Here is a 57671-nt window from a genome sequence, read left to right as displayed (position 1 = left end):
CGATGAACATCAAAAAGTTTGCAAAACAAGCAACGGTACTAACCTTTACTACTGCACTGCTGGCAGGAGGCGCGACTCAAGCGTTTGCGAAAGAAGCAACTCAAAAACCATATAAAGAAACTTACGGCATTTCCCATATTACACGCCATGATATGCTGCAAATCCCTGAACAGCAAAAAAATGAAAAATATCAAGTGCCTGAATTCGATTCGTCCACAATTAAAAACATCTCTTCTGCAAAAGGCCTTGACGTTTGGGACAGCTGGCCATTGCAAAACGCTGACGGCACAGTCGCAAACTATCACGGCTACCACATCGTCTTTGCATTAGCCGGAGATCCTAAAAATGCGGATGACACATCTATCTACATGTTCTATCAAAAAGTCGGCGAAACTTCTATTGACAGCTGGAAAAACGCTGGCCGCGTCTTCAAAGACAGCGACAAATTCGTTGCAAATGATTCAATCCTGAAAGAACAAACACAAGAATGGTCTGGCTCAGCGACATTCACATCTGACGGTCACATCCGTTTGTTCTACACTGACTTTTCCGGTACACATTACGGCAAACAAACACTGACAACTGCACAAGTTAACGTATCAACATCAGACAACTCTTTGAACATCAACGGTGTAGAGGATCATAAATCAATCTTTGACGGCGATGGCAAAACGTATCAAAATGTACAGCAGTTCATCGATGAAGGCAACTACAGCTCAGGCGATAACCATACGCTGAGAGACCCTCACTACGTAGAAGATAAAGGCCACAAATACTTAGTATTTGAAGCAAACACTGGAACTGAAGATGGCTACCAAGGCGAAGAATCTTTATTTAACAAAGCATACTATGGCAAAAGCACATCGTTCTTCCGTCAAGAAAGTCAAAAACTTCTGCAAAGTGATAAAAAGCGCACTGCTGAATTAGCTAACGGCGCACTCGGCATGATTGAGCTAAACGATGACTACACACTGAAAAAAGTGATGAAACCGCTGATTGCATCTAACACAGTAACAGACGAAATTGAACGTGCGAACGTATTTAAAATGAACGGCAAATGGTATCTGTTCACTGACTCCCGCGGATCAAAAATGACAATTGACGGCATCACGTCTAACGATATTTACATGCTTGGCTATGTTTCTAATTCTTTAACTGGCCCATACAAGCCGCTGAACAAAACTGGCCTTGTGTTAAAAATGGATCTTGATCCTAACGATGTAACCTTTACTTACTCACACTTCGCTGTACCTCAAGCGAAAGGAAACAATGTCGTGATTACAAGCTACATGACAAACAGAGGATTCTACGCAGACAAACAATCAACGTTTGCGCCAAGCTTCCTGCTGAACATCAAAGGCAAGAAAACATCTGTTGTGAAAAACAGCATCCTTGAACAAGGACAATTAACAGTTAACTAATAAAAACGCAAAAGAAAATGCCGATATCCTATTGGCATTTTCTTTTATTTCTTATCAACATCATAAAGGTGAATCCCATATGAACTATAAAAAAGCAGGCAAATGGCTAACCGTATTCCTGAGCTTTTTAGGAATATTGCTGTTTATCGACTTATTTCCAAAAGAAGGACATGACCAAAAAACAAAATCAACACAGAAGCCGGACTACCGGGCGGCATATCATTTTACGACGCCGGATAAATGGAAAAATGACCCTCAAAAACCGATCTATTTTGATGGCAAGTATCATTATTTCTATCTATATAACCGGGATTACCCAAAAGGCAACGGCACAGAATGGCGCCATGCCGTCTCAGAGGATTTGGTGCACTGGACCGATGAAGGCGTGGCGATTCCGAAATATACAAACCCGGACGGTGATATTTGGACCGGTTCCATCGTGGTGGATAAAGAGAACACAGCCGGCTTCGGGAAAAATGCGCTTGTCGCGATTGTGACACAGCCCTCAGCCAAAGACAAAAAACAGGAACAATATTTGTGGTACAGCACAGACAAAGGAAAATCATTCAAATTCTACAGTGGCAACCCCGTTATGCCTAATCCGGGCACAGACGATTTTAGAGATCCGAAAGTGATATGGGATGACCAGGATAACAAATGGGTCATGGTCATGGCTGAAGGATCAAAAATCGGCTTTTATGAATCCGATAATCTTAAGGACTGGCATTACACAAGCGGATTCTTCCCAGAGCAGGCGGGAATGGTCGAATGTCCTGACCTCTACATGATGCGGGCAAGCGACGGAACGAATAAATGGGTTCTCGGTGCGAGCGCGAACGGTAAACCGTGGGGCAAACCAAATACGTACGCCTACTGGACCGGAAGCTTCGACGGAAAAGAATTCACAGCGGATCAGACTGAAGCCCAATGGCTTGACTATGGTTTTGACTGGTACGGCGGTGTGACGTTCGAAGACAGCAAAAGCACAGATCCATCAGAAAAGCGGTATGCGCTTGCCTGGATGAACAATTGGGATTATGCCAACAACACCCCGACAATGAAGAACGGCTTTAACGGCACAGATTCTGTCATACGCGAACTCCGGCTGCAAGAGCAGGACGGAACATACAGCCTCGTCTCACAGCCGATTGAAGCTTTGGAGCAGCTGACTGTTTCAACTGACAAAATAGAGGATCAGGATGTGAACGGATCAAAAACATTGTCGATAACAGGTGATACGTACCAGCTTGATACGGATCTTTCTTGGTCAGAGCTAAAGAATGCAGGCGTCAGGCTCAGAGAATCTGAAGACCAAAAACGCCATATTGATGTCGGCATTTTCGCTGAAGGCGGCTATGCATATGTCAATAGAGCAGCCACAAATCAGCCTGACAAAAGCAATACCTATGTCGAAAGCAAAGCTCCTTATGATGGAAGCAAACGTAAGGTGCATTTGAAAATACTTGTTGATAAAACAACGATAGAAGTATTTGTTGGCGACGGGAAAACCGTTTTTTCAAATGAAGTCTTCCCAAAGCCTGAAGATAAAGGCATTACTCTTTTTTCTGATGGCGGCACAGCCTCCTTCAAAAATATAACAGTGAAACACTTTGATTCAATTCATGAATAAAAACAGGTGCAGCGCAGGCTGCGCCTGTTTTTTTATTAAGGGCGGTATTCTCTGTTACATATTGGGCATTGTAAGGAATATAAGGCTGGTTTCGAAGGAGGAAGCGAATGTCTAAACAAGGAAATTTTCAGAAATCAATGTCTCTGTTTGATCTGATTTTAATTGGGATGGGAGCCATCTTTGGATCAGCGTGGCTGTTCGCTGTCAGTAATGTCGCTTCAAAAGCTGGGCCCTCCGGCGCTTTTTCCTGGATCCTCGGAGGAGCCATTATTTTGTTAATCGGGCTCGTATATGCAGAGCTCGGAGCCGCTCTGCCCCGTACCGGAGGCATCATTCGATACCCCGTTTATTCACATGGCCACCTTGTCGGCTATTTAATTTCGTTTGTCACGATTGTCGCTTACACAAGCTTGATTTCCATTGAAGTGACCGCTGTGCGCCAGTATGTGGCTTATTGGTTTCCCGGCCTAACCATTAAAGGATCTGATTCACCGACCATTTCCGGCTGGATCTTGCAGTTTGCCTTATTATGCTTGTTTTTCCTGCTGAACTATTGGAGCGTCAAAACCTTCGCTAAGGCGAATTTCATCATATCGATTTTTAAATATATTGTGCCGATTACCATCATTATCGTGCTGATCTTTCATTTTCAGCCGGAGAACTTATCCGTTGAAGGATTTGCACCGTTTGGATTTACAGGTATTCAGGCCGCCATCTCGACAGGCGGCGTGATGTTTGCGTATCTCGGCCTGCATCCAATTGTATCTGTAGCAGGTGAAGTGCAAAATCCAAAGCGTAATATCCCGATCGCTTTAATCATTTGCATCATCGTTTCAACCATCATTTACACTGTTTTGCAGGTCACCTTTATTGGTGCAATTCCGACAGAAACGCTGAAACATGGCTGGCCGGCAATAGGCCGGGAGTTCTCATTGCCGTTTAAGGATATTGCGGTCATGCTCGGGTTAGGCTGGCTAGCAACGCTTGTCATTTTAGACGCCATTCTGTCTCCAGGAGGAAACGGGAATATTTTTATGAATACGACATCTCGGCTCGTTTACGCCTGGGCGCGCAACGGCACATTATTTGGCATTTTCTCAAAGGTCAATAAAGATACGGGGACACCGCGTGCTTCACTTTGGCTTTCGTTTGCCCTGTCCATTTTCTGGACACTTCCCTTTCCTTCGTGGAACGCGCTCGTCAATGTCTGTTCAGTCGCACTCATTCTTTCATATGCGATTGCACCCATTTCTTCTGCTGCGCTGAGGGTTAATGCGAAGGATTTAAACAGGCCGTTTTATTTAAAAGGAATGAGTATTATCGGTCCGCTTTCCTTTATATTTACAGCGTTTATCGTGTACTGGTCAGGATGGAGAACCGTCTCCTGGCTGCTCGGTTCACAGCTCGTGATGTTTTTGATCTATCTCTGTTTCAGCAAATATACACCTAAAGAAGATGTCAGCCTCGCTCAGCAGCTGAAATCAGCCTGGTGGCTTATCGGGTTTTATATTATGATGCTGATCTTTTCCTACATCGGTTCTTTCGGACATGGCTTAGGGATCATCAGCAATCCCATCGACCTCATTTTAGTCGCGATCGGCTCACTGGCGATTTATTACTGGGCCAAGTATACCGGGCTCCCAAAAGCCGCCATTGATTATGATAAATAAAGAAGCAAGAGGTTTTCTTGCTTCTTTATTCTTTACAAACATACATACACGCGATAAAATGAATGAGAGTCAGTCATTTCTAGGAGGTGTTCCTCTTGCCAAAACAAACATCGGGCAAATATGAAAAAATTCTGCAGGCAGCCATAGAAGTCATTTCTGAAAAAGGCCTGGATAAGGCTTCTATTTCTGATATTGTCAAAAAGGCCGGCACTGCACAAGGAACATTCTATTTGTATTTCTCATCGAAAAATGCCCTCATACCGGCCATTGCAGAAAATCTTCTCACCCATACGCTTGATCAAATCAAAGGCAGGCTGCATGGGAACGAGGATTTTTGGACCGTTTTAGATATATTAATTGATGAGACGTTTCTCATTACAGAACGCCATAAGGATATTATTGTCCTCTGTTATTCCGGGCTTGCGATCGACCACTCCATGGAAAAATGGGAAACGATCTATCAGCCTTATTATTCTTGGCTTGAAAAAATCATCAACAAGGCCATTGCAAACCATGAGATAACGGAAGGAATCAATTCAAAATGGACGGCCAGAACGATTATCAACTTGGTCGAGAACACTGCGGAACGATTCTATATCGGATTTGAACAAGATGAAAATGTTGAAGTGTATAAAAAAGAAATCTTTACTTTCTTAAAACGAAGTTTAGGTACTGCTTAAAAAATGACTGGGTAACACCGCTCATTTTTTAACGCCCTAAAAATGACTGACGTTCATTCATAAATTAGAGAGGTGTTTCATTTGAATTGGGTTCTTGTTTTGATTGCAGGACTTTTAGAAGTTGTTTGGGCCTCTTCCCTCAAACATGCCGATTCGCTTTTGGATTGGATCATCATTTTTATCTTGATCGCGATCAGCTTTCTCCTGTTGATCCGCTCTTATCGAAAAATCCCCATGGCCGCCGCGTACACTGTGTTTGTCGGAATCGGAACCGTCGGAACATATATGACCGGAATTGTTCTGGGCGAATCCTTCTCAGCAGCCCAGATGTTCTTTCTAGCTTTGTTGCTCGCTGGCATTTTAGGAATGAAATTATTTACGAAAGAAAGCAAATCTCAGCCGGGAGGTGAACAATAATGGCATGGTTTTTATTAGTGATTGCCGGCATAGAAGAAATTATAGCTGCCGTTGCCATGAAATATATTGATGGGACAAGAAAAAAATGGCCGATCATTGTGATGACGCTTGGATTCGGCTTATCCTTTTACTGCCTGTCCCAAGCGATGATCGTCCTGCCTGCCGGAGTCGCTTATGCCGTCTGGACCGGCATTGGCAGCATTGGCGTTTCGGCGGTCGGGCTCATTTGGTTTAAGGAGCGGTTTCAGCTCTCACAGGTGATTTCTCTTTGCCTTATCCTAGCCGGCGTTATCGGCTTGCGTCTTACGTCTTCTTCATAAAATAAAGGCATATACAGCTGTATATGCCTTTGCCATTAAGCGTCGTGATGTTTTTCAAGATGAAGCGGCGGCGGGATGAGCCAGCCTTTGTTTTTTAGCAGCCTTAAGTATTTTGCGCCGGTTGCCGCTTTCGATATATGAAATTGCCCAAACATCATGGCAATATCCTCACGAATCGATTGCCCCATCATTTTGCTGCATGTCACAAGACCTGCAGCATTTTCCGCTGCCGCGGAGGCCGCCACATCCGGATCGAGAAACCGTGCACCGGGCGGAATATCGTTAAGATCTGCTGTCGGCGGTTCAGGAGAAGCCGGCGGCAGCGCCACCCCGTTTTCTTTCAGGATCGTGCTGACCTGTTTGATTTCATCTTGGCATTTCTCAATAGACTCACGTAGCAGCTTCTTCAGGTCGTCATCACCGACATGATGCAATAGCATCTGGTAATTGCCGACCATTTTATTGCCCGCCATCACATAACTCCACAAGCCGAATACCTCACCATAATGCATCGGTTCATCCTGCGGGTTTCCGCTTAAAATACCCATGTTCATCCTCCTCGCAAATTCAATATCGCACATCTCATAAACTGCCCGAGAGGAGGAAAATATATGTTGCAGCAAGAAAGATTTATGAAACAAAAAAGACAAGAGCGGCAAAATGCCAAACCCTTGTCTTTCCTGTTGTTCTATTGGACGCGCTCGGAGGGATTCGAACCCCCGACAGACGTGGTACCGGAAACCACCGCTCTATCCAACTGAGCTACGAGCGCATATGGACTGCGTTATGAGAACGTCAGCACAACTAATTATACGATAATTCCATTCAAATAACAACCCTCTATTTCGAGACACCACTTTTAAAATAGACACAGCATCTTAATTGGCAATTTGACATAAGATGGTTTGAACCCCTGTATTTTTGGGGAAAATGGGAAAAAGAGACGACTTTGCATATCAGGCCAGCTTTTTGTTTGACCTTTATTGACCAAAAATGTATCATGTAACTACATACTTACCTAAAAGGTGAAGGAGGAGCATTATGAATTTAATACCTACAGTCATTGAACAAACGAACCGCGGGGAAAGAGCGTATGACATTTATTCTCGTCTATTAAAGGATCGTATCATCATGCTTGGATCTGCGATTGATGACAACGTTGCGAACTCCATCGTGTCACAGCTTTTATTCTTAGCAGCAGAAGACCCTGAAAAAGAAATTTCTCTTTACATCAACAGCCCGGGCGGCTCTATTACAGCCGGTATGGCGATCTATGATACCATGCAGTTTATTAAACCGAAAGTATCTACAATTTGTATCGGTATGGCTGCGTCAATGGGCGCGTTCCTGCTTGCAGCCGGTGAAAAAGGCAAACGCTATGCGCTTCCAAACAGTGAAGTCATGATTCACCAGCCTCTTGGCGGTGCGCAAGGTCAAGCGACAGAAATTGAAATTGCCGCGAAACGCATTCTCTTGCTTCGCGACAAATTAAACAAAGTCCTTGCTGAACGTACTGGCCAGCCGCTTGAAGTAATCGAACGCGACACAGACCGTGATAACTTCAAATCTGCTGAAGAAGCGCTTGAATACGGCCTGATTGACAAAATTTTGACTCACACAGAAGACAAATAGTCACAACAAAACCTGCAGGAGCTGCGTCTCTTGCAGGTTTTTTATTTAAACACTTTTGATTCTATACTGCTCCCATTCCCCGTGTAACAGCTCAAGTGTCAGATCACTCGTCTGCCTCACAACCAGGTCAGCACCAATCATCGACTGTTCTTGACCGACTCCAACCGCAAACATCCCTGCGGATTTGATTGCGGAAATGCCTGCTTCTGCGTCTTCTATTGCCGCGCAATCAGCCGGGGAAACATCGAGCAGCGCTGCAGCTGTTAAAAAGATTTCAGGATCGGGCTTCCCCTTCGCAAGAGCTGCCGGGTCAACAATGGCATCAAAATCATCAATAATTGCCAAATGTCTTAAAATCTCGGGGGCATTGCGGCTAGAGGATGCTAACCCGATTTTTATATTTTCGTTTTTTAATTGACATAGAAGCCTGCCGATCCCCGGCAAAAGATCTTCCGGCGTCAATTTGCTGATCAGCGTTTGATAATATTGATTCTTTTGATGCATGAGTTCTTGTTTCTCAGCATTTGTATACTTTTTTTCCGCTCCGCCAAAAATAAGTATCCTTTCAAGTGACGCTTCTCGGCTGATTCCTTTTAGCCTTTCATTCATGTCTCTGTCAAAGGGGATATCGATTTGTTCTGCGATGTGCTTCCAAGCAAGAAAATGATATTCAGCTGTATCTGTTATCACTCCGTCTAAATCAAAAGTGACAGCTCTCATATGCTAATGCCCATCACAGCTTCATAAGGTTTGAGGCTAATACTTTTCAAGTCAGCCGGCTCCTGCGGATAGTTCGAAATCAACACTTTCCAACGCTCATGAATCAGTTCCGGAGGCGCTTCGAACAGCGCCTTTTCTTCCGAAAAATTCACAACGACGAGAAGCTTTTCCCCTTGATATTCTCGGAGGTAAGAAAAAACTTGCGGATCATTTTCCTGCAGCAGCTGATAATCGCCATATATGATGATCTTATATTGCTTTCGTAATTGAATGAGCTTCTGATAGTAATAGAAAATGGAATCTTGATCTTCCAAGGACTCTTTCACATTGATAGCTTGATAGCGGGAATTTACCGGTATCCACGGGGCTCCGGCTGTGAATCCCGCATGTTTTCCGGCATCCCACTGCATCGGTGTTCTCGCATGGTCCCGTCCTTTTGTCATCACGGCTTTGAGAAACTCTTTTTCTGACATCGTTTTGTTTTCAACGACTAGCTCACGATATGCATTTTTTATTTCAAGATCGTCATACATCTCCAGCGGCATATCGCTGTTGACCATACCGATTTCTTCTCCTTGGTAAATAAACGGCGTTCCTTTCATGCCGTGCAGAACCGTTGCAAATGCCTTCGCACATTCCTTACGCAGCTTCCCGTCATTGCCCCAGCGGGAAATAACCCTCGGCTGATCATGGTTTTCAAAATACAGGGTATTCCAGCCGACATTCATTAACCCGGTCTGCCACCTTGTCATCGTCTTTTTTAAAGCAACCAAATCGAACGGTTTGATCTGCCATTTTCCATTTGGCGAGTTTTGTTCTGTATCAATATCCATATGTTCAAATGTAAAGATCATATTCAGCTCTTGCCTGCTTGCGTCTGTATATTTTTTCGCCTCTTCAATATCAGAGCCGTTTGCCTCTCCGACCGTCATGCAGTCGTAATGAGAAAGCACTTCCCTGTTCATCTCTTGAATAAACTCATGAAGACGGGGGCCGTTAGAATGATAACGGCCGACGATATAGCTGCGGGTGTGATCCGTTTCGTAGTCCGGAAAATCGGTGTGTTTGGAAATAGAACCGATCACATCCATTCGCCAGCCGTCAACGCCTTTATCCATCCAGAATCTCATTACATCATAAACTTTTCGGCGAACGGCATCATTTTCCCAATTTAAATCAGGCTGTTTTTTCGAAAAGTAGTGCAAATAATACTGTCCTGTCTCTTCATCGTAGGTCCACGCCGAGCCTGAAAAGATCGATCCCCAATTATTCGGCTCTGAGCCGTCCGGTTTAGGATCTTTCCAAAAATAATAATCCCGGTAAGGATTGTCCTTCGATTTGCGGCTTTCAGCAAACCAGGCATGCTCATCCGACGTGTGGTTCACAACCAAATCCATGACGATTTTCATTCCGCGTTTATGGACTTCATCTATCAGCTGAAACATATCTTCATTTGTCCCAAACTTTTCGTACATGTTTTTGTAGTCACTGATATCGTAGCCGTTGTCATCCTGCGGGGAATCAAACACCGGGGAGAGCCAGATGACATCCGCCCCGAGATTTTTGATGTAATCCAGCTTTTGAATCACACCTTGCAAATCTCCAAATCCATCTCCATTGGCATCATAAAAACTGCGCGGGTAAATTTGATAAACGACAGCTTCTTTCCACCATTCACTCATTAGGGATTCTCCTTTCACATCGTCCCTTTAGGACAACCGGTTCCTCATAAACTTTCATATGCAGCGGCTCGCCTTTTACAAGCTCAAACACGGCGCTCCTTTCGTCAACCGTCACATTGAGTAATCGGTTTCGATAATTGATGTTGAATGAATAGCCGTCCCATTCCTTCGGTAAAAACGGATGAAATGACAGCGTCTCATTCGCGGTGCGCATGCCCGCAAAACCGTGAACAATTGCCAGCCAGCTTCCCGTCATTGAAGTAATATGCAAGCCTTCTTCCGTATCATGATTGTAATTATCAAGATCAAGCCTTGCTGTGCGCTTATATAATTCGAGCGCTTTTTGTTCCAGCTTGAGTTCGGCTGCGAGAATCGCATGGACAGATGGCGATAGGCTTGATTCATGAACAGTCATCGGTTCATAAAATTCAAAGTGTCGCCGTTTTTCTTCCATTGTAAAACGGTCATTAAAAAAATACATGCCTTGGAGAACATCTGCCTGCTTAATAAAATTGGAGCGGAGAATTTTGTCCCATGACCAATTCTGATAAAGAGGCCGATCAGCTGGATCTAATTCATCAACTGTTTGCAGGTCTTTGTCCAAGAATGTGTCATGCTGAACGAAAATCTGCAGTTCTTCACTATACGGATAGTACATGTGCTGGATGATTTCTCTCCAGACGCTCAATTCTTCTTCCTGTATATCAAGAAGGCGGCGTTTCTCCGCTGAGATACTTTCGAGATTTTCTAATGTATACTCCAACGTCCAAGCCGCAATGACATTTGTATACCAATTGTTGTTAACGTTGTTTTCATATTCATTCGGCCCTGTGACGCCATGGATCATATACTTGTTTTTTCGTTTCGAGAAGTGAACGCGGTCGGCCCAGAATCTGCTGACTGCCACAAGAACGTCTATCCCATATTTCTCCATATAGCCGCGGTCGCCTGTATAATTGATATAATTGTAGATTGCATAGCAGATCGCGCCATTGCGGTGAATTTCTTCAAAGGTGATCTCCCATTCGTTGTGGCATTCATCCCCTGTGAACGTCACCATCGGATAAAGGGCCCCCTTCATCCCCAATTTTTCGGCGTTTCGTTTAGCAGGCTCCAACTGATGATAGCGGTACAAAAGCAGGTTTTTCGTCACCTCTGGCTCGGCTGTCGCCAAATACATCGGAACAGCGTAAGCCTCTGTGTCCCAATAGGCGGCACCTCCATATTTCTCGCCAGTAAATCCTTTCGGCCCGATATTCAAACGGGCATCGCCCCCGTAGTATGTCGAGAATAACTGAAAGATATTGTAGCGGATTCCTTGCTGAAGCTCCTCATCCCCTTTAATCTCAATGTCCGCTTTTGACCATCTTTCCTTCCATTGATCAGTGTGCCTCCGTTTTGCTTCTTCGTAACCGTTCTCAACAGCATTCGCCAAAAGCTCCTTAGCTTTCGTTAACAATTCTTCTTCCCGAAAATCACGGGAAGTCGTGACGATAATAAACTTTTTCAAAGATGCCTTCGTTTGGTAGCTGTAGCGATTCTCAACATACATCCCGGCTGTTTGAGAGCTTTCACTGACAAAGCCATCTGTCACGTTTGCCATTGCGGCTAAAACAGTAAAACGCGGTGTTCTAAATGGATTTTCGATCGTTTTTGCCGCTAAATAGCCGCTGTGGAAATCAGCCCCTTTCACTTCTTCCTGCCAAAACTGTTCTTGGTAGTTAGAATCTTCATTTGCCACATTTCCATCCAGGTATGGAACAAGCGTAATGACAGCATCTCCCGTCAAACACTCCGCTTCATAATGAATCGCGCAAAGTTCTTTTACAGCAAGGCTAAGAAATCGCTCCGAGCTGATTCTGACGGTTTTATCCTGAATGCGGACAACAGCGCTTCGCCGCAGAATCCCCTCTTTCATATTGAGTTCCACCTCAAATGATTCGATTGGATTTTGATAGAGATCAATTTTTTCACCGTCAACATATAAGCCTATGCCCATAAAGTTCATCGCATTGATTACTTTACCGAAATATTCCGGATACCCGTTTTTCCACCAGCCTACTCGCGTTTTGTCAGGGAACCACACGCCTGCAATATATGTGCCTTGGTGACTGTTGCCTGAATAGCCTTCTTCAAAGTTCCCTCTGACCCCCATATAGCCGTTGGCAAGAGACGTCAGGCTTTCCAGCAGCCGCATGTGCTCCTTTTGAAATGTATTTGTTTTGATTTTCCATTCATCAATCTCAAATAACCGCTGATTTATCATCATTTCCTCCCGAATGTAAGTTTCCATTATCACGGCGGGTTTTTGTCAAATATCTAAATGCCAAAGTGATCATTAAAGTGACGCCGCACGAATGGATCATCAATACAGTAATTAAGTCAAAATGAACCAGGCCGATAGCAGCTGCCGCAAATGCCGGCAGTGCTGAAGCGCAAATCGCTATAGATGCCGCTTCCTTGAATGACGCAATAGAGACCATGTTTGATCTTTTTGTGATCCAAAGGCCTCCGGCAAGAACAACCGTTACAAACAGCTGGATCATCAAAATCACCGCATATGCCAGGAGCATAATCATCGGCTTATACTGCGCCAACCACAATGTATCGATCAAAACCTCTACATCATGGGCGTTTGGATTCTCGAGCTTAACGTCCATTTTTGCATAGCCAACAGAAAACCCTGCTCCGTTTTGATCGGTCATTACCAGTCGATCAGGCTGAAATACGATGGCGTTGTCAAATCCCTTCACTTTCAATCGCCCATTTTCACCGCTTGTCTCATATTCATGCTTCATATCGACCGCCATCACATTCTGCCCATCTTCAATCCTCTCAGAGCTCTTCACGCCTGTTAGTTTTCCGTTTCTGATTTGAACACCTTGTAATTGATCAGCAAATGTATCATTCACCTTTTGAATCGCTGACGGCACGAAAGATGCAACGCTGAAACGATCCATTTTCAGAAACGAAACTGTCAACGGTGCCATCAAGGAGGCCGTTACAAACATAAAGAGAAAAGAGAGCTGCAGCCAGCTGAAGGTATTCCCCCAGCGGCAAACACCTGATGGAGATGCAACCGCCTTCAGGCAGCGGATGATAAAGCTTTTATTCTCCAGATTCTTCATTGAATTACCCCTTTGTTCCGCCGGCTGTCAAACCGGACACAAAGTTCTTTTGGAGAAAAAAGAATAGAACGCATATCGGCAGTGCGGCAAGGATGGCACCAGCCGCAAATAGAGCGACTTTTTGCTGCTGCGGATTTGAAATAAAGGACTGCAGCCCTACAGCAATGGTCAGCCTTTCCGGTGAGCGAAGCAAAAACTTTGCCAGCAAATAATCGCCAAACGGTGCCATAAACGCCCAAAGCGCTTGCACCGCGAGCATTGGCTTAACAAGCGGCAGAACGATCGAAGCGAAAATCCTCAGATGGCCCGCTCCGTCAATTCGCGCGGCTTCATCAATTTCTCTTGGCACAGTATCAAAATAACCTTTCATCAGCCACGTGTTCATCGGTATTCCGCCGCCGATATAGATGGCTGTCAAAAACCAGTATTGATCGAGTGCGCCTATCAGCATCGCCAAGACATAAAAAGCAGTCAGCGCTGCCATCGTTGGCACCATTTGAATGATTAAAAAGAATATCAGGCTCTTTTTTCTGCCTGCAAACCGATAGCGGCTGTACGAATACCCGGCAAGCGTCACGATTGTAACCTGCAAAACCATAACCGATAGCGCGATGACAAGTGTATTGCTGTACCAATTGAGATAAAGCGTTTCGTCAAATAGCCGCTTAAAATGATCCAATGTCCAAGCCCCCGAAAAATCGAGCTGAAAAGCCGCCGAATTCCCCACACGGAAGGCTGATGATGCCGTAATCAGCAACGGATATATAATGACAATACTTAAAAGCGTTAAAAACAAATACGTACAGATTCTACTAAGGAATCTGGCAGTTCTCGCGTTCACCTACATAACCTCCTCATTGCCAAAAGCATTCGATTTTTTGAAAGCAATCAGTGAAATTCCAATGACAATGAAAGAAATTAACAGTGTCACAGCCGCCGCAACAGAATATTGGGGTGATGTGCCTGTTGTCAGTTTATAAATCCACGAAATTAAGATATCGGTCGACCCGGCCCCGGCTCCCGCACTGCCTGGCCCTCCCTCATTAAATAAGTAGATGATCGAGAAATTATTGAAATTAAACGTATACTGAGTAATCATCACGGGTGCTGTCGCAAATAAAATCATCGGAAATGTAATATGCCGAAAACGCTGAATAAAAGTGGCCCCGTCAATCTTTGCCGCTTCATATAATTCACCTGGAATCGCCTGAAGCACTCCCGTTACCATGACATAAATATATGGAAAGCCGAGCCACGTCTGAATCATAATGAGGGCTGTCTTTGTCCAGAAAGGATCGGTCTTCCACGCGATCGCAGGCAGCTCAACAAACGGCAGATGATTGAATAGTGGAATCACCTGTGCATTCACCGCTCCTATGCTGTCGTTAAACATGTTGGAAAAACTCATGATTGTAATAAACGCCGGAACAGCCCATGGAAATAAGAAAATCATTCGAAATATCCGCTTGCCTTTGATAAAATCCTGATTGACGAAAAGGGCAGTCACAATACCTAAAATGATTTGCAGCGTTGTTGCGCAAATGGTCCAGATGACCGTCCAGCCGAGTACATTTACAAATGTTTCACGATAGGAGCCGAGGAAAAAAATATTCAAGAAATTCTTGAAACCGACCCAGTCAATCAGATGATTAGGCGGTATATGATAAAAATCATAGTTTGTACATGCAACAAACAGAGTCACCAAAACCGGAAAGATAATCACAAATACCATCATGATATATGCCGGCAGTGTAAAGAGATATGGAAACCCTTTATCACCCGCATAACTGAGCATATCCTTGGCCGATGTATTGATCTCCAAACCCGCCGCTTTCATTGCGGCGGTCTTACGCGAATCATGAATATTAAAGATATAGAACATGAGGAAAATCACCGTCACGATCAATTGCAGCGTGCCTTCAATCAGCATAAACAGCGAGTGGTCTTCACCGGCAACACTTCCCAATGTCATCAATCCGGTTAGCGCCTGAATACCGAAAACGCATAATTCAAAAGCAAACAAGCCTGTGATGGCAAGAAATAAGAGCCCCTTTGACAACTGCTGATTCGCAATCTGCCCAAGTCCTGGAATGATCGATAAAAGCCCTGCCTTTCGTTTTTGCTTTGCAAGTGTGTGATGTTTATTCATTTTTCCGCCCTCTATTCTCCGGACGCTATCCCGCCGTTTTATTTCACATACTTTTCTTTAATATTTTCCTTTATGGTGTTTACAGCATCATCCGCTGCTGTTTGTGTGGATTTTTTTCCTGAAGCTGCATCAAAAATCAAACTTTCCGCTCCTGTCCATACCTCAGCCATTTCTGGAATATTTGGAGTCGGCGTTGCTGTTTCATATTGTTTAATCACAGCTGACGTCAGTTCATTCTTTTGCTCATCAGCTTTCTTCCTTGCAGCAGTGTTGGCTGGAACTTCGTTTGTATCCTCATAAAAAGCGTAAGCATTGGCATCATTTGCAGCATACTCAATCCATTTTTCAGCCAACTCGGGTTCTTTTGTATATTTCGAGGCAACCCAGCCCTTCCCGCCGGCAAAAGGGGCGTATTCTTCTCCATTTGGCAATGTCGGAATGGGAGCTGCTCCGTAGTTCAATTTAGCTTCTTTATAGTTGGCAGCTGACCACGGTCCGCCAATGATCGCAGCCGCTTTGCCTTCTAAAAACATCTGCTGAATAAAGTCGTCTGCGCTTGAATTGTCTTGCATTCCTTTCGGCCAATAGGTTTTAAACCATTTCTCTGCATATTTCGCCGCTTCCACAGCCCCTTTGTTGTTCAGGCCGATGTCCCCGGAATCTGTGCCGTTTTTTCCAAATACATATCCGCCGTATCCAGCCAATAAGCCGTACGACATATAAAAGTCAGTCCATTTTGCTAAAAATCCGGTTGATTTTCCTTTTTCCGAAGCAAACGCGAATCGAGGATCCTCCATTAACTTTTCAAGGTCTTTAAATGTTTTGGGTGCTGTTTTTAAAAGATCTTTGTTGTAATACAAAATAAGTGTCTCAATGACTAGCGGCATTCCGTACACTTTGCCGTCAACTGTCACCTGCTGCATTTCTTTCTCTCCAAAGCTCTTTGTATGAGAGGGCTTAATGTCGAGCAAATGCCCCTGCTGTCCCAAACCGCCGATCCGGTCATATGCAGCAAGCATAACATCAGGCGCGTTACCCGCCGGGCCATCAAGAGGAAGCGCTTCCAACTGTTCGAACATTTGCTTTTCAACAATTTTGACTGTGACATCATTCTCTTTTTCAAACTTTGCTTTGATGCTTTCAATGTATTCTTTATACGTTTCCTCGACAGACACAGTCAGCACCTTTTTGCCATCAGCGCTTGCTGGATTTTTTGAACTTGAGCAGGCTGCAAGGCTGATTGCCAGAAATGATGCCGCCAATATGGCGAACCCCTTTTTAAAAAGAATCATCTCTTTTCCCCCTTCTATTTACGAAACTATAACAATTGTATTGTCCTGAAGAAAGCGGTTACAATAACTTTCGATTTGTTACCGATAACAGAATGTTATACTGGGGCGGCAGCACTCAAAATCAAAAATTCCCCCGGCTGAACGGCAATGACGTCGTGATGATGAAGCGGCTGCTCTGTCCATGCATCGCAGATTTTCTTATTCCTTTCAATATTCAATTCTCGTAAACTGACGTGTTGAACCGCATTCCCCTGATTAAAGAAATAAATCAGTATTTTTTCATCGAGAGTCCGCGAAAAGCTCATAAAATCATTTTTGTCATCCAGCAGATTCCACTCAAGATGTCCTTCAGTCAACAAAGTGTTTTCCTGCTTGCGTAAAGCAATTAACCGTTTCATAAATCGCAGCATGTCCTGGTTTTGCTTTTCCGTTTCCCAAACCATACATTTCCGGCATAATGGATCATTTTCGCCGTCCAGCCCGATTTCCGTTCCGTAATAGATGCATGGTGAGCCTGTCTGGGCAAACATAAAGGCCAGCAACGCGCGAGCTTTCTTCTCATCATTGCGGCATCTGGTCAAAAGGCGCTTTGTATCATGGCTATCCAGTAAATTAAACATCACCTCATTGGCCTGCTTCATCCCATTCATCAAATGTGCATTGACACGGTGGGCCATACGTGAGGCTGGGATCGTCTGGTCAGCAAAGTATTCATTCATAGGCTCTGTAAAAGGGTAGTTCATCACCGCATGAAATTCATCCCCTCTAAGCCAGGGTTCGGCAGAATGCCAGATCTCACCTAAAATATAAACATCAGGCTTTTCTGCTGATACAGCCTTCCTGAATGTCTTCCAAAAAACATGATCCACTTCATTTGCGACATCCAAACGCCAGCCGTCAATGTCAAATTCCCTAATCCAGTACAAAGCAATATCAAGCAAATATTTCTGCACCTCGGGATTCGCCGTGTTTAGCTTCGGCATATCAGCTGTAAAAGCAAACCTGTCATAATTGTCTTCTCTGACAGGAAAAGAGTGAATATGGAACCAGTCTTTATAGCGGGATTGAGCTCCGTTTTTGAGGACATCCTGCCATTGTGGAGACGCGCTTCCTATATGGTTAAAAACCGCATCTAGCATAATTCTCATCCCCCGCTGATGAAGCTGGCTGACCAATGTACGAAAAAGCTCGGGATCCCCAAAATGAGTATCAATAGAAAAGTAATCCAGCGTGTCGTATTTATGATTAGAAGGCGCGGAAAAGATCGGCGTCAGATAAATGCCGTTCACCCCTAAATCCTCTAAATAATCAAGCTTGTCAACAATCCCTTGCAAATCCCCTCCAAAAAAATCATTGACGTCCGGATCCTTGCTCCCCCACGGCAATGCATTCTTCGGTGACAAGTCTTCTCTTCCATTTGCAAAACGCTCCGGAAAAATTTGATACCAAACCGTTGACTTGACCCATTCAGGCGCTTGAAATGTATCAGCCTCGTGAACAAATGGAAATTTAAAATAATAATGGATCGTCTCCAATGTTTTTTCGTTATAAGGGCATACACCCGAGCTTCCGAAAAAGATGTCTTCATGATCGGCTGCTACAACAAACGCATATTGTAAACGCCTAAATGGCGGCACCACTTCAGCAAACCAATAGTCATGCACGTCTGTTGCGGCAATTTTCTTCATCGGCTGCTCGTTTGCCGACCAGCTGCCGTCGTTGTACTCATAGGGATCACCCCAAATGACGCGAATGTGATCTGCATCATCTTTTTTCGTCCGAATCTTGATATGCACTGTCCGCCCATCATAAGAATAAGCATCAGTACTGAATGGCTGATGGTGAATCGCTGCATATTCCATCATGTCTCCCCCTTTGATTTCTGTGTTATTGAAGCCGGCTCATAGTTTGAAAGTATCATGACGGAATAGCAGGAACAATCCTTTTCCCCCTGTTACCGATAACAGAATAAGGCGCTTACAGCGTTGATTCTCGTACAATTAACTCTGGTTCAAAAAATAGGCTTCCTTGAGCTGCACCGTCTTCATTCATTTTTTTCAGCAACATTTTCGCACAGGCTTCTCCCATTTCAACAACAGGCTGTCTGACCGTAGTCAACCGCGGTGAGGAGATGCGATCAAGAAACACACCGTCATTCCCGGTAACCGCCACATCTTCTGGAATTCGCTTTCCAAGCGATTGTGCCGCACGAATGACGCCGAGCGCGATTCGATCAGATGCGCAGACAAATGCCGCCTGATTGTCCATGGATGTCAGCAGTTCTCTTGCAAGGCCTTCACTTTTCGTAGAACTGTTGTCAACCCGAAACATATTCGTCTTTTTAAAGCTTTCATTCATTGCCCGTATATACCCCTGTTCTCTTGCACGTTCGAAAGGCTCATCTAAATCAATGCCAAAAAAGACCACCTCCCGCTCACTCAGCCCCATCACATGTCGGGTTGCCATAAAAGTGCCTTTCTCGTTATTCACATCGATAAAGTCATAGCCCATTTCATTTTGCCCGAATACGACGAGCGGCTTCTCAAACGCTTTTATTACACCTTCAAAATCAGTCCTTCTCAAGCCGGTGGCAATAATGCCGTCACATTGGCCAATATTGAGAGAATTTCTTGTCACAAGCTGGAGAGCATAGTGATTGCGATCCAGCTCCCTGCTGATTCCGGTCAGCAGGTTCATGTAATATGGTTCTGTCGTATCCATTTCCTCAAGAATCAATAGTTTCACAACCTGTGTTCTGTTTTGCACGAGCGCTCTTGCCGCATAATTAGGGATGTAATTCAGCTCTTTCATCGCAGAATGAACAAGCTTTTTCAATTCATCTGTCACCGTCTCAGGGTGATTGATCACTCGTGATACCGTCATTTTCGAAACATTAGCTTTTTTTGCCACATCTGACAACGTTGCCATTTTCATCCCCTCCTTATCTGTGCTTATTATCCAAACTAGTGAAAAAGTCCTCTATTACTGCTAAATATACAATACAGGCAAAAGAGAAATAAAAAAGAGATTTCCTTCAGGAAACCTCACATTGTTAAAAAACTCGATTTTTAATATCTGCCCGGCAATTAGACCAAATACGTCCTTCACGAGAAAGGCTCTTTTTTAAATTTCCGTCCACTTTTTCTCTAAAATCGGATAAGAATAATTTTGCATTTGCTCAATTAACTCATCCGGCCGTGACGAGCTGTGAATCAGTTTTAGGTGCGATTCGTTAGAAAACCCTTCTTGTATGCTGTATTTCACCATTTTCATCATCGGTTCAAAATATCCGTTTACATTGTACAGTCCGATTGGTTTTTGGTGGATGCCGATCTGTGCCCAGCAAAGCACTTCAAATAATTCTTCATATGTACCGAACCCTCCCGGCATTGAGATAAAGCCGTCCGCCAGCTCGCTCATTTTAGCCTTTCGTTCATGCATCCCGTTTACTTCAATCAGCTCAGTCAGGTTTTGATGAACAACCTCCCCGCTGAACAAACCGCTCGGCATGACCCCGATTGCAGTTCCGCCGTTTTCCATAATCGCTTCAGCAATCGTGCCCATCAAGCCTACGCGGGAGCCCCCATAGACAAGCCCGATTCCCTGCTCAGCCATGTACGTGCCAAGCTCTGCCGCTTTTCTTTTATACGCTTCATTTCCCCCTGGGTTTGACCCTGCAAATACACAAATGGTTTTCATCTTGTCATCTCCGCATCTATATATCGTGTTAAATATCCCGAAAGACACTATATATTGTCCCATCTTCATGTGATAATATCAATATGAAATACATAAAGAATGCAGGAGTGATGATGTTGCAGCTGGCTGATGCAGAAAAATGGATGAAAGAGTTTTACGAAAAAAGAGGCTGGACAGAATACGGGCCGTTTATTCGGGTCGGCTTTTTAATGGAGGAAGCCGGAGAACTGGCCCGGGCTGTGAGGGCGTATGAAATTGGCAGAGACCGGCCGGATGAGAAAGAATCGTCACGCGCCGAGAAAAAACAAGAATTGATCGAAGAAATGGGAGATGTCATCGGAAATATCGCCATTCTTGCTGATATGTATGGTGTCTCTTTAGAAGACGTCATGAAGGCCCACCAAGAAAAACTGACAAAACGATTTGAGCATGCATAAAAAAAGCGGCCGCAATGGCCGCTTTTTTTAACCTGTGATTTCATCATGGTGATCAAAGAAATGCTGTTTTCCTATTTTGTGAAAAAGGCCTGTTTTATGCAGCAGCTCCTTCGGCTGCGATTGTAATCCTACAATCATCAGCTTTCCATTGTGGCGCTTAATTCGATTCATAATGTTCCCTAGCACCGCTTCAGCTGACGTATCCATATAGTGCACCTTATTCATGAGCAGGATGAGGGTTTTCGGTTTTTTCTGTACATGCTCCAGCAATGACGATTCAAGCGAATCAATTGATCCGAAAAACAGCGGCCCTTCTATTGCATACATGCTGACAGATGGATCTTCTTTCTTCGCCAGAACAGGATGCGATTCCTGATTGTGGATGCGGGTCGCTTCGCTCATTCTTCTGATAAAGAACACGAATGCAAGCAGCAATCCGGTTGCCACACCGATGATTAAGTCAAACAGAACCGTGAGGGCGAAGGTCGCCGCCAAAATAAAGGAATCAGCGTTTTTCAGTCTCAGCATATTTGCGACTTCCTTGCGCTCACTCATATTCCACGCGACCACCATGAGAATTGGTGCCATACTGGCAAGCGGCACATGGGAGGCATAAGGCGCGAATACAAGCAGGACAAGGAGAACGACTACACCGTGAACGACGCCGGAAACGGGGGAAACCGCTCCGTTTTTTATATTGGTCGCCGTTCTTGCAATCGCTCCTGTAGCCGGGATTCCGCCAAACAAGGGCGCTGCCATATTCGCAATCCCCTGGCCGACAAGCTCTTTGTTGCTGTCATGCTTTGAGCCCTTCATGTTATCAGCGACCATTGCCGACAAAATCGACTCAAGTCCTCCAAGAAGCGCGATGACAAGCGCTGCCGGAAACATCATGACCATTTTATCCAGAGTAAGCTCAGGAAACTGAAATTCAGGCAAATGGCGGGGGATTTCTCCATAAGTTGACCCGATTGTTGCCATGCGGTCAGGGAAAAAGACAACCGCGACCACTGTGGAAATAAGAAGCGCCAACAAAGCGCCCGGCACTTTAGGCATCACTTTGGCGGATACAAGCAAAATGACAAGCCCGATCACAGCTGTCAAAATGGCATACACGTTAAAGGTGCCGAGCTGCTGCACAATTTCAAACATGTTGTGATGAAAGTTCTCATGTTTTTCAACATTTCTCAATCCGAGAAAATTAGCGATTTGTTCCGTAAAGATCAGCACGGCAATTCCGGCTGTAAAACCGACGATAACGGGTTTCGGCACGAATTTCATTATTTTTCCGAGCTTAAACAGCCCGAACAGCACCAGCATCACTCCTGCCATAAACCCCGCAATCAGCAGATTTTCCAAGCCATACTGCATGATAATGCCGAAAAGAATCGGGACAAAGGCACCCGTCGGACCGCCAATTTGATATTTAGATCCTCCAAACAAAGAAATACAAATCCCAGCTATAACAACAGTGTATAGCCCATATTCAGGCTCGACTCCCGAGGCAATGGCAAACGCCATCCCTAATGGAATTGCCACGACACCTACTACGATACCTGCAATTAAATCTTTCTGAAATTTCTGCAAATTGTATCCCTTGAATCTCCCTGAGAATCGCATATTTTGCTATAACCTCCCTTATAAATGTGTGTTTATGAGCTCAGTTTCATAACCGTTAATGACCACATCTAGTTTTCCTGTTTCAGGATGAATGACAAGCCCGTGTACCGGCACCTTTTTCGGTAGCAACGGATGGTTCTTGATCAGATTCACACTGTGGGAAACGCTCTCTTCCACGCTGTGAAAACCGGTCAGCCACGTTTTCAAATCAAGTCCGGCGCTCGTCAGCAAATTCAGGCAGCTATCCTCTACTCCGCGTTCCTTTGCTTTCTCAAGAATTGAGGAAGCATTCAGTCCTGACATTCCGCATTCATGATGGCCGATAATGCATACCTCTTCAGCCTGCAATTCATAAATCGCCACCAGTATGCTTCTCATCACGCTTCCAAATGGGTGAGAAACGATGGCTCCCGCGTTTTTTACAATTTTAGCATCACCGTTTCTAAGCCCCATTGCTTGCGGAAGAAGTTCTGTAAGCCTTGTATCCATACAAGTGACAATGACGAGCTTTTTTGAAGGAAACTTTGTCGTTTTGTACGGTTCATACTTCTTCTCTCTGACAAACCGCTGATTGTGTTCCAAAATTGATGTTAAAGAAACCATTTGATTCATCTCCCATCCATATGATTTTGCAAGCCTTCTTCCCCAGCTTACAGTAAGGAATTATAGCATAGGAATTCACTGCGAAAAGGCTTTCAAAAAAAGACACTATAATTGGACTGTAGAATCAAAACATAAACATTTATATCTTTCAAAGATAATAAAATTTATATTTATTGAATCCTATAATCTGGCTCCAACTCGATATTGATGATTTGTCTGACAAAAAATATAGGTGAATTCTGATAATTAAAAAACTTTTTTAAGCGAATTTAGCTGTCCGATCTCCATTTTAAGTTCAAAAGAACCAGAAATCAAAATGGACGCAGCCATATTTTTAACATCTATTTATTTCCGATATAATAAAATGGACAACAGCAATAAAGGGGGAGCCTTGTTGAAACCATTTGTATTTATCACAAAACCGATTCCTGAAGAGATTGAAGCATTCATCGGTGAACATTGCCGTTATGAAGTATGGCAGGAGGATACGCTTCCGAGTGATGTGCTATTTGAGAAATTAAAAGATGCGGAAGGGCTTTTAACGTCAGGAACGTCCGGACCGTCAATCAATCGTGAATTGCTAGAACACGCGCCAAAGCTCAAAGTGGTCAGCAACCAATCAGTAGGCTACGATAACTTCGATATAGAAGCAATGAAAGAAAGAGGCGTCGTCGGTACTCATACACCTTATACACTGGATGACACAGTAGCAGATCTGGCCTTTTCTTTGATTCTGTCTTCTGCCAGACGTGTTGCCGAACTGGACCGTTTTGTCAGAGCGGGAAAATGGGGAACCGTTGAAGAGGAAGCGCTTTTCGGCATTGACGTTCATCATCAAACGTTAGGCATTATCGGCATGGGCAGAATTGGCGAACAAGCAGCGAGACGCGCCAAATTTGGTTTTGATATGGAAGTGCTTTATCATAACCGCCATCGCAAACAAGAAACGGAAGACAGCATCGGCGTTAAGTACGCTGAGCTTGATACATTGCTGGAGCAATCTGATTTTATTCTGCTCATTACGCCGCTAACAGATGAAACGTACCATATGATAGGCGAACGTGAATTTAAGATGATGAAGGATTCAGCAATTTTCGTCAATATTTCCCGGGGAAAGACAGTTGATGAAAAAGCGCTGATTCGCGCCCTTCAGGAAGGCTGGATCAGAGGAGCCGGCTTAGACGTATACGAAAAAGAGCCTGTTACCCAAGATAACCCGCTCCTCCAGTTGGATAATGTCACGTTGCTTCCGCACATTGGTTCAGCAACAGCTAAAGTGCGCTTCAACATGTGCAAACAGGCTGCCGAAAATATGATCGCAGCCATTCAAGGACAAACACCTAAAAATCTCACAAGAGAATTTCAATAAATCAAAAATCCGGTCTGATACAGACCGGATTTTATATTACATACGCTGAAGAACAGCACGCTTATAAATATGGCGGGTAACGATATAATAAACAGCCTGGAACACAAAATAAATGAAGATGACAATTACTGCCTCAAAAAATAAGTTGGAATTCAGCATATTGGTTAACGCAGCATACGCAAAGCCGGCGTGAATTGTGCCCGCAATAAATGGGATGAAGAACAAAAATCCAATTTGCTTTCCAAGGATCGAGTGAATCTCTCTGTCCGTAATTCCCATTCTCTTTAATGCTAAAACTTGCACTCTTGTATCTTCTATTTCTGTAAACATCCGCAAATACAGCATGCTTCCTTGCACGATAAAAAACAGCACGCTGACAAACAGACCAATAAACAGCATTAATGCAACTCCCTGCTTCACGATTTGATAGCTTGGAGCACGCGTTTGAAAATCAGATATATGTTCTTTCGGCACCATGTTTTCAAGCTTTTCAGAGACATCCACCGTCTCCTGCCAATGCTCAAGCTCATAACCTACCACTCTCATCTGTTCCTTCAGCGGCACATTCTGTGACAGACTGTCAAAGCTCTTTTCGCTGACGACCAATAAACGGCTGACTCCATCGACTGACATCAATATCCCTTTGTTTTGCTGCTTTTTCATTGTGTAGGAAAGTGTCTTTCCTGACTTCATATGAAATGCCGCTGTTTCCCCTTCTCCAAATGTGTCTTTCACCATCATTTGAAAAGGAACATTAATAAATGCTTCATTTTCTTGTAAATGAATAACTGGAAACCCTTTTTCCTTTGCGACTAGATTATAGATATTTGCTGGAATCAGCAAGGCTTCCGCTTCCATTTTCTTATTTCCATACGGCAAATCGGATTGGAAAGTGACCGGAATCCCTGTTGTATCCACCTTATACTTGATAACAGCATGAGCTTTTTTCAATGTATGCTCAGCCGTCTCAGGCTTCATGACCTGAAATCGCGACGCGTCTTTTTCCACCCAGGAAACAGACTGAGGAATGCTTTGCTCCTCCTGCGTTTGTAAATCGGAATAAAACATATAGATGACACCTGTAGCTGTGAGTATGACCGCCGTAATGACAGAGGTTAAAAACAGCATGCGTGCATGATCCTTCAGCCTGAATATCATGTTGGAACGCACAATAATATTCGTGCCTTTATAGAAGCTGTTTTTCTTTCTGTACAGCATGCGGAAGAACGCCACACTGCTTTGGGTAAAAAAGAAATACGTCCCGATTAATACTAAGATCAAAATTGGAAAGACACGAAACATCATGTCGATCGCATTGGCTGTTGCAGATAAGTAATAACCGCTGCCAAGACAAAGCAAAGACAGCACAGTGAGCCATTTCGAATAGACCGGCAGGCTTTTCGGCTTTTGGGCCGATTTAATCAGTTCAATGATTTCCAGCTTCCGAATCCGCCCCAGTGATAAAATGAGCAGCGTCTGAAACAGGATGAGAAAGCCGACAGCTGTCATCACAAACGCTTTCGGTACAATGGCAAACGAAATCGGCACCTTCACGCTGAGCATCCATGTCATGATCATAAAAAACAGTTTTGAAAATAAAAGACCTGCTCCAATGCCGGCCGCAATCGCTGCAAGAGCAATGAGTGATTGCTCATAATAAATCATCTTGCGAAGCTGCTGCTTTGATGTCCCAAACAGCGTCAGCAGGCCAAACTCTTTCTTTCTTGCCTGCAAAAAAGCCGAATTGGAATATGTGATGAAAAATATACAAAACACAATGATGACGACAAGAGCTGCACTCAAGCATGTTTTGACAAGGCTTCCGCCATATATATTGTCTTCATTGACATCAGGATGAAAAATAAAAGATGTGAAGACAAAAAACACTGAAACGGCAAACACACAGCTTAAAAAGTAGGCGACATATCGTTGCAGATTCCCAAGAATGTTTTTACGGGCGATGGTTCTCAAATTCATGAAAATCGCCTCCCAACACACTCAAGGTATCCAATATACTTTGATAAAACACCTGCCTGTTTGTTCCTCTGTGAATCTCTGAAAAAAAACGTCCGTCTTTAATAAACACAATCCGTTTACAGAAGCTTGCCGCTGTGGCATCATGCGTAACCAATAAAATCGTCGCTTCCTTTTCTTCATTCAGCTGAGCCAGCGTGTTCATCACTTGCTTTGCCGATTTTGAGTCGAGGTTTCCTGTCGGTTCATCTGCAAGAATGAGGGCCGGATTGTGAATAATCGCTCTGGCACAAGCTGCCCGCTGCTGCTGCCCGCCCGACACCTCGTATGTCCGGTGGTCAAGAATATGCTTGATTTGCAGCGTATCCGCCAGTTCATCCAAACGGGCTTCCATTTCTTTCAGCTTTACCTTATCCAATGCGAGCGGCAAGAGAATATTTTCACGTATCGTCAGCGTATCAAGCAGATTAAAGTCCTGAAAGACAAAACCGAGTTCTCTTCTGCGAAACATAGCCAGGTCCTGGTCCTTTAACGTTTTCGGCTGAATGCCGTTGATCATCATCTCGCCCTGCGTCGGCTTATCAATGGTAGCCAGCAAATTCAGGAGCGTGGTTTTTCCGCTTCCAGACGGCCCCATAATCCCGACAAATTCTCCTTTTGCCACACTGAGATCAAAGCCGCTGAGCGCTTGATATGAGATTGTCCCTTTATTTGAATAGTACGTTTTCGATAGGTTCGTTGTTTGCAACACGTTCATGTTCTGCTCCTCCTTTTTCTTTATTATAAAAAGGAAGTCAGCATCCTCCCATCGAACTTTCTTGCAATTCCGCTCCCCAACCTTACAATGCTGTCACATTCACGAGGGTGTCACTTGAAAACACGATGGTCATCACAGTGCCAGCCCCTTCTTTTGATTCCGCATACAGCTTATGGCCGAGACGGCTGCACACCTGTTTTGCTAAATAAAGGCCCATTCCAGTTGCCTCTTTCATGGTTCGTCCGTTTTCTCCGGTAAAAAACGCGTCAAAAATCCGCGGCAGATCCTGCGGTGGTATACCGATTCCTTCGTCGGCAACCGACAATCGTGTCTCATGTCCCTGTGTTTCAATCCGGATTGTAATAGGGTCTCCAACACCTTGCTTTGAATATTTTAAAGCGTTGAAAAGGATTTGCTCGACAACAAAGGAAAGCCACTTTTGATCACTGGAAATCTGAACGGCATTTGGCGGCACATGTAATGTTGGAAAAAGGCGCCGTTTAATAAACTGACGTTTTTCCTGATTGATCAGTGAACGAACCATTTCTGCCAAATCAAAGGTTTGCGGTTTTACATCAAAGGAAAATTCCTCCAGACGAGCCGTTTGCAGCATCATATCAAGACCGTGGCGAAATCTCTCATTCTCATCCTCCAGCTCCTCTAAAAACGTCGGAAAAGAGGGTGCGGTTCCGCTTTTTCCTTCCTGAATCATTAAGGAAATGACGGATACCGGTGTTTTCATATGGTGGACCCATTGATTGGTGAAGGTATAATGCTGCTTTTGCTGATTGATATATTGTGAGAACCTGCTTTCGTATTGCTGTCCGAGTGCGTTGATCATTTTCGTCCAAAGCGCTTGCTCTCCTGTTCTTGGCTTTCGGGCTTTCAAAGACTGTCCGATGTCATTTGCAGCAGACGCTTGTTCTGCAAGCTTTTTGACATAGGTGAGAAAGGAATATTGCCGAACGTAATCAGCTGCAAAACCGGTAGCTAGAAGAACACCAGGCAAAATCCATATATACACCATATTTTCTTTAGATGGTTCTGCGCCGCTCTCTATGATGCTTAAATACGCAATCAGCATGCTGGCCCCTATCCCTAATAATGAAAATAGTATAATGGCGAAACGGTCGATGAGATACGTCTTTAACACTCCGCTTCATCCTTCCGATTGACTTGAAATTGATAGCCTTGTCCTCTGATTGTTGAAATACAATCTTTCAGTCCGGCATTCTCCAGTTTTCTCCGCAGCCGGTTGACATTGACCGTTAACGTGTTGTCATCGACAAAATCAACGTCATCCCATAACGCCTCCAATAGCACATCACGGGAGACAATTTTTTTATGCTCCCTCACAAAAATCGAGAGAAGCTGGAATTCTTTTTGGGAAAACAAAATCCGGACACTGTTCCACTCCGCTTCATTCTGATCAGGATAAATCGTCAGCCCGCCAAGTTCCACTATTCTTGATTCCTGCGGCAAAGAGGGCGAATATTCACCATATGTGCGGCGCAGGACGCTTTTGATTTTGGCCATCACTACCTCTAGATGGAACGGCTTTGTGATATAATCATCGCCGCCATTTTCAATCGCCATTACCTGATTCAGCTCATCGGTCCGTGCTGATATAAAGATAATCGGCGCATTAGAAATCGTACGTATTTGCCTGCACCAATAAAACCCGTCAAAAAAAGGAAGGTTGATGTCAAGCAGGACAAGATCAGGCTTCATTTCTGCAAATTCCAATTTTATATCATTCAGCTGTTCAGCAATTTTTACTTCATATCCGTATTTTTGAAGATGACCGCCCAGCAAAGAAGCAATCCGCTCATCATCTTCCACAAGCAAAATCTGATACACGTTGATCCCCCTTATATGTACATCACGATGATTTTTCTAGAAGATTCCAAAATTATTATAGCATGTGCAGAATAGTAAATCGGTCTTTTTCTTTTCGTTATGATAGAATGGTATAGGTAAAATTTTCATAATAGGCAGGTGTCGTGATGAAGAAAATCATGCTGTTTCTGGCCATTACGTCAATTCTTTCAGCATGTCAGCCCAACTATACCGGGAAATACATAGAAATTGGAGATACACTAACTGACTATACCAAAGAGTGCTTTAAAGAGAATGAAATTCCTTATAAATACGAAAAGGGAAAACTGTATATCCCTGAAGACGCATTTGATACAGCAATCTACACTTGCTCATAAGAAAAAGCTTGCAGATAACCTGCAAGCTTTTTACGTTACAAAAAATGAGTATTTAATTTCTCTTCAAATTCTGTAGGGCCGATATCCCTTTTTTGAATGTCACCGCCGTTTTCATGAATCGTGAAATGGCGGTCTGACATGACCATCCTTCCGCTCGGTGTCAGCTTTGAGGCAAGCGGTGATTTGTTAAAAGGAGATTTTTCATGAGAGTGAATCATGTCCTTCATGTTATCTAAATCACAGAGATCGCTCTCTTCAAGGGTAAAGGCGTACCCAATTTGCCAGCCTTCTCCTTTGTCCATCAGCAGCACATGGCTGCCCATTTCTGTCTCTTCTTTTTTGATTCGGAATGACCCGACTGGTGACTGTACCGTTTCTCCGGAAATCGGTATCGGCTGAAGCGCCAGGTTGATGCCGAAACCAATATCAACGAGGTAATCGCCGTTTTCCGCAGACAGCAATACAGCAGCATGCGTCCCTTCTAGCGCCCATCCCTCTTGATTGCCTGCATAAACCGTTCCTCGAATGAGCTTCACATGAAACCCGGCCTCACGCAAGACAAAATAAAGGAAACCATTTAAATCGTAGCATAGGCCGCCGTGCTGTTCTTTGACCAGGCGCCGCCATAGATCTTCTTTTGTTACCCTATAATTCTCTTTTGCGAGTACGGCGCGGTTTTCAAATGGAAAACGGTATGCCATTGCTTTGAGAAAAAGGGGAAGATCGCCGAAGCTGACATGGTCTTTCTCCCAGCCGATTTTCTGAAAGCAGTCTTTTAGAAAGTCACTCATTTTTATCACCTAAACTTCTTCTTGAACGTAAGCAGCCAGCTTCTCCAGCGCCTCTTGTTCATCTTCTCCCTGGGCAATCAAGGTAACCTCAGTGCCTGTGCTTACCGCCAGGCTCATCAGCCCCATGATGCTTTTGGCGTTTACTTTTTTCCCATCCTTCTCAAGAAACACATCTGACGTAAACCGGTTTGCTTCTTGTACAAACAAAGCAGCAGGACGTGCTTGCAGTCCTGTCTTTAATCGAACTTCCACTTTCTGTTGAACCATAAGATCTCCCCTTTTCTTTACGGTTATTTTAAAGTGACGGTTTGCCCTGTCCGCAGCTGTTCTGCGATTTCGTCAAGTTTTCTCAGCCTGTGATTGATCCCTGACTTGCTGATTTTCCCGCTTGCTACCATTTCCCCCAGCTCTTTCAGCGTCACTTCCTGATAGTCAATCCGCAGCTGCGCGATTTCCCGAAGTTTTTCAGGAAGCGCCTCCAGGCCGATTCTTTCATCGATGTATTTAATATTTTCCACCTGTCTCAGCGAAGCGCCGATCGTTTTGTTTAGGTTGGCTGTTTCACAATTGACGAGGCGGTTGACCGAATTTCTCATGTCCCGAACGATTCTGACATCCTCAAATCGCAGAAGCGAGTTGTGAGCGCCGATTACGTTCAGAAACTCTGTAATCTTTTCAGCCTCTTTTAAATAGGTGATGTAGCCTTTTTTCCGTTCAAGCGTTTTGCTGTTTAACTGAAACTCATTTAACAGGTCACATAATGAATCGTTATGCTCCTTATAAAGAGAGAAGATTTCTAAATGATACGAGGAGGTTTCCGGGTTATTGACCGAACCTCCTGCCAAAAATGCTCCTCTCATATAAGAACGCTTGCAGCATCTCTTTTTGACCAGCTCTTTCGAAATACTTCGTTCAAACACAAAATTCTCCCCGAGTATTTTTAAATCCTCTAAGATCGCTTTTGCATTTTCTGAAAAACGCACAATATAGACGTTGTTCTTTTTCAGCCGCATTTTCTTTCTGACCAGCAGCTCGACCGACACGTCATATTGTTTTTTCAGCAATGTATAGATGCGGCGGGCAATCGCCGCGTTTTCGGTTTGAACATCGAGTACGAGATGGCGGTTTGTAAATGATAAAGCTCCATTCATCCGGATGAGTGCAGACAGCTCGGCGTTAATGCAGCAGTCTTTCACTTCCAGATTGGTTAATTCTTTTTTTGTTTCTGATGCAAATGACATATAGCCACCTCATTTCAAGGCTTCATTCTTTCAGTAAATCAACAAGAAGAGAGGCCACTTTATGTGTATCGTGACGAATTACGTCATTTTTATACGTTACGATTTGGTCTCTGATGACTTCAAGCCCCATCGCTTTCAGCTCATCGATATCAAAATCAACAGGACGTGCGGATTCCATTTCGTACTTACGCTTTATTTCGTCGGGAATGTCTTCACTGTTCACTAATATCGTATCAATAAAACCGCAGCCCATATGCTGATTGAGCGCTTTCACATGATCAGCAGCGGTGTAATGGAGCGTTTCACCGGGCTGAGTCATCACGTTGCAAATGTATACTTTTTTCGCCGGTGCCTTTATCACTTCTTCCCCGATTTTTGGGACGAGCAAATTGGGAAGAATGCTTGTATAGAGGCTTCCCGGGCCAATAATAATCAAATCCGCTTCCCTGATCACGTCTATCGTTTCCGGCAGCGGGTCAATCTGTTCAGGCGTGAGAAAAACACGCTTAATGCGCTGTCCGTATGCCGGAATCGTTGACTCGCCTGAGACCACGCGGCCGTCCTCCATCTCAGCATGCAAAACAACACTGGTATTTGCAGCCGGCAAAACCTTCCCTCTTACATTCAGCACCTTGCTCATTTCTGTGACAGCGTGAAAAAAATCACCGGTTATATTTGTCATCGCTGCCAAAATCAAATTCCCGAGAGAATGGCCTGTTAAGTCATTCCCTTTATTGAAGCGGTGCTGAAAAAGATCTTCAACAAGCGGCTCCACATCGGATAAAGCGGCAAGCACATTTCTGATGTCTCCGGGAGGCGGAATTTTCAGTTCATTCCGCAGACGGCCAGAGCTTCCCCCATCATCGGCAACTGTTACAATGGCCGTGATGTCAACGGGTTTATGCTTTAGGCCCCGAAGCAATACAGAAAGGCCTGTACCGCCGCCAAAGATTGCGATTTTCGGTTTTTGTCCCATCTTATTTCCGGCTTCTCTTTTCAATGTCCCGGTGAGTAACATGAGTATAGTAATCCTTTTTGAAATAATCAGCTAGATTCTCGGCAAGTGTCACAGAGCGGTGCTGGCCCCCTGTGCAGCCGATCGCAATGACGACCTGGCTTTTTCCTTCTCTTTTGTAAGATGGAAGCATAAAGCTCAGCAGATCAATTAATTTCTCATTGAACTTTTGCGTTTCATTCCACTTCATGACGTAAGAGGAAACCTCTTCATCCTTGCCAGTCAGCGGCCGCATGCTTTCGATATAGTACGGATTCGGCAAAAATCTGACATCAAAGACGAGATCTGCGTCAATCGGGATACCGTATTTAAAACCAAATGACATCACATTTACGGTAAATGTCTCTCCTTGGTTTGAGGCAAAGTGCTTTACAATTTTTTCGCGTAAATCACGCGGCTTCATGTCAGATGTATCGTAAATGATCTGAGAGCGGCCTTTTAATTCCTCAAGCAGCTCTCGTTCCAGCGCAATGCCTTCAAGCGGCAGGCCAGTCGCTGCAAGTGGATGCGAGCGTCTCGTTTCTTTATATCTCGTGACGAGAATGGAATCCTTCGCGTCCAGGAATAAAATTCGCGGTGTGATCCACGGATTCTCGGCCATTTCATCCAGCGCTTCAATCAGCCGGTCAAAAAATTCGCGGCCGCGCAGATCCATCACGAGCGCAACTTTGCTCATTTTCGAATTTGATTCCTTCATCAGCTCTAAAAACTTCGGAAGCAATGAAGGCGGAAGATTATCGACGCAGAAATAGCCGAGATCTTCAAAGCTTTGAATGGCGACAGTTTTCCCCGCTCCCGACATTCCGGTTATAATGACAAGCTGAATATCATGTGATTCACTAACACTCATCTTTCTCCCCCCTGACTTGTCTTTCTATTTGATGTGCTGCGGGTCTAAACGATAACTGAGCAGCTCAAAGTCCGGTGTATACGTAAATGTGCCGTGCAGCAGCCCTTGTCCCTTCATCATAAAATCAAGGATATGGCCGTCTCCAGGGGCCATAGGCAGGCTCTGAATGTCATTGACATCGTGCCACTGCAGTTTGCCTTCCTCTGATTCTGATACATTTTGTCCTGTATAAGAATCAGCGACAAACGTAAACATCATCCACTCGGAGACAATGTGGTCACCGTCTTTAATAATAAAGGTAAAAACGCCTTTTAATTGAGGATTTATGATATAGATACCAGTCTCTTCTCTGTACTCTCTGATGACGGAGTCTCTGACTGATTCTCCGCTCTCCATCTTGCCGCCCGGCGCGACCCACCAGCCGCGTCTCGGCTTTTGCAGCAGAAGAACTTTGTCATCCGTCTGAAGCACACAATTTGTCACTCTTTGCAAGTACGTCACCTAACCTTCGTCCTGTCATCGTCTCTTTATTATACCGCTTCAAGATGCCTCCCACAATGAAGAGACATTGACAATCTTTTCTTCTATTTTACAGCATATTCTTTCGTTAATTCAGATGATTTTGCTGTAATTGGCATTCATCTTTTATTTTTGGACAAAAAAAGGACACGGATAACTGGAGAATCCGTGCCAAAAAAGTGTATTCATTATAAAAAGGGGGTCAATTACTTTATTAATCATAACCGAAAAGCATTACACATGTGTTACAGCGGAATTAAAACCCAGTAACGTAATGTGAAACTCGTATGACAGCCCTTTTTATTTTAAGGTTTTCAGCGTTTCTTGGAGCTCTTCAACATAATGCTGAACGCTTTGTGCCGCAATGCTTCCGTCTCCTGTAGCCGTTACGATTTGGCGCAGTGATTTTTCGCGAATGTCTCCGGCAGCAAAAATCCCTTCAACCTTAGTTTCCATGCGGTCGTTTGTTTCGATGTAGCCTTCTTCATTCGTAATGCCCAGGTTTTCAAACGGTTTAGATAGAGGAAGCATGCCGATGTAAATGAATACGCCATCTGTTTTGAATTCACTTTCTTCACCGGTTACCGTATCGACAAGCGTTACGTTACCGACTTTGCCGTTTTCCTCATGAATTTCTTTCACGGTTTTGTTCCATAGGAAGTCAACTTTTTCATTATCAAATGCTCTCGCTTGAAGAATGCTTTGCGCACGGAGTTTATCACGTCTATGAACGATCGTTACTTTGGAAGCGAAACGTGTCAGGTACACACCTTCTTCAACAGCAGAATCTCCGCCGCCGACAACAACAAGCTCTTTGCCTTTAAAGAAAGCCCCGTCACATACCGCGCAATAAGATACACCGCGTCCGCCCAATTCCTTCTCGCCAGGCACACCGATTTTTTTATACTCCGCACCTGCAGCAATAATGACGGCACGCGCTTTATATTCTTTTGAACCGGCTTTGACCACTTTGTACTCTTTGCCGTCAACGACTTCTTTAATATCGCCATAAGCGTATTCAGCACCAAATTTTTTCGCGTGTTCAAACATTTTGTTAGAAAGCTCAGGCCCAAGGATACTTTCGAATCCAGGATAGTTTTCTACATCTTCCGTATTGGCCATTTGTCCGCCGGGAATTCCTCTTTCAATCATTAATGTTGATAAATTCGCTCTTGATGTGTATACAGCGGCCGTCATCCCAGCAGGGCCCGCGCCGATTATAATCACGTCATAAATTTTTTCTTCTGACACACTATTCACTCCTTAAACCATCTTTTCAAGTTTGGGCTCTTTCTTATAAGATAAGAATCCCCATCAAACGTATTCCTTACCCATATCCTATAAAATCTCATGGTGATACGCTATTTTTTTGCTCAACACGATTAAATGTATTCGAAAAGGGTATATGTTAATAAAGAAAGAGCCTTCTGTTTATAGAAGGCCCTTGTCATATTTATTATTGAACAACACGTCTTACAACGCCTTTAAATGCTGCTTTCCAGTAAGGATTGCTCATAGAGTCAACAGATACGCCATGAGATGTATTGTCGTTTAGGAAAGTACCGTTTCCTAAGTAGATTCCTACGTGTCCGTTTGTTTTGTAAGTGTCAAAGAACACAAGGTCCCCGCGTTTCATTTCAGACGCGCTGACAGCTTGTCCTCTGCCAACTAACGTATCAGTTGTTGTTCCGCCTACAGGTCCAAGGTTAACACCTGCAGAAGCGTATGCCCAGCGTACGAATGATGAGCAGTCAAAAATACGGTTGTTGATATCAGATTGGCTGCGTCCGCCGCCAAACTTGTAAGGAGATTGTCCTACAATGCTTGAACCAACGCTGATCGCGCCTTCAATTCCGCCGGAGTTGCTGATAACAGTGCCGCCTGAATTGCTGTTTGAACCGCTGCTCTTCTTAGAAGATGAGCCGTTAGACGAACTGTTTGATGAACCGTTAGAAGAATTGTCTGAAGAATCATCAGATGAGCTTGCTTTCGCTGATTCAGTTGTAGCCGTTTGGCTGTCATCTGTTTGTGTTTCATCAGATGCTTTTTGTGCTTCTTCCTGCTTTTTGATCAAAGCAGCAGCTGCTTCTTGTTCTTTTTTGATGCGAGCTTGTTCAGCTTCAGTATTTGCTTTTTGATTTGCAAGTTCAGACGCTTCTGATTTTAATTCAGAAATCGCTTTAGCCGTTTTCTTTTGGCTTGCTTTTGCTTCGTCGAAAAGCTTGTCTTTTTCATTAAGCTGTTTATCAAGGTCTTTTTGCATTGTTTCTAATTTAGCCAATGCAGCTTGAACTTCTTTCAGCTTGTTATTCAAATCCGCTTCAGAATCTTCGAGCTTCGCTTTATCCTGCTCTTGCTGTTTGATTAAATCTTTGTCTGCGTCCACAATAGATGAGACCGCAGTCGCACGAGAGATAAAGTCACCAAAGCTTGTTGATCCTAGAAGAACATCTATGTATCCTTGAGATCCGCCGCTTTCCTGTAAAGAACGAACGCGTTTTTTCAGGATTTCATTGCGTTTTTCGATGCGTGCTTCTGTTTCTTTAATTTCTTTTTTCAGTTTTTTGATTTCTTCTTTTGTTTTATCATTTTCTTCTTTTTTATCTTCGATCTTGTTGCTTGTATCAAGCGCCTTAGCGTTAATGTCTTGCAGTTCTTTTTCAATCTTTGATTGATTTTCCTGAAGCTCAGTTAATTCTTTTTCCTTCGCTTCAATGCTGGATGCAACCTCAGATTGCTTGCTTTCGATTTTTTGTTTCTTTTCATCTAATGTTTCCGCCGATGCAGTTTTACTTGTAAATGGGATCAAAAAACTGCTTGTCCCGATGACGGAAGCCAAACCAAGTGTAATTAAACTCTTTCTCACTTTTTATATCCTCCCTTTTACTGTGAACCTGTCCTCATTTGGAATCGTATTTTGAACATCAAGTTTCGTTCCTCATACTCTACGAGGAATGATGGTTGTTTATGGTTAATTATTCTGTGCATCTCTTATTCTGGTTGTATAGCGTTTATTTCACATCATATGTAAAAAACACTAATTCCTTATGTACGAGAATCATTATACCATCAAGTTTCGACAAATTAGCGATAAATTTTATTACATTTATGTTTCAAACAGATGTCAAGCCACACATCATTTGTCATTTTTCTTAAGCGTGTAAAAAAACTGTCGATATTATTTTCTTAATATAATCTATCAAACAAAAAAAGAGTCGATTAAACAAATCGACTCTTCAAAATATACTATTCTAGAATATCATCAATATATTTCATATATTTCGTCAACGTTGCCGGAGAGATGCCAAATCGGGCTGCTGTGTCTTTTTTCGTGTCTTGCTTGCCATGGGCTTCTTTCCAAATATAACAGATCGCTGCCGCCCAGCCTTTCTCATTCTTCAACGGAGCGGCTGCGCGGATTTGCTGGATGACATGGAAAACCCAGCAGCTCATGACTTCTGTTGTCATCTCTTCTTTTTCAGCTTGCTCTAATAATTTGACCGTTTGATAGGCGAACAGCGCATCCTCTGAAACGTCGGCTGCCACAGAGTCTCCATTCAAAAGCAGCTTTACAAAGTGATTTTCAAAAGGAGCGGTAATTCTCTTTGAGCGTATTACCGCTTCAAGATGCTCCGTTTCTCCCTTTGTACTGCTGATATAATAGGCTGCGAGACGCTGTTCTACAGATGAAGGAAGTGCTTCCCTTCGCTCAACCCAAGGCGCAGGGCGGTCTTCTCCGGGATATTGCGACTCGACTTTTCTCCAGATCGTCTCGGCAAAGTCGGTATGCCCCGTAAAATAAGCAGAGCACGAGAGCCAGTAAAAGAATGTGTCGTCACCTTCAAAGCCGGTTTTATATAATGATTTGAGCCATTTATACCCAAGCTCGTAACGGCCGACAAGCGCCAAGGTAGCACCCAGTTTATAACGCTGTTCCAACAGCATTGGATAGACATTAGAAAGCTGCTCACTCAATTCCGCCACTTTTTCATCTTCTCTTTCATAATAGTAGAAAACGAGAAGATTGCATAAAGCGTGAAGATTTCCTTCATTATGAGAAAGCACTTCATACGCGGTTTGCTTCGCTTTTACAACGTTTCCGGAATAGAAATAGGCAAGCGCCAGATTGTTGTATGCTGACCAAAGCTCCGGATATTCAGCTGTGATTTCCTCAAGCGCGGCAACCGCTTCAGCAAGCTGGCCGCTTTCCAGCAATGATTTTGCCCGATCCTGTTTCATCAGCAGTTCATCCTGATCATACAACGAATCCTCAATGCCATCGTCCCCTAGATCGAGCAAATCAAGCAGACTATCGTTTTCTTCCGCGAATTCACCGTCCGGGTCCGCATCAGAATATGCGGCCGCTTCTTTATAAGCTTCTTGAAAGAGCCCCAAGTGGGCAAAGTTGTTCGCTTTAAAGTAATGGCACTCCGGCATTTCGGCCTCCAGATTAGCCATGATATAGTCAAGAAGATCGTTCGACTCTTGATACTGGCCCATTTCCGAGTAAATGACCGCAAGCTGTGAAAGCATCTCTGAATCCTCCGGCTCCAAATGAACCGCGCGCTGAATCAGTTTGCTTGCCCGTTTCAGATTGCGCTCTTTATACGCTTTCAAGCCTTTATGAAAAAAATATTGTCCATCTTGAAGCAGCTGGACAATTTGTGCGTGATTTTTATGTTCAGAAGTGTGTTTTCCCACAACTACCCTCCGTTTTATACAATATTACCGTCAGTAGTATACCATAAATCGTAAGCCCCTCAATAGTTCAAAAGGAAGGATTGGGAAATTCCCTCCTCTTTTTTATTGGCTGATTCGACCAAAATTTACCCGGCTTTGTTTTCTAAATCCGCGTTCATTTTCAGCTGCTGTTCAGCAAAATCCCGATAAAGATCATGGGAAGCCATTAATTCATGGTGTGTTCCACGACCGGTAATTTCCCCTTTTTCAACAAACAAAAGCTGGTCCGCGTCTACAACAGTAGATAGGCGGTGAGCGATAACAATTGTTGTGCGGCCCTCCATCAGCACCTCAAGCGCCTGCTGAACTGACTTTTCAGATTGGCTGTCAAGGCTTGAAGTGGCTTCATCAAGCATAAGAATGCTTGGGTTACGGAGAAGCGCTCTCGCAATTGCGATTCTTTGCCTTTGTCCGCCTGACAGCATGATGCCGCGTTCGCCAACTTCTGTATCAAGCTGATTCGGCAGCTCCTTTATAAAATTGAGCGCATAGGCCATTTCCGCGGCTTTTTCGATCTCATCATCTGTTACATCTCGTTCTAATCCGTAACAAATATTTTCTCTGATAGTCCCCGACATTAACGGGCTTTCCTGTGATACATATCCGATATGCTCCCGCCACGATTCAAGCGAATAAGTGTCAATCGGCTCGTCCCCCAGCCGAATAGCCCCTGCAGTCGGAGAGTAAAAGCGTTCAAGCAGCTTAAACAGCGTCGTTTTTCCCCCGCCGCTCGGACCGACGATCGCTGTCACTTTCCCTGCTTCAATGACGGCACTGATCTCTTTTAAGATCAGCTGATCGGGCTTATATCCAAAAGACACGCGATCAAGCTGGATAGGCAGATGCGCATTTTCGATTTGTTTTCCCGTCACTGTATCTTCCTCTTCCTCTGCCAAGATCTCAATCATTCGTTCTGTTGCACCGATTGATTTTTGCAGCTGTGTAAAGAATGTTGTAATTTGGCCCATCGGCATAATAATTTGGAACAAATATAAAATAAAAGCCACGAGCGCTCCGGCCGTGAGCTCGCCTGAAGATACCTGCATGCCGCCATATCCGATCACTGCGACAAGCGCTGCCATTAACACGAGTGAGATAAGCGGGCCGACAAGTGATTGAACCTTAGCTTCACGAACGCCAAGCTTAAATAATGAGGAAATCCCCATTTTCCCGCGCCCATATTCGACATCCTCCGCATTTGAAGCTTTAACAAGTCTAATTTCCGGGAGAATTTGATTCAGCAGGCCTGTAAAACGAGCCGTTTCATCTTGTGTTTCCCGTGAAATGGAGAACATTTTCCGTCCAATCGGCACCAAGATAAGAGCGGCCAGCGGAACGACCACTAACACAAGCAGTGTCAGCTTCCAGTTCATAATAAACAAGATTGTCAATGATCCAATGACAGAAATGATGCCTGTAATAAATCCGCTGATATGGGTTGTAATCAATTCTTTGACAACCATCGTATCGTTCGTTACACGGCTGACTGTTTCTCCGGAAGCATTTGTATCGAAATAAGAGACAGGCAGCTTAATTAATTTCTTCCATAATAAATCCCGCAGCCCGGAAATGATTTTTTGTCCATTATAGTTAAGCGCATAGGTGGCATAAGCGCTTAAACCCGCCTGAACGAAAAACACCAGCGCGATCAAACCGATTTGCGTGCCTGACAGATTTGACATAGAAAAACCATCGACAAGCTGCTTCGTTAATAATGGAATGAGCAGGCTGACCAGCGTGGTTACTACACTGAGGGCAAGCGCAAAGGTGAGCTTTCCATAAGAAGGATTGGTCCGTCTTACTAAGGCAAAAAAGGGTTTCAATTTACTTTGAGATTTTTGTTTCTGGGTTGGCATATATTTTCCTCCTGTTTCAGCGTTCAGAAAGGTGAAAAGTCATAGCAAAAGGATGATTTTTACTCTTTCTCAATCATATCAATGGCGAGAGACTTTTTCAGTATATTTTTGCCGTGGTGAAAATAAAAGATCTCCCACTCATTGTTTGAATAGGAGATTTTTTATGTTAGTCATCTTTCACTGGCTTCTTTTTTCTGTAAGTCAATGTTACATCCTGCTGCCGCAGGTCTTCAATTATCATTTTGTACCGATCCACTTTTGCGGTATGTTCTTCTTTTATCATCTGAAGGGCAGCTTTTCGTTTTTCGCTTTTCGACTCAAGTTCTTCTTTTATTTTTTTTACAATCAATCCTTTTTGCCCCTTGATTTCCTCTTTTAATGAAGACTCAAATTTCTTTGTCAGGCTGAGAAAGTCGTTGATCGGTTGATTGAGGGCGCCCGCTTTCCCCTTCATTTCATCTTTGGTCAGAAACATATAGGTGGTTGATACAATTTCTGTTTCACTTTCTGAAAATAAGGAAGTCACTCTTCAAATTCCTCCTAAGGCTGAAAATCAAATAACTGAGAAATCATTTCTTCTTTTTCAAACAGCTTTTCAATACTCTCGCGGATATTTTTGATAAAATCTCTTTTTTCTGTTGTCTGTTTTTTTAATTCAGCAACAATTCCATCATTAACAGGAAGCGCACCTGTGTGGAATGATTCATGAACTGAGATTTTTTCCAATTTATCGAATGTGTGGCTGAAACCAGCTGCAAGCCGGAATTGAAGATCGAAGGCATAATGCGAAGGGTTTTCTTCCATATGATGAATCGCCGTGGTGATCGCCTGTTTTTTGTCTATGAAGTCTTCATCTATTTCCTGACTGTAAACCTTCTGGTACTGAGAAATCGCATCTTCCATATCCTCAACGATTTTCATACCGTTTTGATAGATTCTGACAGCGGATGAGAGATTGACTTGAATTGTTTCTCCCGAGCCGCTCTTGCCTGTAAAATAAATATCTGAGCCTTTATAGCTGAAGCCTTTTTCCTTCGACAAGGCGTTGAGCATTTGAACGATGCTGTGGCCGTCGACGATGAGTTTTAGTGCGTCTTTTGTTTCTGTGTCGAGTGTTTTCAATGAGGACAGAATTGATTTTACATAGTCCACTATTTCACCAACGTCTTTTAAAGCTTGCATAAATTGGCCATGCTTTAGATGGTCAATGAAATGTTCGTAGCGTGATTCTATGCCTCGCATACTCGCGTTAATATTCGTTAATTCTTTTTTGATGACTATCTTTTGCGTTTCATCAATATACCCATTTTCAGCTAACTGATCTACGACCGGCCCGCTGGTACTCAACAAGGTATGGAGAAAACCTAAAAATGACGGCAGTTCCTCTTTTATTCGGCCATACATTTGCTTTACATCATCAAAATGCTCATATAGGACACTTACTTTCTTTAAAGCACCGTCTGTGTTTTTCACTCTTTCTATTAGGTCTATGTCTATCCCACTGGCTGCCTTTATAAAACCATTCAAGCCGTCTTTTTCATAGTCATCCTTATATTTTTGAAGGAATTTTTGAATTGACCTCACATCTTCGTCAGGAATCCCATCCATAATGTTTCGAATGCCTTTTACACTTGTATTAGTATCTGCCATCTTCACATCACCGAATGTAATAAAATCGGCCTTGCCGCTGACTCCATACAGCGGGTCATCTTTTGAGATGCGTTGGGTGATGTTTGCTGTTACGCCTTTGTCTTTGTAATATTGGGTGATGGCTTTTTTAAGGTCATCTTTTGGAATTGAATTTAACTCTTTAAATGTATTCACTTTGAACTTCTTAATCATTGTGTACCTTAAATGATCATCTGCTTTTAATAAGTGATCTACACTTATTTGAGCTCCGTTCACTCCATAAACCTCATCATATTCCCCATCTATTAATTGCACCATTACTTGATTATTATTGGCAAGTGAATGCCCCATACTATACGTTTTTAAACTTTCATCCTTGCCAGCTTTCTTTTTGGCTTCTCTAGTAAACTCTTTCGTTGCATTATATTGGCTATCTTCCATTCCAAGAAACAACCCAAAAAAATTATAAGTCCAGTCTTTATTATCTGCGCTACCTTCAGAAATAATTTGCAACTGATTCACTTCGTGCTTTTTATCTACAATATGAATAGCAGTACCATCATAGCCAGATTCTTTATTCTGGTGTACAAGCTCTTTAGATGTATAAATTTCAATATTTTGCGTGAGTTCTTGATGAGTTTCTTCCTTATAGATTCTTCGAATGTCTTCTTCAAAGTCTTTCTTAGCTTCTTGTATTACTTTGGGATCGGAAGAAGCGAATTTCTGTTTATAACTGTATTCTAAATTTATAAGACGTAGTTTTATATTTTCATTTTCAAAAATATTTTTATTTCCCATCTTCCCTCTCCTCTAAATTGAAGGTAACAGAGTTTAATATTTTTTTAACCTTTTTTTCATAGCCCTTTGGATTTTGCTTACATGTCTGTACATTTGCTGAGCAGCTAAACATAAAAGAATATTCCATTCCTAAATAATCTTGTTTTTTTGATTTTATATAACCAAGATAAATATAAGATGGGCTCTCTTGGTTATCAAAGTTTTCTTGTTTTGGAGCAAAATAAATATCCTTATCCTTTGCTTCTATTTTTTCAAATTTACCTTTGTATTCATTTTTACCACTAACAATGTCCAACATGGTCTCAGGGTTGTTTATAAATGATTCATTTTGATAGAACTTTAATGAAGCATTCATTACTATATTCGTTTTATTATTAATACTGTCGAAAAACAGTGACTCGTTTGTCTTTGAAGTTTCAGAGTCGGAATACTCCCCATCCTCCGGAAACAACATCCTAAACCCTTTCAGCTTAGATTCCAGCAAATAATATCCTGGTTCCTGTTCTTTTGTTGACACCATATACTCTCTCGTTTTCTCGTCCTGGAACGCAGGTACTTGAGGCAGATCCTTGGGATCCATGTCTTTTGGTTTTACCGCTTCTGTTTTATTGTCATTTGTGCTGTTTTTATCATTGTCATTCATACTGCATCCTCCTGTCAGGGCAAGTAATAAGCTGAAGCAAATAAAGATAATCTTTTTCATTACGAACCTCCACGGGTTTTGTGAGAATAGTATTTTATTTTTATATCAAAAATAATTCTATTGACCTGGTTAAGAGATGATTATTTCATCCTTTTTCATGTTACATCATGGCGGAATTTGGATAAATAGGAAATCGGACTCTGTTTTGATCTCCTTTTATTAACTAATCATATATAACACCTAATATAAATCTAAATACCTATTACTTTTTTCACAAAACAAAAAGAGCCGTATCATACGGCTCTTTACTCTTCTTTCTCAGAATGGCGTTTTTTCAATACATCAAGCACATCATCCAGCGGCAAGGCTTGTTCTCTGAGCAGGACAAGCAGGTGATACAGCAGGTCTGCCGCTTCCCATTTGAGTTCCTCATGATCCCGGTTTTTCGCGGCGATGATGACTTCGGATGCTTCTTCTCCGACTTTTTTCAAAATCTTATCGACGCCTTCACGAAAGAGGTACGTGGTGTAAGCTCCTTCAGGCATTTCCGCTTGGCGTTCGGCGATTACGCGCTCCAGTTCGTTCATGATGCCGAATCGGCCCGCGGCCTGTTCTTCTGTTTGTTCCTTTGTAAAACAGCTGTAGCTGCCAGTGTGGCATGCCGGGCCTGACGGTTCTACGAGTACGAGCAACGCGTCCTGGTCGCAGTCATACCGGATACCTTTGACGGCTTGCGTGTTCCCTGAGGTTTCTCCTTTATGCCATAGCGCTTGGCGTGAGCGGCTGTAAAACCATGTTTCCTTCGTTTCCAGTGTTTTTTCGTACGATTCCTTGTTCATATAGGCAAGTGTCAGCACTTCTTTACTTGCCGCATCCTGCACGATGGCAGGAATTAATCCGTCCTCGTTAAAACGCAGTTCATCTGCCTGTTTCATCTCACATTCACCCCGTACTCTTTCAAGTATGATTTCACTTCTTTAATTGATGTTTCTTTATAATGAAAAATTGAGGCGGCCAGCGCAGCGTCGGCTTCCCCTTTTGTAAAAGCCTCAAGCATATGCTGCGCGTTTCCCGCGCCTCCCGAGGCGATTACAGGGACGGGGACAGCTTCAGAAACAAGCTTTGTCAGCCTGTGGTCAAACCCTTTTTTCTCACCGTCAGAGTCCATGCTTGTCAGCAATATTTCTCCTGCCCCGCGTTTGACGCCTTCTTTTGCCCACTCGGTGACTTCCCAATCTGTTTTCTTTCTGCCGCCGTGCGTGTAGACCTTATATGTGTCAGATTCTTTGTCATACTTGGCATCGATGGCAAGTACGATGCATTGAGAACCGAAAAACTCGGCTCCTTCTGTAATCAGCTCAGGGCGGAGAACAGCTGCCGTGTTCACCGACACTTTGTCTGCTCCGGCACGCAGAATCGTTTTCATATCACTGAGCTGATTGATGCCGCCGCCGACTGTAAACGGAATCGCAAGCTTCGCGGCAACCTGCTCCACAACGTCAACCATCGTTTTTCGTCCTTCATGCGAGGCGGAGATATCAAGAAAGACCAGTTCATCCGCACCTTCCCGGTCGTACACTTCGGCAAGTTCAACCGGATCACCGGCATCCTTCAATTCGAGAAATTGAATTCCTTTGACAACGCGCCCTTCTTTGACATCAAGACATGGAATAATTCGTTTTGTGATCATTTGCGCTTCACCCTTTCAAGCGCCTCGCTCAGCGTAAACTGATTGATGTACAGCGCTTTTCCGATGATCGCTCCAGAGACGCCATCCGCCTGATAGCGGGCGAGGGCTTCGAGATCCGCGACAGAGCTGACTCCGCCGGACGCGATCACCGATTTCCCCGTTTCCTTAGCAAGCTCGACCGTGCTTTGAACATTTGGGCCTGACAGCATTCCGTCTGTTGCGATGTCAGTAAAAATAAAGACTTCCGCACCTTCATTGGCCAGCTCTTTGCCCAGTTCAGCTGCCTTAAGGGTTGATATTTCCAGCCATCCCTCTGTTGAAACAAAACCGTTTCTCGCATCCAGTCCGATGGCAATCTTCTCACCATATTGTTTCAGCATTTTTTTGACAAACGGAGGATTAGAAACTGCTGAACTTCCCAGGATCACCCGATCGACTCCTGCTGATAAATATTCATAGACGTCATTTTCAGAACGGATCCCGCCGCCGATTTCAACGTTCAGATTCAGCTTTTGCGCAATCTCAATCACATGGCGGTCATTCACTCTTTTCCCTTCTTTGGCCCCGTCGAGATCAACGAGATGGATCCATTCGGCACCCTCTCTCGCAAATAACGCAGCCATGTCGTACGGTGAATCGCCATATATCGTTTCCTTATTATAATCCCCTTGAACAAGGCGGACACATTTGCCGTTTCTCATATCAATTGCCGGATATAATGTAAAAGCACTCATTTTTTCACCTTCTGTTCTGCTGCCATTTTCGTGAATTGGGTTAAGATGGACATTCCGACCGTGCTGCTTTTTTCCGGGTGAAATTGGGCGCCGAAGACGTTCCCTTTTCCGACTACAGCAGGCACTCGCACACCATAATCGGCGCTTGCCAGAAGCGCATCACCCTCCATCCCGTCAATGTAATAAGAATGAACGAAGTAAGCGTAGCCTTGTTCTGTTTCAGACAGCAGCGGAGATTCGTTATGAAAGGAAAGGCGATTCCAGCCCATATGCGGAACCTTCAGCTTGTTTCCTTTTTCATCTTCTGCTTTCAGCCTGACTGCTTTTCCTTTTAGCAGCCCGAGCCCTGAAGCGGTGCCGTTTTCTTCGCTTTCTTCAAATAAAAGCTGCATGCCAAGGCAGATCCCGAGAAGCAGCCTTCCCTCTGAGACCATATCGTGAATCAATTGATCGAGCTTCGTGTGGCGCAAATTGTCCATCGCGTCTCCAAATGAACCGACTCCCGGCAAAATGAAGGCATCGGCTTCTTTCAGCGCCTCGGGCTTTTCAGAAACAAAGTACGGTACGCCGACACGCTCAAGCGCCTTTGAGACACTGTATAAATTGCCCATTCCGTAATCTATCACGCCGATCATTTACAGCATCCCTTTCGTTGACGGTATTCCTTTAACACGCGGATCGATCATTGTCGCTTCATCAAGCGCGCGCCCCAGCGCTTTAAAAACAGCTTCAATCATGTGGTGTGTGTTTGTGCCGTAATGAACGATGACGTGCAGGTTCATCCGGGCTTCGAGCGCCAGCTTCCACAAAAATTCATGTACAAGCTCCGTATCGAAAGTTCCGACTTTCGCCGCCGGGAAGTCAGCGCGCATTTCCAAGTGCGGCCGGTTGCTTAAATCAATCACAACTTGAGCAAGTGCCTCATCCATCGGCACAAACGCCGAGCCATAGCGTCTGATTCCTTTTTTATCACCCAACGCTTCAAGCAGCGCCTGTCCTAAGCAGATGCCGATATCTTCAGTCGTGTGGTGATCATCTATATCAACATCGCCTTTTGCGTTTATGGAAAGATCGAATTGGCCGTGTTTCGTGAATAAATCCAGCATGTGTGTCATAAACGGCACGTCTGTTTTGATATCCGCTTGTCCCTCGCCGTCTATTGCGAATGCCAGCTCAATATCTGTTTCGTTTGTTTTTCTGGCGCGTTCCGCTTTTCTCATTTAGAATTCCTCCGTTCTCTCGCTTCAATTGATCTGGCATGGGCTTCTAACCCTTCCAGTCTGGCAAAAGCCGCGATGCTTTCGGCATGCTCTTCAAAGGCTGATTGGCTGTAAGAAATAATGCTCGATTTCTTTTGAAAATCCGTTACGTTTAAAGGACTTGAAAATCTGGCTGTTCCGTTTGTCGGGAGCACATGGTTTGGCCCGGCGAAATAATCACCGACAGGCTCAGGGCTGTATCTGCCTAAGAAAATCGCACCCGCATGTTTGATGCTGCCAAGCAAAGCTTCCGGAGACTGTGTGAGGATTTCTAAATGCTCTGGCGCGAGCGTATTGACGGTATCAATCGCTTCATCCATTGTGTCTGCCACATAGATACAACCGTAATCACTCACCGAAGCTTCCGCTATTTCTCGTCGCGGCAAGGTTTTCAGCTGCTCATTCACCTCGGCTGAAACCGCCTCGGCCAGTGCCATGGAATCTGTGACAAACACACATGAGCTGAGCTTATCGTGTTCCGCCTGCGAAAGCAGGTCGGCCGCAATTTCATGCGGTATCGCTGTTTCATCAGCCAGCACGACGATTTCACTAGGTCCGGCAATCATATCGATATCGACATCGCCGAACACTTCTCGTTTGGCAAGCGCGACATAAATGTTGCCCGGACCCGTGATTTTATCCACCGGCTCAATGGTTTCTGTTCCGTATGCTAACGCCGCAATCGCCTGAGCGCCGCCCATTTTGTAAATGTCTTTTATGCCAAGCTCAGCAGCAGCAACCAAAACCCCCGAAGACAGCCGACCGTCTTTTCCCGGAGGAGTGACGAGAACGATTCTTTCAACGCCCGCTACGAGCGCCGGAATCACATTCATCAAAACAGATGAAGGGTATGCGGCCGTTCCCCCTGGCACATATACACCGGCGGAATCAAGCGCCGTCACCTTCTGTCCCAGCATTGTGCCGTCCTTTCTGTGATAAAACCAGGAGGATTGCAGCTGTCTTTCGTGATATTCCCTAATATTTTCGATTGCCTGCCTAATCACTTGAAGAAGATGTGAATCCAGCGAGGTGTATGCCTCCTCAATTTCCTCTTTTGTGACGAGCGGGCTGTTTATGTCGATGCCGTCAAATTTCGCTGTATAGCTGCGGACCGCCTGATCACCGTTTGCCTTCACATCTTCAATAATGGACCGGACCGTCTTTCTTTGCTCTTCCGTTCCGGCATCGATGGAACGCTTGAGAGAAAGCCGCTCCGCTCCGCTGATGGTTTTGATCTTCATTTTGCGGTTTCTCCTTCCACAACAAGAGATAGGCGGGATGCCATTTCGTCAATCACATCGTCTTTCATTCGATAGCTTACCGGGTTGACAATAAAGCGGGAGGTAATGTCACAAATGTGCTCCATTTCTACAAGCCCATTTTCCTTCAGCGTCTGTCCTGTGGAAACAATGTCCACTATCCGATCTGCAAGTCCAATGAGGGGGGCCAGCTCAATTGAACCGTTGAGCTTAATGATCTCGACTTGTTCTCCCTGCTCTCTGAAATAACTGGAGGCCACATTCGGATACTTTGTCGCGATTCGTGGCGCTACGCCGCTCGAGTCTGTATTCGGAAGTCCGGCGACTGCCAAGTGGCATTTGCTGATATTCAAATCCAGTACCTCATACACATCGCGCTCTTCCTCCAGCATGACATCCTTGCCCGCTATTCCGACGTCTGCCACGCCATGCTCCACATACGTGGTTACGTCCATCGGCTTCGCTAATATGAAACGGAGATTTTCCTCCGGCACATCGATGATCAATTTTCTTGAATCTTCAAACTCCTCAGGGAGCTTGTAGCCCGCCTGCCTCAGCAGCCCTGCCGCTTCTTCAAATATCCGGCCCTTTGGCATCGCCATTGTGAGTAACTTACCCATTTTGCTCTTCCTTTCTGGCACCGATAAAATAAGTGACGTTTGCAAAAGATTTTGTCATCTGGTCGATATTTTCTATTCCCGATAAATCTTGAAGAACCACTTTGTTCCCTTTCATCCGTTCTTCATTCGCATAAGCGATGGCTTGCGCCCGCTGCTCTTTGCTGAAAATAACAGCATCTATATCACAAGGTTCGTCTTTCATATGAAGGGCTTCAATCAGCCGGTCGATCCGAAGCCCAAAGCCTGTTGCCGGAGCAGGTGAATCAAAATGGCCCAGCAGCTTGTTATAACGGCCGCCGCTTCCAATGACAAAACCGACATTCTCAGCGTACACTTCAAATAAAATCCCTGTGTAATAGCTCATGTGGCTGACCATATTCAGATCCAGGCGGACATTTTCCGTACATCCGTAATCCTCAAGAATATCCCACAGCGCCTTCAGTTCATCAACCACGCTTTTTCCTTGTGCAGAATCGACGATTTCCTCAGCACGTCCGCATACTTCTATGCCGCCCCGCAATTCGAGGAGCTCAAGCAGCCTGCTTTTATCAATGGAGGAAAGCGGGAGAGATTTGACATGCTCTCTGTAGCCGACGTAGTTCTTTTCATATAAGAACCTCCGCAGCACATCAGCCCGTTCAACGTTTCCGAGCACCTCAACAAACAAAGCATCCGCAATACCGGCATGGCCGATGGCAATTTTAAAGGATGCCAGCCCAGTGTTTTTTAATGCACCGACGACTAAAGAAATAACCTCCGCATCCGCGCTCGTCGTGCCGTCACCGATTAACTCCACTCCGATCTGTTCGAACTCTGCAGGACGTCCGCCTTCACGCTCCTGAGCTCTGAATACATTTGCCGCATAGCCGACTCTGAGCGGATGATCGTGTTTCAAAAGCTTTGATGCTGCCACCCTTGCAATCGGCCCCGTCATATCCGGTCGAAGCACCAATGTCTTGCCGTCCTGATCAAGAAGCTTAAACAGCTGCTGCTCTTCTATTGCTGATTGGACGCCAACGGTATCGTAAAACTCCAGTGTCGGCGTTTCCATAAATTGATATCCCCATTTATCAATCAAATCGGTTAACGATCGTCTCACCTTTTTTTTCGTTTCGTATAAACCGGGCAGTGTATCTCTCATGCCGTGCGGTTTTTCAAACATAAACATCAACCCGCGCACCTCCGTTGTCATCTTATGAAGGAAAATTCCAAATCCTTTAGTTCGCTAATATGATAATATGTTAGCAGATGAAAGAATGAAAATCAATGCTTAACTTTAGCCAGAATTTTTTTAGTCCAAATATCCTTCTCCCATTATGAAAAAATCATGAACAATGTATTAAAGGTACGTAATATCTCAAATTCTTTATGTTTGGCATGCTATAATACAAATCAAATAGAGAACAAGGAGATAAAGATGAAAACACTGCGAACTCTATGTGTCCTGATGATTCTTTCAGGCGTTATTTTTTTCGGACTTAAAATAGATGCAAAAGATATAGATATTCCTTTTTTGAACAGTCTTAAAAAAGCGGTTTCTGACAGCGATACAGATACAGGTGCGAATAGCAAAAAGGAGCTGAAGGGAAGCGCAAAGCCGCTTGATGTCATCCTTTACAATCAAATGGACGCGCCTCGGCTCTATAACGGCTGTGAAGTAACAAGCCTTGCGATGGTGCTGAATTACGCGGGATACGACGTGACAAAAAACACCCTGGCAAACCAGATTGCCACAGTGCCTTTGACATACAGCAGCGGATTAAAAGGTAATCCGAATGACGGATTTGTCGGGGATATGGCAAATGGCCCTGGTCTCGGTGTCTACCATCGACCGATCTATCAGCTGGCGAAAACCTATGCCGGAGACAAAGTATCAGATCTGACTGGAAAAAGTATTTCCGCTGTTTATCAGCAGCTTGAAAAAGGCAATCCAGTTTGGGTCATTACGACCGCCAGTTTTGCGCCAGTTGACAACATGCAGACATGGAAAACGCCAAGCGGAACGATAGAGATTACGTACAGCGAACACAGCGTCGCTGTTACGGGATATGATGAGAAATATGTGTATCTCAATGACCCGTATGGCTATAAAAACAGAAAAACCGATAGGACGAGCTTTGAAAAAGCGTGGAAACAAATGGGCAGCCAGGCCGTGGTTATTCAAAAGTAAACACCTGAAAGCCGCATATGCTCTATCCTGAGCAAATACGACAATATTCATGCTTTTTGTTTCAATCGGTAAGATCGATTCATTTTCCATTTTTCAACCAAAATTGTCTTTACTTTCAGGCTGTCTGTTTTTATGATTAAAGCAGATTCAGCCTTGCCCCGATCTATGCGAGAGAAGCCGGTGCAAGTCGCTGACGCTTCTCTTGCAAAAAATGAAAGATATCCGGGGAGGATTTTATCATTGAAAAAAATCGTGTCTATCCTATTTATGTTCGGTTTGGTTATGGGTTTCAGCCAGTTTCAGTCATCAACTGCTTTTGCAGCTGACAAAGTGGTTCACGAAACAATTATCGTACCAAAAAATACAACATATGACGGGAAAGGACAGCGGTTTGTGGCAGGGAAAGAACTAGGTGACGGAAGCCAGTCCGAAAACCAAAAACCTGTTTTTCGTGTGGAGGATGGAGCAACTCTGAAAAATGTGGTGCTCGGCGCACCTGCTGCTGATGGCGTGCACACTTATGGAAACGTTAACATTCAGAATGTGAAGTGGGAAGATGTTGGTGAGGATGCGTTAACCGTGAAGAAGGAAGGTAAAGTGACCATCGACGGCGGCTCTGCTCAAAAAGCGTCAGATAAGATTTTCCAAATCAATAAAGCCAGTACATTCACAGTGAAAAATTTCACGGCAGACAATGGCGGGAAGTTCATTAGACAGCTTGGCGGTTCAACCTTCCACGTTGATGTGATCATTGATAAGTGCACCATCACAAACATGAAGGAAGCGATATTCCGGACGGACAGCAAAACAAGCACGGTCAGAATGACAAACACACGCTACTCTCATGTCGGTCAAAAATGGATTGGCGTTCAGCATATTTACGAAAACAACAATATTCAATTTTAACAAAAAAGTCCGCTGATGTTTATTCAGCGGACTTTTTCAATCTTTCTTGCATTTCTTCCTTCGTATAGATGATCCTCATCGGATTCCCACCGACAAATGCCCCGTCAGGCACATCCTTATGGACAAGCGTTCCGGCGGACACAACTGCGCCATCCCCTATTTCCACTCCAGGCAGAATGGTCGTGTTGGCACCAATCATTACTTCGTCTCCGATCAGAACTTTGCCGATCCGGTATTCCTGAATCAAATACTCATGGGCCAAAATGGTCGTATTGTACCCGATGATTGTATTCGTTCCGACTGAGATCTTTTCCGGAAACATGATATCTGGCATCACCATGAGGGCAAAGGATGTCTGTTTTCCAACCTTCATCCCCAGAAATGTACGGTACAGCCAGTTTTTCATCCCTATAAACGGTGTATATCGCGCAATTTGTATGACAATGAAATTTTTGACGACCTTTACAAAAGGGACCGTTTGATAGACATGCCACAGTGAGTTGGCCCCCGAGACCGGATGACGATCTGTTTTTCTCACAGATTACTTCACTCCAACAATTTGTAATAGATCACTCATTTTCTCAAGCATAAAATCAGGCTCATGCTTCGCCAGCGTTTCCGGCCCTTTAATCGTCCATGCGACTCCTGCGGTTTTTGTTCCGGCGTTTTTCCCTGCCAGCACATCATGGTAATTATCACCGACCATAATGGCTTCCTCGTGCTTGCTTCCTAGCTGTTTCAGCGCTAACAGCACAGGCTCGGGATCAGGCTTCGCATTTGTCACATCATCAAGGGTAACAACCGTTTCAAAGAATTCTCCGATTCCCGTGAGCTTGAGGCCCATATTGACAGTATCTCTTAATTTTGTTGTCACAATTCCTAATTGAAAGCCGGCTTTTTTTAATGCATCCAGGGTCTCATATACCGTTTCATATTCAGTCACGAGTGAATCATGCATGTCATGATTGTATGCTCTGTACATAGCGATCATATCCTCGCATTTATCAGGGTCCATCGAGGAGAACGTTTCAAAAAGAGACGGTCCGATAAACGCAAGGACATCTTCTCGTTTATACTTGCCCGGATAATAATGCTCCAGTGTATGCAAAAAGGACGCGATAATTAATTCATTCGTATTAATAAGCGTTCCGTCTAAATCAAACAGAATCGTCGTTACTTGTTTGTCACTCATATTGCTTCCTTTCCAACCGCTGAGGGTTTCCACTTTTTCCATGTATGCGCAATAGCCATTGTCAGCAGAACTGCTGTGGTGACACGAATAAGAAGAAGAGGCCAGACCGGTATGCCGAGCGGAATAAAGACAAGTGTATCTTCCACGACCGCATGGCAGGCAACGAGAAATATAAATGCCAAAGTCATGTCCCGCTTGCTCACGCCGTCATCCTCGACAGCTTTGATCATGACACCCGCTCCGTAGGCCAGACCAATCGTCAGTCCCGCCACCATCGTCATAGACGTATTTTTATTCATGCCAAGCAGCTGCGTAAACGGCGAGAGCCACCTGGAGAACCGATGCAGCCAGCCTAAATCTCTTAAAAACTGGATGATGATCATCAGCGGGATTACTATTGCCGCCAGCTGCAAAACACCAAGCCCGGCTTTCGTTAAGGCTTCTGCCAGCATTGCCAGCCAGCTGTCCGGCGCAACGCTCTTCGCAGCGATAAAACCGTACTGTGCCGTTTCCTGTCCGCCATGCCAAATGAGGTTGATGACGATGGCTGACACAGCGGCCAAACCGATACGCACCGCCAATATAACGCCAATTCTGATGCCAACCTTTGCGGCAACTGTCGATTCGATAATCAAATTATGACAGAATGAAAGCATAACAGCTAAAATAAAGACTTCTTTTACAGACAAATCCAACGTCAAAATCCCGGCAATTCCCGCATACAGATTCAGCATATTTCCCAGCACAAGCGGAATGGCCGCTTCACCGGAAAGCCCGAAGAGACCCATTACCGGTGTGATCAGCCGTACAAGCCAATCCATGACAGGCGTATGCTGAAGCAAAGTGACCAATAGTGTTACCGGGAAAATGACTTTACCGAGTGTCCATGTTGTTTGAAGACCTGCCGCAAGACCGGCCAGAAAGATCTTCTTCATCCCCCATCCCCCTTTGTTGACGTCTACTCCGCGTACCGCTCCTTCGAGTATCCCTTGACGCGTCTGAAGATGATGGCTGCCACAGCCAAAACAATCAACACGATTGAAATCACCTGAGCAATGCGAAGTGATTCTGTCAGCATTAAGCTGTCAGTCCGCATTCCTTCAATAAAGTATCTTCCGATTGAATACCAAATGATATAGATCAAGAACATCTCGCCTCTTCGCAAATTCGCTCTGCGCAGAAGCAGTAAAACAATAACGCCGACAAAGCTCCATAGTGATTCATATAAAAAGGTAGGATGATAATATTGCCCATTGATGTACATTTGATTGATGATAAATTCAGGCAGGTGCAGGCTTTCTAAAAAGGCTCTGCTGACAGCCTCGCCGTGCGCTTCCTGATTCATGAAGTTCCCCCAGCGGCCGATCGCTTGGCCGAGCAAAATGCTTGGCGCGGCAATATCCGCAAGCTTCCAGAACGAAAGGTTTTTCACTCTCGAAAACACATAACCAGTTAAAATGGCGCCAATTAGCCCGCCGTGAATGGCAATGCCGCCCTTCCAGATCTTAATGATCTCTCCCGGATGTGCCGCATAATAATCCCATTCAAAGGCAACGTAATAAATTCGTGCGCAAATAATTGCAATCGGAATGGCAAACAAGACAAGATCAATAAACGTATCTTTCTGCAGCCCCCGTTTCTCACTTTCCCTCATCGCAATCCACAGCCCCAGCAAAGCGCCGAGACCGATAATGATTCCGTACCAATGGACGGCTAACGGCCCCAGCTGAAAAGCTATGGGATTGAGTGGTTCTATCGCTTCATTCATTTAACGCCAACTCCTATTCCTCTTGTTCACCGTCTTCAATGACGTCCGCCAGCTTGTTCGTAAATTGCTCAGCGGCATTCAGCCCCATCCGCTTCAATCTAAAGTTCATTGCTGCCACTTCGATGATGACTGCCAGATTTCGGCCAGGACGGACGGGAATCGTCAGTTTTGTGATTTCTGTATCAATGATTTTCATGGTTTCTTCCTCAAGCCCGAGACGGTCGTATTGCTTGCCCTGCTCCCAAAGTTCAAGGTTCATGACAATCGTGATTCGTTTATTGCTTCTGACCGCGCCGGCGCCAAACAGCGTCATCACGTTGATAATGCCAAGCCCCCTGATTTCAAGGAGATGCTCAATTAATTCCGGAGCGTTTCCGACAAGGGTATCCTGATCCTCCTGCCGAATTTCAACGCAATCATCGGCGACAAGACGGTGCCCCCGTTTCACAAGCTCCAGCGCTGTTTCACTTTTCCCGACGCCGCTTTTTCCTGTAATCAGCACGCCGACACCATATATATCGACAAGAACGCCATGAATCGCCGTGGTAGGCGCCAGCCGGCTCTCAAGAAAGTTGGTTAATCGGCTTGACAGTCTTGTCGTTTTTAGCGGCGATCTGAGGACAGGCACCCCATTTTTCTCAGAAGCGTCAATCAGCTCCTGCGGGATTGGCATATCTCTAGAAAGAATAATAGCTGGTGTTACATCAGTGCACAGAGACTCCATTCGCTGCTTTTTATCCTCTTCCGGAAGCTGTTCAAAGAAAGAAAGCTCTGTTTTTCCAAGAAGCTGCACGCGCTCTCTCGGGTAATATGTAAAATATCCGGCAATTTCAATGCCTGGTCTTGATAGGTCACTCATTGTAATCGGGCGGTTAATTCCTTCTTCTCCGCTGATTAATTCCAAATTGAACTGTTCCATTACGTCTTTTGTGCGAACCTTTGCCACGATATGTTCCTCCTGTTCCGGGCTGCCCCGAGCTTGCTCACAATACTTTCATTTTATCACTTTCGGGCTTGAACCTAAAACAGATTTTATAAAGGCGGGAAAACACCTCAGCTGGTCTAGATCACTAGTCTGAAAAAGAGTAAAATAAAGGTATTCAAATTACAGAAAGGCGGATCATCTATGGCAGAGAGTCTTCTTATCAAAGGCATATCGATCGTGACAGAAAATGAAGTAATCAAAAACGGCTATGTCGGAATCAATGACGGAAAAATCAGCACAGTCTCAATAGAACGGCCCAAGGAGTCATATTCAAAAGAGATTCAAGCACCTGCGGATTCCGTTTTGCTTCCCGGCATGATTGACATTCATATCCACGGGGGCTATGGAGCGGATATGATGGACGCAAGCTTTTCCGCCCTTGACATCATGTCGTCAAGACTGCCCGAAGAAGGCACGACGAGCTTTTTAGCCACAACAATTACCCAAGAGCATGGGAACATTTCTCAAGCGCTGGTGAATGCAAGAGAGTGGAAAGCGGCTGAAGAGTCCTCTTTATTAGGTGCGGAACTGCTCGGCATTCATTTAGAGGGTCCCTTTGTTTCACCTAAAAGAGCCGGAGCCCAGCCAAAAGAGTGGATCAGGCCTACTGATGTTGCGCTGTTCAAAAAGTGGCAGCAGGAGGCGGGCGGACTGATCAAAATTGTTACACTTGCGCCGGAGGAGGATCAGCATTTTGAACTGATCCGCCATTTGAAAGACGAATCGATTATTGCGTCCATGGGGCACACAGATGCCGATTCCGCATTGCTGTCGGAGGCCGCCAAAGCAGGCGCGACCCATATGACCCATCTGTACAACGCGATGAGCCCGTTTCATCACCGAGAACCCGGAGTAATTGGAATGGCACTGGCTCATGATGGATTTGTGACAGAGCTTATCGCCGATGGCATCCACTCCCATCCTTTAGCGGCAAAGCTTGCTTTTCTGGCAAAAGGCAGCAGCAAGCTCATTTTAATTACTGATTCCATGAGGGCAAAAGGACTGAAGGACGGCGTATATGAATTCGGCGGCCAAAGTGTGACGGTAAGAGGACGAACAGCTCTTCTTTCAGACGGAACCCTTGCCGGTTCGATCCTCAAAATGAACGATGGCGCACGGCATATGCGTGAGTTTACAAATTGCTCTTGGATGGATATAGCTAATATAACTTCTGCAAACGCGGCCAAACAGCTGGGCATCTTTGACCGAAAAGGCAGTGTGGCAGTGGGAAAAGATGCAGATCTGGTGATTGTCAGCAGTGATTGTGAGGTAATTCTCACCATTTGCCGCGGAAACATTGCATTTATATCCAAGGAGGCTGACCAGATATGAAAGTAATGGAATGTCAAACGTATGAAGAGCTAAGCCAAAAAGCAGCCAGAATAACAGCAGCTACAATCAAAGATAAGCCTGATGCCGTTCTCGGTTTAGCGACAGGCGGCACGCCGGAAGGCACATATCGCGAGCTGATCCGCCTGCACCAAACTGAGAATCTCTCATTTCAAAACGTCACTACAGTTAATTTGGATGAGTACGCCGGACTTTCAAACAACGATCCGAACAGCTATCATTTCTATATGAACGACCGTT

The 57671-nt window shown here is 44.4% G+C and carries 57 protein-coding genes and 1 tRNA gene (1 of these 58 running past the window's edge); 14 read left to right on the top strand and 44 right to left on the bottom strand.

Annotation, left to right across the window (positions count from 1 at the left end; genetic code table 11):
* The first annotated feature begins 2 nt into the window (after positions 1 to 2).
* The 6 genes from sacB to NZD81_RS14795 all read left to right on the top strand — a co-directional run bounded on the left by sacB (position 3) and on the right by NZD81_RS14795 (position 6138).
* Positions 3 to 1421, top strand: coding sequence for a levansucrase (gene sacB, locus NZD81_RS14820; RefSeq protein WP_282373591.1), 1419 nt, complete (start codon positions 3 to 5; stop codon positions 1419 to 1421).
* 79 nt (positions 1422 to 1500) lie between these two features.
* The gene (levB, locus tag NZD81_RS14815; protein WP_282373594.1) at positions 1501 to 3051 is read left to right on the top strand and encodes a 2,6-beta-fructan 6-levanbiohydrolase; all 1551 of its coding nucleotides are present in this window, start codon (positions 1501 to 1503) and stop codon (positions 3049 to 3051) included.
* Positions 3052 to 3158: 107 nt separating this feature from the next.
* The gene (aspP, locus tag NZD81_RS14810) at positions 3159 to 4721 is read left to right on the top strand and encodes an aspartate/proton symporter AspP (RefSeq protein ID WP_282373596.1); all 1563 of its coding nucleotides are present in this window, start codon (positions 3159 to 3161) and stop codon (positions 4719 to 4721) included.
* Positions 4722 to 4816: 95 nt separating this feature from the next.
* Entirely contained in the window at positions 4817 to 5401 is a 585-nt protein-coding gene (locus NZD81_RS14805) for a TetR/AcrR family transcriptional regulator (protein ID WP_148343214.1), read from the top strand.
* An 81-nt stretch (positions 5402 to 5482) separates the two neighbouring features.
* Positions 5483 to 5818, top strand: coding sequence for an SMR family transporter (locus NZD81_RS14800; RefSeq protein ID WP_134975076.1), 336 nt, complete (start codon positions 5483 to 5485; stop codon positions 5816 to 5818).
* The gene (locus tag NZD81_RS14795; RefSeq protein WP_069150367.1) at positions 5818 to 6138 is read left to right on the top strand and encodes a DMT family transporter; all 321 of its coding nucleotides are present in this window, start codon (positions 5818 to 5820) and stop codon (positions 6136 to 6138) included. The genes NZD81_RS14800 and NZD81_RS14795 overlap by 1 nt, the downstream gene beginning before the upstream one ends.
* A 35-nt stretch (positions 6139 to 6173) precedes the next feature.
* Here the strand turns inward: NZD81_RS14795 and NZD81_RS14790 are convergent, their stop codons facing one another.
* Together NZD81_RS14790 and NZD81_RS14785 are read right to left on the bottom strand one after the other, a co-directional pair.
* The gene (locus NZD81_RS14790; protein ID WP_282373600.1) at positions 6174 to 6686 is read right to left on the bottom strand and encodes a DUF3231 family protein; all 513 of its coding nucleotides are present in this window, start codon (positions 6684 to 6686) and stop codon (positions 6174 to 6176) included.
* A gap of 148 nt (positions 6687 to 6834) precedes the next feature.
* A tRNA-Arg gene (locus NZD81_RS14785) sits at positions 6835 to 6910 on the bottom strand.
* A 269-nt stretch (positions 6911 to 7179) separates the two neighbouring features.
* Here NZD81_RS14785 and clpP point away from each other — a divergent pair.
* Complete coding sequence (gene clpP / locus NZD81_RS14780) at positions 7180 to 7770, top strand: ATP-dependent Clp endopeptidase proteolytic subunit ClpP (RefSeq protein ID WP_014665471.1); 591 nt, start codon at positions 7180 to 7182, stop codon at positions 7768 to 7770.
* Positions 7771 to 7815: 45 nt separating this feature from the next.
* On the opposite strand, the gene pgmB is transcribed toward clpP, so the two are convergent.
* The 10 genes from pgmB to NZD81_RS14730 all read right to left on the bottom strand — a co-directional run bounded on the left by pgmB (position 7816) and on the right by NZD81_RS14730 (position 20440).
* A complete protein-coding gene (gene pgmB, locus NZD81_RS14775; RefSeq protein ID WP_148343220.1) occupies positions 7816 to 8490 on the bottom strand; it encodes a beta-phosphoglucomutase in 675 nt (224 codons plus the stop codon).
* Positions 8487 to 10172 carry an oligo-1,6-glucosidase gene (malL, locus tag NZD81_RS14770; protein WP_282373602.1) on the bottom strand — a complete coding sequence of 562 codons (1686 nt, stop codon included), beginning with the start codon at positions 10170 to 10172 and terminating at the stop codon, positions 8487 to 8489. The genes pgmB and malL overlap by 4 nt, the downstream gene beginning before the upstream one ends.
* Complete coding sequence (locus tag NZD81_RS14765) at positions 10165 to 12438, bottom strand: glycoside hydrolase family 65 protein (RefSeq protein ID WP_282373604.1); 2274 nt, start codon at positions 12436 to 12438, stop codon at positions 10165 to 10167. The genes malL and NZD81_RS14765 overlap by 8 nt, the downstream gene beginning before the upstream one ends.
* Positions 12416 to 13300: a DUF1189 domain-containing protein gene (locus NZD81_RS14760; protein ID WP_282373605.1), complete on the bottom strand. Its 885-nt coding sequence runs from the start codon at positions 13298 to 13300 to the stop codon at positions 12416 to 12418. Before NZD81_RS14760 ends, NZD81_RS14765 begins: the two co-directional genes overlap by 23 nt.
* A 4-nt stretch (positions 13301 to 13304) precedes the next feature.
* The gene (mdxG, locus tag NZD81_RS14755; protein WP_069838662.1) at positions 13305 to 14141 is read right to left on the bottom strand and encodes a maltodextrin ABC transporter permease MdxG; all 837 of its coding nucleotides are present in this window, start codon (positions 14139 to 14141) and stop codon (positions 13305 to 13307) included.
* A complete protein-coding gene (mdxF, locus tag NZD81_RS14750) occupies positions 14142 to 15449 on the bottom strand; it encodes a maltodextrin ABC transporter permease MdxF (protein WP_040081736.1) in 1308 nt (435 codons plus the stop codon).
* Between the two features lie 38 nt (positions 15450 to 15487).
* A complete protein-coding gene (mdxE, locus tag NZD81_RS14745) occupies positions 15488 to 16741 on the bottom strand; it encodes a maltodextrin ABC transporter substrate-binding protein MdxE (RefSeq protein WP_227099300.1) in 1254 nt (417 codons plus the stop codon).
* Positions 16742 to 16836: 95 nt separating this feature from the next.
* Positions 16837 to 18606: a maltogenic alpha-amylase gene (mdxD, locus tag NZD81_RS14740; protein ID WP_148343224.1), complete on the bottom strand. Its 1770-nt coding sequence runs from the start codon at positions 18604 to 18606 to the stop codon at positions 16837 to 16839.
* 112 nt (positions 18607 to 18718) lie between these two features.
* Positions 18719 to 19669: a LacI family DNA-binding transcriptional regulator gene (locus NZD81_RS14735; RefSeq protein WP_282373616.1), complete on the bottom strand. Its 951-nt coding sequence runs from the start codon at positions 19667 to 19669 to the stop codon at positions 18719 to 18721.
* Between the two features lie 195 nt (positions 19670 to 19864).
* Positions 19865 to 20440, bottom strand: a complete 576-nt coding sequence (locus tag NZD81_RS14730; protein WP_282373619.1) for an LOG family protein — start codon at positions 20438 to 20440, stop codon at positions 19865 to 19867.
* Between the two features lie 116 nt (positions 20441 to 20556).
* Here NZD81_RS14730 and NZD81_RS14725 point away from each other — a divergent pair, with 116 nt between their 5' ends.
* On the top strand, positions 20557 to 20877 hold the full coding sequence (locus NZD81_RS14725) for a MazG nucleotide pyrophosphohydrolase domain-containing protein (protein WP_040081731.1): 321 nt from the start codon (positions 20557 to 20559) through the stop codon (positions 20875 to 20877).
* A 27-nt stretch (positions 20878 to 20904) separates the two neighbouring features.
* Here the strand turns inward: NZD81_RS14725 and NZD81_RS14720 are convergent, their stop codons facing one another.
* Together NZD81_RS14720 and NZD81_RS14715 are read right to left on the bottom strand one after the other, a co-directional pair.
* The gene (locus tag NZD81_RS14720; protein WP_069150375.1) at positions 20905 to 22497 is read right to left on the bottom strand and encodes a SulP family inorganic anion transporter; all 1593 of its coding nucleotides are present in this window, start codon (positions 22495 to 22497) and stop codon (positions 20905 to 20907) included.
* An 18-nt stretch (positions 22498 to 22515) separates the two neighbouring features.
* Positions 22516 to 23109, bottom strand: a complete 594-nt coding sequence (locus NZD81_RS14715; protein ID WP_014665483.1) for a beta-class carbonic anhydrase — start codon at positions 23107 to 23109, stop codon at positions 22516 to 22518.
* A gap of 382 nt (positions 23110 to 23491) precedes the next feature.
* On the opposite strand from NZD81_RS14715, the gene NZD81_RS14710 reads away from it, so the two are divergent.
* On the top strand, positions 23492 to 24469 hold the full coding sequence (locus NZD81_RS14710) for a 2-hydroxyacid dehydrogenase (protein ID WP_081483646.1): 978 nt from the start codon (positions 23492 to 23494) through the stop codon (positions 24467 to 24469).
* 36 nt (positions 24470 to 24505) lie between these two features.
* Here the strand turns inward: NZD81_RS14710 and psdB are convergent, their stop codons facing one another.
* The 4 genes from psdB to psdR form a co-directional block, all read right to left on the bottom strand.
* Positions 24506 to 26446, bottom strand: a complete 1941-nt coding sequence (gene psdB, locus NZD81_RS14705) for a lantibiotic ABC transporter permease PsdB (RefSeq protein WP_282373631.1) — start codon at positions 26444 to 26446, stop codon at positions 24506 to 24508.
* A complete protein-coding gene (gene psdA, locus NZD81_RS14700; RefSeq protein ID WP_014665486.1) occupies positions 26421 to 27200 on the bottom strand; it encodes a lantibiotic ABC transporter ATP-binding protein PsdA in 780 nt (259 codons plus the stop codon). The genes psdB and psdA overlap by 26 nt, the downstream gene beginning before the upstream one ends.
* Before the next feature lie 82 nt (positions 27201 to 27282).
* Positions 27283 to 28353 carry a two-component sensor histidine kinase PsdS gene (gene psdS / locus NZD81_RS14695; protein WP_282373635.1) on the bottom strand — a complete coding sequence of 357 codons (1071 nt, stop codon included), beginning with the start codon at positions 28351 to 28353 and terminating at the stop codon, positions 27283 to 27285.
* Positions 28347 to 29060, bottom strand: coding sequence for a two-component system response regulator PsdR (psdR, locus tag NZD81_RS14690; RefSeq protein ID WP_014665488.1), 714 nt, complete (start codon positions 29058 to 29060; stop codon positions 28347 to 28349). The genes psdS and psdR overlap by 7 nt, the downstream gene beginning before the upstream one ends.
* Positions 29061 to 29206: 146 nt before the next feature.
* Between psdR and NZD81_RS14685 the strand changes: the two genes are divergently transcribed.
* Positions 29207 to 29416, top strand: coding sequence for a hypothetical protein (locus tag NZD81_RS14685; protein WP_014665489.1), 210 nt, complete (start codon positions 29207 to 29209; stop codon positions 29414 to 29416).
* Between the two features lie 35 nt (positions 29417 to 29451).
* Here the strand turns inward: NZD81_RS14685 and NZD81_RS14680 are convergent, their stop codons facing one another.
* From NZD81_RS14680 to NZD81_RS14580, 21 genes are all read right to left on the bottom strand, one after another.
* Positions 29452 to 30216, bottom strand: a complete 765-nt coding sequence (locus tag NZD81_RS14680; RefSeq protein WP_206869027.1) for an arylamine N-acetyltransferase family protein — start codon at positions 30214 to 30216, stop codon at positions 29452 to 29454.
* On the bottom strand, positions 30217 to 30474 hold the full coding sequence (locus NZD81_RS14675; RefSeq protein ID WP_003219835.1) for an HPr family phosphocarrier protein: 258 nt from the start codon (positions 30472 to 30474) through the stop codon (positions 30217 to 30219).
* 23 nt (positions 30475 to 30497) lie between these two features.
* A complete protein-coding gene (gene whiA, locus NZD81_RS14670) occupies positions 30498 to 31448 on the bottom strand; it encodes a DNA-binding protein WhiA (RefSeq protein ID WP_003243775.1) in 951 nt (316 codons plus the stop codon).
* A 22-nt stretch (positions 31449 to 31470) separates the two neighbouring features.
* Positions 31471 to 32424, bottom strand: a complete 954-nt coding sequence (gene mgfK, locus NZD81_RS14665; RefSeq protein ID WP_040082505.1) for a gluconeogenesis morphogenetic factor — start codon at positions 32422 to 32424, stop codon at positions 31471 to 31473.
* Position 32425: 1 nt separating this feature from the next.
* Positions 32426 to 33313 carry an RNase adapter RapZ gene (gene rapZ / locus NZD81_RS14660; RefSeq protein WP_003235371.1) on the bottom strand — a complete coding sequence of 296 codons (888 nt, stop codon included), beginning with the start codon at positions 33311 to 33313 and terminating at the stop codon, positions 32426 to 32428.
* A 24-nt stretch (positions 33314 to 33337) separates the two neighbouring features.
* The gene (locus NZD81_RS14655; RefSeq protein WP_080478281.1) at positions 33338 to 33814 is read right to left on the bottom strand and encodes an 8-oxo-dGTP diphosphatase; all 477 of its coding nucleotides are present in this window, start codon (positions 33812 to 33814) and stop codon (positions 33338 to 33340) included.
* Positions 33815 to 34132: 318 nt separating this feature from the next.
* Positions 34133 to 35083, bottom strand: a complete 951-nt coding sequence (gene trxB / locus NZD81_RS14650; RefSeq protein ID WP_003228139.1) for a thioredoxin-disulfide reductase — start codon at positions 35081 to 35083, stop codon at positions 34133 to 34135.
* A 205-nt stretch (positions 35084 to 35288) separates the two neighbouring features.
* Positions 35289 to 36698, bottom strand: a complete 1410-nt coding sequence (gene cwlO, locus NZD81_RS14645) for a peptidoglycan DL-endopeptidase CwlO (protein WP_014665493.1) — start codon at positions 36696 to 36698, stop codon at positions 35289 to 35291.
* 380 nt (positions 36699 to 37078) lie between these two features.
* Positions 37079 to 38533 (bottom strand): tetratricopeptide repeat protein, encoded by a 1455-nt coding sequence (locus NZD81_RS14640; RefSeq protein ID WP_040081721.1) that lies wholly within the window; start codon positions 38531 to 38533, stop codon positions 37079 to 37081.
* 125 nt (positions 38534 to 38658) lie between these two features.
* Positions 38659 to 40428 (bottom strand): multidrug resistance ABC transporter ATP-binding protein/permease BmrA, encoded by a 1770-nt coding sequence (gene bmrA / locus NZD81_RS14635; protein WP_289860949.1) that lies wholly within the window; start codon positions 40426 to 40428, stop codon positions 38659 to 38661.
* A 166-nt stretch (positions 40429 to 40594) separates the two neighbouring features.
* Positions 40595 to 40954, bottom strand: coding sequence for a hypothetical protein (locus NZD81_RS14630; protein WP_289860948.1), 360 nt, complete (start codon positions 40952 to 40954; stop codon positions 40595 to 40597).
* A gap of 14 nt (positions 40955 to 40968) precedes the next feature.
* Positions 40969 to 42855 carry a DUF6792 domain-containing protein gene (locus NZD81_RS14625; RefSeq protein WP_289860947.1) on the bottom strand — a complete coding sequence of 629 codons (1887 nt, stop codon included), beginning with the start codon at positions 42853 to 42855 and terminating at the stop codon, positions 40969 to 40971.
* The gene (locus NZD81_RS14620; RefSeq protein ID WP_289860946.1) at positions 42845 to 43558 is read right to left on the bottom strand and encodes a lipoprotein YvcA; all 714 of its coding nucleotides are present in this window, start codon (positions 43556 to 43558) and stop codon (positions 42845 to 42847) included. Before NZD81_RS14620 ends, NZD81_RS14625 begins: the two co-directional genes overlap by 11 nt.
* A 245-nt stretch (positions 43559 to 43803) precedes the next feature.
* Positions 43804 to 44433, bottom strand: a complete 630-nt coding sequence (gene hisIE, locus NZD81_RS14615) for a bifunctional phosphoribosyl-AMP cyclohydrolase/phosphoribosyl-ATP diphosphatase HisIE (protein ID WP_072173464.1) — start codon at positions 44431 to 44433, stop codon at positions 43804 to 43806.
* Complete coding sequence (gene hisF / locus NZD81_RS14610) at positions 44430 to 45188, bottom strand: imidazole glycerol phosphate synthase subunit HisF (RefSeq protein WP_172640933.1); 759 nt, start codon at positions 45186 to 45188, stop codon at positions 44430 to 44432. The genes hisIE and hisF overlap by 4 nt, the downstream gene beginning before the upstream one ends.
* Positions 45185 to 45922 (bottom strand): 1-(5-phosphoribosyl)-5-[(5-phosphoribosylamino)methylideneamino]imidazole-4-carboxamide isomerase, encoded by a 738-nt coding sequence (hisA, locus tag NZD81_RS14605; protein WP_289860945.1) that lies wholly within the window; start codon positions 45920 to 45922, stop codon positions 45185 to 45187. The genes hisF and hisA overlap by 4 nt, the downstream gene beginning before the upstream one ends.
* Positions 45919 to 46557, bottom strand: coding sequence for an imidazole glycerol phosphate synthase subunit HisH (hisH, locus tag NZD81_RS14600; RefSeq protein WP_289860944.1), 639 nt, complete (start codon positions 46555 to 46557; stop codon positions 45919 to 45921). Before hisH ends, hisA begins: the two co-directional genes overlap by 4 nt.
* Complete coding sequence (gene hisB, locus NZD81_RS14595) at positions 46558 to 47142, bottom strand: imidazoleglycerol-phosphate dehydratase HisB (protein ID WP_289860942.1); 585 nt, start codon at positions 47140 to 47142, stop codon at positions 46558 to 46560.
* The gene (gene hisD / locus NZD81_RS14590; RefSeq protein WP_071582359.1) at positions 47139 to 48422 is read right to left on the bottom strand and encodes a histidinol dehydrogenase; all 1284 of its coding nucleotides are present in this window, start codon (positions 48420 to 48422) and stop codon (positions 47139 to 47141) included. The genes hisB and hisD overlap by 4 nt, the downstream gene beginning before the upstream one ends.
* A complete protein-coding gene (gene hisG, locus NZD81_RS14585; RefSeq protein WP_040081700.1) occupies positions 48419 to 49060 on the bottom strand; it encodes an ATP phosphoribosyltransferase in 642 nt (213 codons plus the stop codon). Before hisG ends, hisD begins: the two co-directional genes overlap by 4 nt.
* On the bottom strand, positions 49053 to 50228 hold the full coding sequence (locus tag NZD81_RS14580; RefSeq protein ID WP_289860941.1) for an ATP phosphoribosyltransferase regulatory subunit: 1176 nt from the start codon (positions 50226 to 50228) through the stop codon (positions 49053 to 49055). The genes hisG and NZD81_RS14580 overlap by 8 nt, the downstream gene beginning before the upstream one ends.
* Before the next feature lie 249 nt (positions 50229 to 50477).
* Here NZD81_RS14580 and NZD81_RS14575 point away from each other — a divergent pair, with 249 nt between their 5' ends.
* The gene (locus tag NZD81_RS14575) at positions 50478 to 51230 is read left to right on the top strand and encodes a C39 family peptidase (protein ID WP_069838639.1); all 753 of its coding nucleotides are present in this window, start codon (positions 50478 to 50480) and stop codon (positions 51228 to 51230) included.
* Between the two features lie 240 nt (positions 51231 to 51470).
* On the top strand, positions 51471 to 52136 hold the full coding sequence (pelC, locus tag NZD81_RS14570) for a pectate/pectin lyase PelC (protein ID WP_227099288.1): 666 nt from the start codon (positions 51471 to 51473) through the stop codon (positions 52134 to 52136).
* Between the two features lie 19 nt (positions 52137 to 52155).
* Here the strand turns inward: pelC and hprF are convergent, their stop codons facing one another.
* The 5 genes from hprF to hprK are packed head-to-tail and all read right to left on the bottom strand — an operon-like array spanning position 52156 to position 56042.
* Complete coding sequence (hprF, locus tag NZD81_RS14565; protein WP_289860940.1) at positions 52156 to 52674, bottom strand: heptaprenylglyceryl phosphate O-acetyltransferase; 519 nt, start codon at positions 52672 to 52674, stop codon at positions 52156 to 52158.
* A 3-nt stretch (positions 52675 to 52677) separates the two neighbouring features.
* Positions 52678 to 53328, bottom strand: coding sequence for a pyrophosphatase PpaX (gene ppaX / locus NZD81_RS14560; RefSeq protein ID WP_289860939.1), 651 nt, complete (start codon positions 53326 to 53328; stop codon positions 52678 to 52680).
* A complete protein-coding gene (locus NZD81_RS14555; RefSeq protein WP_014665517.1) occupies positions 53325 to 54263 on the bottom strand; it encodes a nucleoside recognition domain-containing protein in 939 nt (312 codons plus the stop codon). Before NZD81_RS14555 ends, ppaX begins: the two co-directional genes overlap by 4 nt.
* Positions 54264 to 54286: 23 nt before the next feature.
* Positions 54287 to 55096, bottom strand: coding sequence for a prolipoprotein diacylglyceryl transferase (gene lgt, locus NZD81_RS14550; protein ID WP_014665518.1), 810 nt, complete (start codon positions 55094 to 55096; stop codon positions 54287 to 54289).
* A 13-nt stretch (positions 55097 to 55109) separates the two neighbouring features.
* Positions 55110 to 56042 (bottom strand): HPr(Ser) kinase/phosphatase, encoded by a 933-nt coding sequence (hprK, locus tag NZD81_RS14545; RefSeq protein WP_014665519.1) that lies wholly within the window; start codon positions 56040 to 56042, stop codon positions 55110 to 55112.
* Between the two features lie 180 nt (positions 56043 to 56222).
* Here hprK and nagA point away from each other — a divergent pair, with 180 nt between their 5' ends.
* Together nagA and nagB are read left to right on the top strand one after the other, a co-directional pair.
* Positions 56223 to 57413, top strand: a complete 1191-nt coding sequence (nagA, locus tag NZD81_RS14540) for an N-acetylglucosamine-6-phosphate deacetylase (RefSeq protein ID WP_289860938.1) — start codon at positions 56223 to 56225, stop codon at positions 57411 to 57413.
* Positions 57410 to 57671 carry the 5' portion of a glucosamine-6-phosphate deaminase gene (gene nagB, locus NZD81_RS14535; protein ID WP_069838634.1) on the top strand. The gene runs 467 nt beyond the window's last position, so 262 of the gene's 729 nt are visible here — the first part of the coding sequence; it begins with the start codon at positions 57410 to 57412; the stop codon falls past the right edge of the window. Before nagA ends, nagB begins: the two co-directional genes overlap by 4 nt.

This window comes from Bacillus sp. B.PNR1 (assembly GCF_030386235.1).
GTDB lineage: Bacteria > Bacillota > Bacilli > Bacillales > Bacillaceae > Bacillus > Bacillus stercoris.
Note: the sequence above shows the minus strand (reverse complement) of the source record. Positions and strands in the feature narration are given on the sequence as shown.

What these genes read in the sequence shown, in the direction of transcription:
- sacB (WP_282373591.1), top strand. Translation starts at nt 3, where the DNA reads ATGAACATCAAAAAGTTTGCAAAACAAGCAACGGTACTAACCTTTACT.
- levB (WP_282373594.1), top strand. Translation starts at nt 1,501, where the DNA reads ATGAACTATAAAAAAGCAGGCAAATGGCTAACCGTATTCCTGAGCTTT.
- aspP (WP_282373596.1), top strand. Translation starts at nt 3,159, where the DNA reads ATGTCTAAACAAGGAAATTTTCAGAAATCAATGTCTCTGTTTGATCTG.
- NZD81_RS14795 (WP_069150367.1), top strand. Translation starts at nt 5,818, where the DNA reads ATGGCATGGTTTTTATTAGTGATTGCCGGCATAGAAGAAATTATAGCT.
- NZD81_RS14790 (WP_282373600.1), bottom strand. Translation starts at nt 6,686, where the DNA reads ATGGGTATTTTAAGCGGAAACCCGCAGGATGAACCGATGCATTATGGT.
- clpP (WP_014665471.1), top strand. Translation starts at nt 7,180, where the DNA reads ATGAATTTAATACCTACAGTCATTGAACAAACGAACCGCGGGGAAAGA.
- pgmB (WP_148343220.1), bottom strand. Translation starts at nt 8,490, where the DNA reads ATGAGAGCTGTCACTTTTGATTTAGACGGAGTGATAACAGATACAGCT.
- malL (WP_282373602.1), bottom strand. Translation starts at nt 10,172, where the DNA reads ATGAGTGAATGGTGGAAAGAAGCTGTCGTTTATCAAATTTACCCGCGC.
- NZD81_RS14765 (WP_282373604.1), bottom strand. Translation starts at nt 12,438, where the DNA reads ATGATAAATCAGCGGTTATTTGAGATTGATGAATGGAAAATCAAAACA.
- NZD81_RS14760 (WP_282373605.1), bottom strand. Translation starts at nt 13,300, where the DNA reads ATGAAGAATCTGGAGAATAAAAGCTTTATCATCCGCTGCCTGAAGGCG.
- mdxF (WP_040081736.1), bottom strand. Translation starts at nt 15,449, where the DNA reads ATGAATAAACATCACACACTTGCAAAGCAAAAACGAAAGGCAGGGCTT.
- mdxE (WP_227099300.1), bottom strand. Translation starts at nt 16,741, where the DNA reads ATGATTCTTTTTAAAAAGGGGTTCGCCATATTGGCGGCATCATTTCTG.
- mdxD (WP_148343224.1), bottom strand. Translation starts at nt 18,606, where the DNA reads ATGATGGAATATGCAGCGATTCACCATCAGCCATTCAGTACTGATGCT.
- NZD81_RS14735 (WP_282373616.1), bottom strand. Translation starts at nt 19,669, where the DNA reads ATGGCAACGTTGTCAGATGTGGCAAAAAAAGCTAATGTTTCGAAAATG.
- NZD81_RS14730 (WP_282373619.1), bottom strand. Translation starts at nt 20,440, where the DNA reads ATGAAAACCATTTGTGTATTTGCAGGGTCAAACCCAGGGGGAAATGAA.
- NZD81_RS14720 (WP_069150375.1), bottom strand. Translation starts at nt 22,497, where the DNA reads ATGCGATTCTCAGGGAGATTCAAGGGATACAATTTGCAGAAATTTCAG.
- NZD81_RS14715 (WP_014665483.1), bottom strand. Translation starts at nt 23,109, where the DNA reads ATGAATCAAATGGTTTCTTTAACATCAATTTTGGAACACAATCAGCGG.
- psdB (WP_282373631.1), bottom strand. Translation starts at nt 26,446, where the DNA reads ATGAATTTGAGAACCATCGCCCGTAAAAACATTCTTGGGAATCTGCAA.
- psdA (WP_014665486.1), bottom strand. Translation starts at nt 27,200, where the DNA reads ATGAACGTGTTGCAAACAACGAACCTATCGAAAACGTACTATTCAAAT.
- NZD81_RS14685 (WP_014665489.1), top strand. Translation starts at nt 29,207, where the DNA reads ATGAAGAAAATCATGCTGTTTCTGGCCATTACGTCAATTCTTTCAGCA.
- NZD81_RS14675 (WP_003219835.1), bottom strand. Translation starts at nt 30,474, where the DNA reads ATGGTTCAACAGAAAGTGGAAGTTCGATTAAAGACAGGACTGCAAGCA.
- whiA (WP_003243775.1), bottom strand. Translation starts at nt 31,448, where the DNA reads ATGTCATTTGCATCAGAAACAAAAAAAGAATTAACCAATCTGGAAGTG.
- mgfK (WP_040082505.1), bottom strand. Translation starts at nt 32,424, where the DNA reads ATGGGACAAAAACCGAAAATCGCAATCTTTGGCGGCGGTACAGGCCTT.
- rapZ (WP_003235371.1), bottom strand. Translation starts at nt 33,313, where the DNA reads ATGAGTGTTAGTGAATCACATGATATTCAGCTTGTCATTATAACCGGA.
- bmrA (WP_289860949.1), bottom strand. Translation starts at nt 40,428, where the DNA reads ATGCCAACCCAGAAACAAAAATCTCAAAGTAAATTGAAACCCTTTTTT.
- NZD81_RS14625 (WP_289860947.1), bottom strand. Translation starts at nt 42,855, where the DNA reads ATGGGAAATAAAAATATTTTTGAAAATGAAAATATAAAACTACGTCTT.
- NZD81_RS14620 (WP_289860946.1), bottom strand. Translation starts at nt 43,558, where the DNA reads ATGAAAAAGATTATCTTTATTTGCTTCAGCTTATTACTTGCCCTGACA.
- hisIE (WP_072173464.1), bottom strand. Translation starts at nt 44,433, where the DNA reads ATGAAACAGGCAGATGAACTGCGTTTTAACGAGGACGGATTAATTCCT.
- hisF (WP_172640933.1), bottom strand. Translation starts at nt 45,188, where the DNA reads ATGATCACAAAACGAATTATTCCATGTCTTGATGTCAAAGAAGGGCGC.
- hisA (WP_289860945.1), bottom strand. Translation starts at nt 45,922, where the DNA reads ATGAGTGCTTTTACATTATATCCGGCAATTGATATGAGAAACGGCAAA.
- hisH (WP_289860944.1), bottom strand. Translation starts at nt 46,557, where the DNA reads ATGATCGGCGTGATAGATTACGGAATGGGCAATTTATACAGTGTCTCA.
- hisB (WP_289860942.1), bottom strand. Translation starts at nt 47,142, where the DNA reads ATGAGAAAAGCGGAACGCGCCAGAAAAACAAACGAAACAGATATTGAG.
- hisD (WP_071582359.1), bottom strand. Translation starts at nt 48,422, where the DNA reads ATGAAGATCAAAACCATCAGCGGAGCGGAGCGGCTTTCTCTCAAGCGT.
- hisG (WP_040081700.1), bottom strand. Translation starts at nt 49,060, where the DNA reads ATGGGTAAGTTACTCACAATGGCGATGCCAAAGGGCCGGATATTTGAA.
- NZD81_RS14580 (WP_289860941.1), bottom strand. Translation starts at nt 50,228, where the DNA reads ATGTTTATGTTTGAAAAACCGCACGGCATGAGAGATACACTGCCCGGT.
- NZD81_RS14575 (WP_069838639.1), top strand. Translation starts at nt 50,478, where the DNA reads ATGAAAACACTGCGAACTCTATGTGTCCTGATGATTCTTTCAGGCGTT.
- ppaX (WP_289860939.1), bottom strand. Translation starts at nt 53,328, where the DNA reads ATGAGTGACAAACAAGTAACGACGATTCTGTTTGATTTAGACGGAACG.
- NZD81_RS14555 (WP_014665517.1), bottom strand. Translation starts at nt 54,263, where the DNA reads ATGAAGAAGATCTTTCTGGCCGGTCTTGCGGCAGGTCTTCAAACAACA.
- lgt (WP_014665518.1), bottom strand. Translation starts at nt 55,096, where the DNA reads ATGAATGAAGCGATAGAACCACTCAATCCCATAGCTTTTCAGCTGGGG.
- nagA (WP_289860938.1), top strand. Translation starts at nt 56,223, where the DNA reads ATGGCAGAGAGTCTTCTTATCAAAGGCATATCGATCGTGACAGAAAAT.